The 55,740-nt window shown below is 66.7% G+C and carries 57 protein-coding genes and 1 pseudogene (1 of these 58 only partly in view); 45 read left to right on the top strand and 13 right to left on the bottom strand.

The window, feature by feature from the left end:
* The 21 genes from rplP to J2X52_RS07345 form a co-directional block, all read left to right on the top strand.
* Positions 1-28, top strand: the end of a protein-coding gene (gene rplP, locus J2X52_RS07245) for a 50S ribosomal protein L16 (protein WP_232115896.1). 386 nt of this gene lie to the left of the window's left edge; the window shows 28 of its 414 coding nt (coding positions 387-414); its start codon lies beyond the left edge, outside the window; the stop codon is at positions 26-28.
* Positions 28-216, top strand: a complete 189-nt coding sequence (gene rpmC / locus J2X52_RS07250) for a 50S ribosomal protein L29 (RefSeq protein ID WP_159679895.1) — start codon at positions 28-30, stop codon at positions 214-216. Before rplP ends, rpmC begins: the two co-directional genes overlap by 1 nt.
* Positions 217-226: 10 nt before the next feature.
* The gene (gene rpsQ / locus J2X52_RS07255; RefSeq protein ID WP_150928979.1) at positions 227-487 is read left to right on the top strand and encodes a 30S ribosomal protein S17; all 261 of its coding nucleotides are present in this window, start codon (positions 227-229) and stop codon (positions 485-487) included.
* A 15-nt stretch (positions 488-502) separates the two neighbouring features.
* Complete coding sequence (gene rplN / locus J2X52_RS07260; protein WP_055246849.1) at positions 503-871, top strand: 50S ribosomal protein L14; 369 nt, start codon at positions 503-505, stop codon at positions 869-871.
* A 14-nt stretch (positions 872-885) separates the two neighbouring features.
* On the top strand, positions 886-1,203 hold the full coding sequence (gene rplX / locus J2X52_RS07265) for a 50S ribosomal protein L24 (protein ID WP_310150822.1): 318 nt from the start codon (positions 886-888) through the stop codon (positions 1,201-1,203).
* Positions 1,204-1,213: 10 nt separating this feature from the next.
* A complete protein-coding gene (gene rplE / locus J2X52_RS07270) occupies positions 1,214-1,756 on the top strand; it encodes a 50S ribosomal protein L5 (protein ID WP_159679889.1) in 543 nt (180 codons plus the stop codon).
* A gap of 18 nt (positions 1,757-1,774) precedes the next feature.
* A complete protein-coding gene (gene rpsN, locus J2X52_RS07275) occupies positions 1,775-2,080 on the top strand; it encodes a 30S ribosomal protein S14 (protein WP_232134464.1) in 306 nt (101 codons plus the stop codon).
* 141 nt (positions 2,081-2,221) lie between these two features.
* Entirely contained in the window at positions 2,222-2,617 is a 396-nt protein-coding gene (gene rpsH, locus J2X52_RS07280; RefSeq protein ID WP_310150826.1) for a 30S ribosomal protein S8, read from the top strand.
* Between the two features lie 14 nt (positions 2,618-2,631).
* Positions 2,632-3,159, top strand: a complete 528-nt coding sequence (rplF, locus tag J2X52_RS07285; RefSeq protein WP_310150828.1) for a 50S ribosomal protein L6 — start codon at positions 2,632-2,634, stop codon at positions 3,157-3,159.
* 29 nt (positions 3,160-3,188) lie between these two features.
* Entirely contained in the window at positions 3,189-3,545 is a 357-nt protein-coding gene (rplR, locus tag J2X52_RS07290) for a 50S ribosomal protein L18 (protein ID WP_310150831.1), read from the top strand.
* A 167-nt stretch (positions 3,546-3,712) separates the two neighbouring features.
* Complete coding sequence (gene rpsE / locus J2X52_RS07295) at positions 3,713-4,246, top strand: 30S ribosomal protein S5 (RefSeq protein ID WP_310150834.1); 534 nt, start codon at positions 3,713-3,715, stop codon at positions 4,244-4,246.
* Entirely contained in the window at positions 4,239-4,436 is a 198-nt protein-coding gene (gene rpmD / locus J2X52_RS07300; protein WP_310150837.1) for a 50S ribosomal protein L30, read from the top strand. Before rpsE ends, rpmD begins: the two co-directional genes overlap by 8 nt.
* Positions 4,436-4,876, top strand: coding sequence for a 50S ribosomal protein L15 (gene rplO / locus J2X52_RS07305; RefSeq protein WP_232134776.1), 441 nt, complete (start codon positions 4,436-4,438; stop codon positions 4,874-4,876). The genes rpmD and rplO overlap by 1 nt, the downstream gene beginning before the upstream one ends.
* Before the next feature lie 5 nt (positions 4,877-4,881).
* Positions 4,882-6,258: a preprotein translocase subunit SecY gene (gene secY, locus J2X52_RS07310; RefSeq protein WP_310150840.1), complete on the top strand. Its 1,377-nt coding sequence runs from the start codon at positions 4,882-4,884 to the stop codon at positions 6,256-6,258.
* A gap of 385 nt (positions 6,259-6,643) precedes the next feature.
* On the top strand, positions 6,644-7,000 hold the full coding sequence (gene rpsM / locus J2X52_RS07315; RefSeq protein WP_232134471.1) for a 30S ribosomal protein S13: 357 nt from the start codon (positions 6,644-6,646) through the stop codon (positions 6,998-7,000).
* Positions 7,001-7,011: 11 nt separating this feature from the next.
* Positions 7,012-7,404, top strand: a complete 393-nt coding sequence (gene rpsK, locus J2X52_RS07320) for a 30S ribosomal protein S11 (RefSeq protein WP_096297427.1) — start codon at positions 7,012-7,014, stop codon at positions 7,402-7,404.
* Positions 7,405-7,418: 14 nt separating this feature from the next.
* Positions 7,419-8,054 (top strand): 30S ribosomal protein S4, encoded by a 636-nt coding sequence (rpsD, locus tag J2X52_RS07325; protein WP_159679869.1) that lies wholly within the window; start codon positions 7,419-7,421, stop codon positions 8,052-8,054.
* A 55-nt stretch (positions 8,055-8,109) separates the two neighbouring features.
* Complete coding sequence (rpoA, locus tag J2X52_RS07330) at positions 8,110-9,108, top strand: DNA-directed RNA polymerase subunit alpha (RefSeq protein WP_310150848.1); 999 nt, start codon at positions 8,110-8,112, stop codon at positions 9,106-9,108.
* Between the two features lie 265 nt (positions 9,109-9,373).
* Positions 9,374-9,754, top strand: coding sequence for a 50S ribosomal protein L17 (gene rplQ / locus J2X52_RS07335; RefSeq protein WP_159679865.1), 381 nt, complete (start codon positions 9,374-9,376; stop codon positions 9,752-9,754).
* 130 nt (positions 9,755-9,884) lie between these two features.
* Complete coding sequence (locus J2X52_RS07340) at positions 9,885-10,385, top strand: disulfide bond formation protein B (RefSeq protein ID WP_310150853.1); 501 nt, start codon at positions 9,885-9,887, stop codon at positions 10,383-10,385.
* A gap of 68 nt (positions 10,386-10,453) precedes the next feature.
* A complete protein-coding gene (locus tag J2X52_RS07345; RefSeq protein WP_310150856.1) occupies positions 10,454-11,851 on the top strand; it encodes a 3-deoxy-7-phosphoheptulonate synthase class II in 1,398 nt (465 codons plus the stop codon).
* A gap of 35 nt (positions 11,852-11,886) precedes the next feature.
* Here J2X52_RS07345 and J2X52_RS07350 read toward each other — a convergent pair whose 3' ends face one another.
* The 4 genes from J2X52_RS07350 to typA form a co-directional block, all read right to left on the bottom strand.
* Entirely contained in the window at positions 11,887-12,441 is a 555-nt protein-coding gene (locus tag J2X52_RS07350; protein WP_310150858.1) for a hypothetical protein, read from the bottom strand.
* Between the two features lie 72 nt (positions 12,442-12,513).
* A complete protein-coding gene (locus J2X52_RS07355; RefSeq protein ID WP_310150861.1) occupies positions 12,514-12,972 on the bottom strand; it encodes a DUF2127 domain-containing protein in 459 nt (152 codons plus the stop codon).
* Entirely contained in the window at positions 12,972-13,556 is a 585-nt protein-coding gene (locus J2X52_RS07360; protein WP_310150863.1) for a 2'-5' RNA ligase family protein, read from the bottom strand. The genes J2X52_RS07355 and J2X52_RS07360 overlap by 1 nt, the downstream gene beginning before the upstream one ends.
* Positions 13,553-15,385 (bottom strand): translational GTPase TypA, encoded by a 1,833-nt coding sequence (typA, locus tag J2X52_RS07365; RefSeq protein WP_310150866.1) that lies wholly within the window; start codon positions 15,383-15,385, stop codon positions 13,553-13,555. The genes J2X52_RS07360 and typA overlap by 4 nt, the downstream gene beginning before the upstream one ends.
* Positions 15,386-15,568: 183 nt before the next feature.
* Here typA and J2X52_RS07370 point away from each other — a divergent pair, with 183 nt between their 5' ends.
* The 5 genes from J2X52_RS07370 (at position 15,569) to prpE (ending at position 21,360) form a co-directional block, all read left to right on the top strand.
* Positions 15,569-16,063: a peptidylprolyl isomerase gene (locus J2X52_RS07370; protein WP_310150868.1), complete on the top strand. Its 495-nt coding sequence runs from the start codon at positions 15,569-15,571 to the stop codon at positions 16,061-16,063.
* A 50-nt stretch (positions 16,064-16,113) separates the two neighbouring features.
* Positions 16,114-16,896, top strand: a complete 783-nt coding sequence (locus J2X52_RS07375) for a hypothetical protein (protein ID WP_310150871.1) — start codon at positions 16,114-16,116, stop codon at positions 16,894-16,896.
* A 116-nt stretch (positions 16,897-17,012) separates the two neighbouring features.
* Positions 17,013-18,212 carry an aminotransferase class I/II-fold pyridoxal phosphate-dependent enzyme gene (locus J2X52_RS07380; protein ID WP_310150874.1) on the top strand — a complete coding sequence of 400 codons (1,200 nt, stop codon included), beginning with the start codon at positions 17,013-17,015 and terminating at the stop codon, positions 18,210-18,212.
* Between the two features lie 57 nt (positions 18,213-18,269).
* Complete coding sequence (locus tag J2X52_RS07385; RefSeq protein WP_310150878.1) at positions 18,270-19,256, top strand: malate dehydrogenase; 987 nt, start codon at positions 18,270-18,272, stop codon at positions 19,254-19,256.
* Between the two features lie 202 nt (positions 19,257-19,458).
* Complete coding sequence (gene prpE, locus J2X52_RS07390; RefSeq protein WP_310150879.1) at positions 19,459-21,360, top strand: propionate--CoA ligase; 1,902 nt, start codon at positions 19,459-19,461, stop codon at positions 21,358-21,360.
* Positions 21,361-21,625: 265 nt separating this feature from the next.
* Here the strand turns inward: prpE and J2X52_RS07395 are convergent, their stop codons facing one another.
* Entirely contained in the window at positions 21,626-22,843 is a 1,218-nt protein-coding gene (locus tag J2X52_RS07395) for a citrate synthase family protein (protein ID WP_310150882.1), read from the bottom strand.
* A gap of 104 nt (positions 22,844-22,947) precedes the next feature.
* Between J2X52_RS07395 and prpB the strand changes: the two genes are divergently transcribed.
* From prpB to prpF, 5 genes and pseudogenes are all read left to right on the top strand, one after another.
* The gene (gene prpB, locus J2X52_RS07400) at positions 22,948-23,832 is read left to right on the top strand and encodes a methylisocitrate lyase (protein ID WP_310150885.1); all 885 of its coding nucleotides are present in this window, start codon (positions 22,948-22,950) and stop codon (positions 23,830-23,832) included.
* Positions 23,833-23,884: 52 nt separating this feature from the next.
* Positions 23,885-25,042, top strand: coding sequence for a 2-methylcitrate synthase (prpC, locus tag J2X52_RS07405; protein WP_310150888.1), 1,158 nt, complete (start codon positions 23,885-23,887; stop codon positions 25,040-25,042).
* 106 nt (positions 25,043-25,148) lie between these two features.
* Positions 25,149-27,746 carry a Fe/S-dependent 2-methylisocitrate dehydratase AcnD gene (acnD, locus tag J2X52_RS07410; protein ID WP_310150891.1) on the top strand — a complete coding sequence of 866 codons (2,598 nt, stop codon included), beginning with the start codon at positions 25,149-25,151 and terminating at the stop codon, positions 27,744-27,746.
* 89 nt (positions 27,747-27,835) lie between these two features.
* A pseudogene (locus J2X52_RS07415) lies at positions 27,836-28,105 on the top strand (DUF559 domain-containing protein); the annotation flags it as partial.
* A 90-nt stretch (positions 28,106-28,195) separates the two neighbouring features.
* Complete coding sequence (gene prpF / locus J2X52_RS07420) at positions 28,196-29,392, top strand: 2-methylaconitate cis-trans isomerase PrpF (RefSeq protein WP_310151221.1); 1,197 nt, start codon at positions 28,196-28,198, stop codon at positions 29,390-29,392.
* A 273-nt stretch (positions 29,393-29,665) separates the two neighbouring features.
* Here prpF and J2X52_RS07425 read toward each other — a convergent pair whose 3' ends face one another.
* The 3 genes from J2X52_RS07425 to J2X52_RS07435 form a co-directional block, all read right to left on the bottom strand.
* A complete protein-coding gene (locus J2X52_RS07425) occupies positions 29,666-30,280 on the bottom strand; it encodes a glutathione S-transferase N-terminal domain-containing protein (RefSeq protein ID WP_310150893.1) in 615 nt (204 codons plus the stop codon).
* 76 nt (positions 30,281-30,356) lie between these two features.
* Positions 30,357-30,836: a cell wall hydrolase gene (locus J2X52_RS07430; RefSeq protein WP_310150894.1), complete on the bottom strand. Its 480-nt coding sequence runs from the start codon at positions 30,834-30,836 to the stop codon at positions 30,357-30,359.
* Between the two features lie 371 nt (positions 30,837-31,207).
* Complete coding sequence (locus J2X52_RS07435; protein WP_310150897.1) at positions 31,208-33,253, bottom strand: NADPH-dependent 2,4-dienoyl-CoA reductase; 2,046 nt, start codon at positions 33,251-33,253, stop codon at positions 31,208-31,210.
* A 126-nt stretch (positions 33,254-33,379) separates the two neighbouring features.
* Between J2X52_RS07435 and J2X52_RS07440 the strand changes: the two genes are divergently transcribed.
* The 3 genes from J2X52_RS07440 to J2X52_RS07450 are packed head-to-tail and all read left to right on the top strand — an operon-like array spanning position 33,380 to position 38,356.
* Positions 33,380-34,834: a hypothetical protein gene (locus tag J2X52_RS07440; RefSeq protein WP_310150900.1), complete on the top strand. Its 1,455-nt coding sequence runs from the start codon at positions 33,380-33,382 to the stop codon at positions 34,832-34,834.
* Positions 34,831-35,553, top strand: coding sequence for a hypothetical protein (locus tag J2X52_RS07445; RefSeq protein ID WP_310150904.1), 723 nt, complete (start codon positions 34,831-34,833; stop codon positions 35,551-35,553). The genes J2X52_RS07440 and J2X52_RS07445 overlap by 4 nt, the downstream gene beginning before the upstream one ends.
* Complete coding sequence (locus tag J2X52_RS07450; protein WP_310150907.1) at positions 35,546-38,356, top strand: AAA family ATPase; 2,811 nt, start codon at positions 35,546-35,548, stop codon at positions 38,354-38,356. The genes J2X52_RS07445 and J2X52_RS07450 overlap by 8 nt, the downstream gene beginning before the upstream one ends.
* Before the next feature lie 175 nt (positions 38,357-38,531).
* Here the strand turns inward: J2X52_RS07450 and J2X52_RS07455 are convergent, their stop codons facing one another.
* Positions 38,532-39,551 (bottom strand): zinc-binding alcohol dehydrogenase family protein, encoded by a 1,020-nt coding sequence (locus J2X52_RS07455; RefSeq protein ID WP_310150910.1) that lies wholly within the window; start codon positions 39,549-39,551, stop codon positions 38,532-38,534.
* A 105-nt stretch (positions 39,552-39,656) separates the two neighbouring features.
* Between J2X52_RS07455 and J2X52_RS07460 the strand changes: the two genes are divergently transcribed.
* The 4 genes from J2X52_RS07460 to J2X52_RS07475 all read left to right on the top strand — a co-directional run bounded on the left by J2X52_RS07460 (position 39,657) and on the right by J2X52_RS07475 (position 43,521).
* Positions 39,657-40,583, top strand: coding sequence for a LysR family transcriptional regulator (locus J2X52_RS07460; protein ID WP_310150913.1), 927 nt, complete (start codon positions 39,657-39,659; stop codon positions 40,581-40,583).
* Positions 40,584-40,884: 301 nt separating this feature from the next.
* The gene (locus tag J2X52_RS07465; RefSeq protein WP_310150916.1) at positions 40,885-41,961 is read left to right on the top strand and encodes an OmpA family protein; all 1,077 of its coding nucleotides are present in this window, start codon (positions 40,885-40,887) and stop codon (positions 41,959-41,961) included.
* Between the two features lie 230 nt (positions 41,962-42,191).
* Positions 42,192-42,692 carry a hypothetical protein gene (locus tag J2X52_RS07470; RefSeq protein WP_310150919.1) on the top strand — a complete coding sequence of 167 codons (501 nt, stop codon included), beginning with the start codon at positions 42,192-42,194 and terminating at the stop codon, positions 42,690-42,692.
* A gap of 58 nt (positions 42,693-42,750) precedes the next feature.
* The gene (locus J2X52_RS07475) at positions 42,751-43,521 is read left to right on the top strand and encodes a pseudouridine synthase (RefSeq protein ID WP_310150922.1); all 771 of its coding nucleotides are present in this window, start codon (positions 42,751-42,753) and stop codon (positions 43,519-43,521) included.
* On the opposite strand, the gene J2X52_RS07480 is transcribed toward J2X52_RS07475, so the two are convergent.
* Genes J2X52_RS07480 through tdh form a run of 4 tightly spaced genes read right to left on the bottom strand, consistent with a single transcriptional unit; the run spans position 43,481 to position 47,208 of the window.
* Complete coding sequence (locus J2X52_RS07480) at positions 43,481-43,876, bottom strand: HNH endonuclease (protein WP_310150924.1); 396 nt, start codon at positions 43,874-43,876, stop codon at positions 43,481-43,483. The genes J2X52_RS07475 and J2X52_RS07480 overlap by 41 nt on opposite strands.
* Before the next feature lie 3 nt (positions 43,877-43,879).
* Positions 43,880-45,073 carry a glycine C-acetyltransferase gene (gene kbl, locus J2X52_RS07485; RefSeq protein WP_310150927.1) on the bottom strand — a complete coding sequence of 398 codons (1,194 nt, stop codon included), beginning with the start codon at positions 45,071-45,073 and terminating at the stop codon, positions 43,880-43,882.
* Positions 45,074-45,119: 46 nt separating this feature from the next.
* Positions 45,120-46,115 (bottom strand): hypothetical protein, encoded by a 996-nt coding sequence (locus tag J2X52_RS07490; protein WP_310150928.1) that lies wholly within the window; start codon positions 46,113-46,115, stop codon positions 45,120-45,122.
* A gap of 58 nt (positions 46,116-46,173) precedes the next feature.
* The gene (gene tdh / locus J2X52_RS07495) at positions 46,174-47,208 is read right to left on the bottom strand and encodes an L-threonine 3-dehydrogenase (RefSeq protein ID WP_310150931.1); all 1,035 of its coding nucleotides are present in this window, start codon (positions 47,206-47,208) and stop codon (positions 46,174-46,176) included.
* Positions 47,209-47,445: 237 nt separating this feature from the next.
* Here tdh and J2X52_RS07500 point away from each other — a divergent pair, with 237 nt between their 5' ends.
* The 7 genes from J2X52_RS07500 (at position 47,446) to J2X52_RS07530 (ending at position 55,619) form a co-directional block, all read left to right on the top strand.
* A complete protein-coding gene (locus J2X52_RS07500) occupies positions 47,446-49,533 on the top strand; it encodes a S46 family peptidase (protein ID WP_310151223.1) in 2,088 nt (695 codons plus the stop codon).
* Between the two features lie 117 nt (positions 49,534-49,650).
* The gene (locus tag J2X52_RS07505) at positions 49,651-50,295 is read left to right on the top strand and encodes a histidine phosphatase family protein (protein ID WP_310150934.1); all 645 of its coding nucleotides are present in this window, start codon (positions 49,651-49,653) and stop codon (positions 50,293-50,295) included.
* Between the two features lie 23 nt (positions 50,296-50,318).
* Positions 50,319-50,921, top strand: a complete 603-nt coding sequence (locus J2X52_RS07510) for a hypothetical protein (RefSeq protein WP_310150936.1) — start codon at positions 50,319-50,321, stop codon at positions 50,919-50,921.
* On the top strand, positions 50,911-52,179 hold the full coding sequence (folC, locus tag J2X52_RS07515; protein WP_310150939.1) for a bifunctional tetrahydrofolate synthase/dihydrofolate synthase: 1,269 nt from the start codon (positions 50,911-50,913) through the stop codon (positions 52,177-52,179). The genes J2X52_RS07510 and folC overlap by 11 nt, the downstream gene beginning before the upstream one ends.
* 55 nt (positions 52,180-52,234) lie before the next feature.
* Positions 52,235-53,251, top strand: a complete 1,017-nt coding sequence (locus J2X52_RS07520; RefSeq protein ID WP_310150942.1) for an SPOR domain-containing protein — start codon at positions 52,235-52,237, stop codon at positions 53,249-53,251.
* Between the two features lie 74 nt (positions 53,252-53,325).
* Positions 53,326-54,792 carry an amidophosphoribosyltransferase gene (gene purF / locus J2X52_RS07525; RefSeq protein WP_310150944.1) on the top strand — a complete coding sequence of 489 codons (1,467 nt, stop codon included), beginning with the start codon at positions 53,326-53,328 and terminating at the stop codon, positions 54,790-54,792.
* Positions 54,789-55,619: a ferritin-like domain-containing protein gene (locus J2X52_RS07530; RefSeq protein WP_310150946.1), complete on the top strand. Its 831-nt coding sequence runs from the start codon at positions 54,789-54,791 to the stop codon at positions 55,617-55,619. Before purF ends, J2X52_RS07530 begins: the two co-directional genes overlap by 4 nt.
* The last annotated feature ends 121 nt before the right edge of the window (positions 55,620-55,740 follow it).

The raw sequence follows: 55,740 nt of genomic DNA on the forward strand, positions 1-55,740 counted from the left end.
CCAATTCGTGACCCGGACGGTGCGCTGATGGCTACGACCAAGGAACTCCGCGAGAAGTCGGTCGAGGATTTGCAGTCGCATCTCCTCGAGCTGCACAAGGAGCGTTTCTCGCTCCGCATGCAGAAGGCCACTGGCCAGCTGACCAAGACGCACGACACCCGTCGGGTGCGACGCGAGATTGCGCGCGTCAACACCCTGATCGGTCAGAAGAAGTAAGGACCCGACCATGAATACCGAAAAGAAGCAGCGTACGGTCCAGGGCCGCGTGGTCAGCAACAAGATGGACAAGACCGTCACCGTGCTGGTGGAGCGTCAGGTCAAGCACGCGTTGTACGGCAAGTACATCAAGCGTTCGACCAAGCTCCACGCCCACGACGCCGAGAACGCGTGTCAGGAAGGCGACCTGGTAAAGGTTGTCGAGATTGCACCGATGTCCAAGACCAAGAACTGGCGCGTGGCGGAAATCGTCACGCGCGCCGCCGAATAACGAGGAGGGCATACCATGATCCAGATGCAGAGCCACCTCGATGTGGCGGACAACAGCGGTGCCAAGGAAGTGATGTGCATCAAGGTGCTGGGCGGCTCGAAGCGCCGTTACGCCGGCATCGGCGACATCATCAAGGTGTCGATCAAGGAAGCGATTCCGCGTGGCAAGGTCAAGAAGGGCGAGGTCTATGACGCCGTCGTAGTGCGTACCCGCAAGGGTGTGCGTCGTGCCGACGGTTCGTTGATCCGCTTCGACGGCAATGCCGCGGTGTTGCTCAACAACAAGCAGGAGCCGATCGGCACCCGCATCTTCGGGCCCGTGACCCGTGAACTGCGTTCCGAGAAGTTCATGAAGATCGTCTCGCTCGCGCCTGAAGTGCTCTGAGCGGAGAAACGAAAATGGCTAATCGAATCAAGAAGGGCGACCACGTGATCGTGATCGCCGGCAAGGACAAGGGCAAGCGCGGTGACGTGGTGCGCGTGATCGGCGAGAAGGTCGTCGTCTCGAACATCAACATCGTCAAGCGCCACACCAAGCCGAACCCGCAGGCGGGCCAGGCAGGCGGCGTGGTCGAGCGCGAAGCGCCGATTCATGCTTCGAACGTGATGCCGTTCAACCCTGCCACCGGCAAGGGCGAGCGCATTGGAACCAAGAAGCTCGAGGATGGACGCACGCTGCGCGTGTTCCGCTCGAGCGGTGAGGCGCTCGACGCCTGAGGATGCAAAAATGACGACCCGTCTGGAACAGTTCTACAAGGATGAGGTGGTACCGAAGCTCATGGAGCAGTTCGGTTACGCCAACATCATGCAGGTCCCGCGCCTGAGCAAGATCACCATCAACATGGGCGTGGGCGAAGCTGCCGCGAACAAGAAGGTGCTCGAGAACGCGACTGCCGACATGGCCAAGATCAGCGGCCAGAAGCCGCTGGTGACCAAGTCGCGCGTGTCGGTGGCCTCGTTCAAGATCCGCGATGGCTGGCCGATCGGCTGCAAGGTCACGCTGCGTCGCAATGGCATGTACGAGTTCTTCGATCGCCTGGTCAACGTCGCGCTGCCGCGCGTCCGCGACTTCCGTGGTGTGTCCGGCCGGTCGTTCGACGGTCGCGGCAACTACAACATGGGCGTGAAGGAACAGATCATCTTCCCGGAAATCGACTTCGACGCCGTCGACGCGATCCGCGGTATGGACATCGCCATCACCACGACCGCCCGTACCAACGAAGAAGCCAAGGCCCTGCTGGAAGCCTTCCGCTTCCCGTTCCGCAACTGATCCGAAGGCAGAGCATTTATGGCAAAGACGTCCATGATCAACCGCGAGGTCAAGCGCAAGAAGCTGGCCAAGCAGCACGCCGAAAAGCGTGAGGCGCTGAAGAAGATCATCAGCAGCCCGACCGCCGGTTACGAAGAAAAGGCCGACGCGGTCAACAAGCTGCAGAAGCTGCCGCGCGATTCTTCGCCGGCCCGCCAGACCACGCGTTGCGCGCTGTCCGGCCGCCCGCGTGCCGTCTACAGCAAGTTCGGCCTCGGCCGCAACAAGCTGCGCGAAGCCACCATGCGCGGCGACGTGCCCGGCCTGCGCAAGGCAAGCTGGTAAGAGCGTCGCTCTGCAGGTCTGGCGTTTGCGCGCCGGACCTGTAGAATACCGGCCCTCACGTTGTACCCCGCCCGAAATCCGTGCGGGTCAAAAATTAGTGTTCGCGCAAGCGGATATCGGTGCACTCAGAAGGTAATCATCATGAGCATGACTGATCCCATCGCCGACATGCTGGTCCGCATTCGAAATGCGGCAGCGGTTGGCAAGCAGACGGCGGCGATGCCCTCGTCCAAGATCAAGGTCGCAATCGCCACCGTCCTGAAGGACGAGGGTTACATCAGCGACTTCCGCGTGACCGAGAACGGCGCCAAGGCCGAGCTCGAGATCGTTCTCAAGTATTACGAAGGCCGTCCGGTCATCGAGACCCTGAAGCGTTTCTCGCGCTCGGGTCTGCGTCAGTACCGCGGCAAGGACGCGCTGCCGAAGGTCCTCAACGGCCTGGGCGTGTCCATCATCTCCACCTCGAAGGGCATCATGACCGACGCGCAGGCACGCCAGCACGGTGTCGGCGGTGAAGTCCTGTGCTTCGTGGCTTAAGGGAGTAACGCACAATGTCCCGAGTTGCCAAGAAGCCGATTGCCCTTCCGAAGGGCGTCGAGCTCAACATCCAGCCCGAGCTGGTCAGCGTGAAGGGCCCGAAGGGCACTCTGACGCTCATCAAGCCGTCGGATATCGAGATCACCATCGAAGACGGCAATGCGCTGCTTTCGGCGAATGATCCGTCGCAGATTCCGCTCACCGGCACCCTGCGCGCGATCGTCGCGAACATGGTGCACGGCGTGTCGCAGGGCTTCGAGCGCAAGCTCGAGCTGGTCGGCGTCGGCTACCGCGCAGCGGTTCAGGGCAAGGACCTGAACCTCTCGCTCGGTTTTTCGCACCCCGTCGTGTTCCAGGCGCCGGAAGGCATCACGCTGACCACGCCGACCCAGACCGAGATCCTGGTCCAGGGTGCAGACAAGCAGCTCGTCGGTCAGGTCGCTGCCAAGATCCGCGGATTCCGTCCGCCGGAGCCGTACAAGGGCAAGGGCGTGAAGTACTCCGACGAAACCATCATTCGCAAGGAAGCCAAGAAGGCCTAAGGCCCATCCGCTTTCCGGGGATCAAGATCATGAGCATCAAGAACAACGCCCGCCTGCGCCGCGCCAAGACCACGCGTTCGCACATCCGTGTCCTGGGCGTGCCGCGCCTGTCGGTGCTGCGCACCGGCCAGCACATCTACGCCCAGCTGTTCAATTCGGATGGTTCCAAGGTGCTGGCGGCTGCCAACACCACCCAGGCCGACGTCAAGGACGGTCTGAAGAACGGCAAGAACGCCGACGCCGCCACCGCGGTGGGTCGTGCGATTGCAGAGAAGGCCAAGGCTGCGGGTATCGAGAAGGTCGCATTCGACCGCTCGGGCTACCGCTACCACGGTCGTATCAAGGCACTCGCCGACGCTGCCCGCGAGGGTGGTCTGCAGTTCTGATTCGAACGCTGTTGCCGCCGGGCTTCGTGCCCGGCAGCGCCTGACCTGCCGGCACAGGGTGTGCCGGGCGCCCGCGGCCTTTTGTGCCGCGTCCGCGTTTCACCGATCCGCTTCCCAACTCCAAGCGGCACGAGCCGTGCATCCTCTTATCAATACAGGCACTCCAGATGGCAAACGAAAGAGATAACCGCGGTCGCGGTCGCGATCGCGAAGAACTCGACGACGGCATGATCGAGAAGCTGATCACGGTCAACCGCGTCAGCAAGACCGTCAAGGGCGGTCGGCAGTTCACGTTCACCGCGCTGACGGTCGTCGGCGACGGCAACGGCAAGGTCGGCTTCGGTTACGGCAAGGCGCGCGAAGTGCCGGTCGCAATCCAGAAATCGATGGAGCAGGCCCGCAAGAACCAGAAGACCGTCGATCTCAACGGCAGCACGCTGTGGCACACGGTCAAGTCGCGCCACGGCGCCGCCAACGTGTTCATGCAGCCTGCGTCCGAGGGTACCGGCGTGATCGCCGGTGGCGCGATGCGCGCCGTGCTCGAAGCCGTCGGCGTCAAGGACGTGCTGGCCAAGGCTGTGGGTTCGCGCAATCCGATCAACCTCGTGCGCGCCACCATTCGTGGCCTCAACGAAATGCACTCGCCAGCGCAGATTGCTGCCAAGCGCGGCAAGAAGCTGGAGGACCTGATCAATGGCTAAGAAGGAATCCGCTGGCGGCACCGTCAAGGTGCGTCTGGTCAAGGGTCTGCGCGGTTCGCAGGCCAAGCACCGCCTTTCGGTGAAAGCACTCGGTCTGGGCAAGCTCAACGACGTGCGTGAACTGAAGGACAGCCCCCAGGTTCGCGGCCTGATCAACAAGGTCCACTACCTGGTCCAGGTCGAGGAATAATCGAAATGAAGCTCAATTCTCTCAAGCCCGCACAGGGCGCCCGCACCGAGCGCACGCGCGTCGGTCGCGGTATCGGTTCTGGCCTGGGCAAGACCGCCGGCCGCGGCCACAAGGGTTCGTTCGCGCGCTCGGGCAAGGGCAAGATCAAGGCCGGCTTCGAAGGCGGTCAGATGCCGCTGCGCAAGCGTCTGCCGAAGGTCGGTTTCCGCTCCAAGCTGAAGCTCGATGTCGCTGAAGTGATGCTCTACCAGCTCGACAAGCTCGACGGTGATGTCGACTTCGCCGCGCTGCGTGCCGCCAAGCTGGTGCCCAGCACCGCCAAGCGCGCGAAGATCGTCCTCAAGGGTGAGATCAGCAAGAAGCTCGTGCTCAAGGGCGTGCTCGCCACGGCCGGTGCCCGCGCGGCGATCGAAGCCGCTGGCGGCAAGGTCGAGGAGTAAGCCGGATGTCGCGAAGCGGCAGCGCAATGGGTGGGGTCGGCGCCGGGCTCGGTAAGTTCACCGAGCTCCGCCAGCGCCTGCTGTTCGTGCTTGGTGCTCTCGTCGTCTATCGCATCGGTTGCTTCATCCCGGTGCCGGGCGTCAATCCCGAAGCCATGCTGCAGCTGATGGAGCGGCAGGAAGGCACCATCGTGGACATGTTCAACATGTTCTCCGGTGGCGCCCTGTCGCGTTTCAGCCTGTTCGCATTGAACGTGATTCCGTACATCTCGGCGTCGATCGTGATGCAGTTGCTGGTGCAGGTCGTGCCCAGCCTGAAAGCCATCCAGAAGGAAGGCGAGTCGGGTCGGCGCCGCATCACCCAGTGGTCGCGCATCGGTGCGATTCCGCTGGCGGTGTTCCAGTCTGCGGGTATCGCGGTGGCATTGCAGAGCTCGGGTGCCAACAACGGCATCCCGGTCGTCTACTCGCCGGGTATGGGCTTCGTGCTGACCGCGATCATCGCGCTCACCGCGGGCACCATGTTCCTGGTGTGGCTGGGCGAGCAGGTCACCGAGCGCGGCATCGGCAACGGTGTGTCGCTGATCATCTTCGCCGGCATCGTGGCGGGTCTGCCGGGCGCCGTGCTGGGTACGTTCGATTCGCTGCGCAGCGGAGACATGAGCCCGATCGCGGCGATCATGCTGGTGATCGTGGTGCTGGCGGCGGTGTTCTTCGTGGTGTTCGTCGAACGTGGCCAGCGTCGGATCACGGTCAACTACGCACGCCGTCAGGGTGGTCGCAACGCCTATATGAACCAGAGCTCGTTCCTGCCGCTCAAGCTCAACATGGCAGGCGTGATCCCGGCGATCTTCGCGTCCTCGATCATCATGTTTCCGGCGACGGTGACCACGTGGTTCGGTGAGGCGACGTCCTCGAGTGGCTGGCAGCAGACCCTGCAGCGCATGGCCCAGGCGATCTCGCCCGGCGAACCGCTGTACGTGCTGTTGTTCGGTGGCTTGATTGCGGGCTTTGCGTTCTTCTACACGGCATTGGTGTTCAACAGCCAGGAGACGGCCGACAACCTGAAGAAGTCGGGCGCGCTGATTCCGGGCATCCGTCCGGGCAAGGCGACTGCCGATTACATCGACGGTGTGCTGACCCGCCTCACGGCAGTCGGCGCGGCCTACCTGGTGCTGGTCTGCCTGTTGCCTGAATTCATGCGTGCCGAGTTCGGCAGCTCCTTCCACTTCGGCGGCACCTCGCTGCTGATCGTGGTGGTGGTGATCATGGATTTCATCGCGCAGGTTCAGTCGCATCTGATGTCGCACCAGTACGAAAGCCTCCTGAAGAAGTCGAACCTCAAGGGTTCGCGCAGCGGCGGCGGCCTCACCGGCCGTTGATGTTCCGCCGGACGGCCTTGACGGTCGTCCGGCAATGTTCTCGCGACATGGGCACTCCCCATGTCGCATCGCACCGCCCGATGGGGCGGCGCACGAAGTCCGGACCTACGCGCCGGACTTCAGATGGGCGACTCGCGCGGCGGTCTCGTGTGCGAGTGGTCCAGGAAGATCCGCACGCCAGAGTAGCGAGCGGGGCAGGCGAGGGAGATCGTTCCCGAAAGCTGCCGGTCCTGGACTGTCGCCGGAGCATGGGCACGCTCCCCATGCCGGGTTCACTGGCGCCTTGGCGCCGTGGGCTTCCTGAAACCACGAGGCCCTGCTATTATTTCTTGTTCCCTTTTGCCGGGATTGAACCCCTGGCAGCAAACCAGTTGGAGATCCGCGCATGGCGCGTATTGCAGGTGTGAACCTGCCTGCCCAGAAGCATGTCTGGGTTGGGCTTCAAAGCATTTTCGGCATTGGCCGTACCCGTTCGAAGAAGGTCTGCGAAGCCGCAGGCGTGACCTCGACCACGAAGATCCGCGATCTGTCCGAACCGGAAGTCGAGCGTCTGCGCTCGGAAGTCGGCAAGTACGTGGTCGAGGGCGACCTGCGTCGCGAAGTCGGCATGGCCATCAAGCGTCTGATGGACCTGTCGTGCTACCGCGGCCTGCGTCACCGTCGTGGTCTCCCGCTGCGTGGCCAGCGCACCCGGACCAATGCACGCACCCGTAAGGGTCCGCGCAAGGCCATCAGGAAGTAAGGAGCACAGCCATGGCCAAGCCCGCAGCTACCAAGACCAAGAAGAAGATCAAGCGCGTCGTCACAGACGGCATCGCGCATGTCCACGCTTCGTTCAACAACACGATCATCACGATCACCGACCGCCAGGGCAACGCGCTCTCGTGGGCGACCTCGGGAGGCGCGGGTTTCCGCGGCTCGCGCAAGTCGACCCCGTTCGCAGCCCAGGTCGCCGCAGAGAAGGCCGGCAAGGCCGCCCTCGACTACGGCGTCAAGTCGCTTGAAGTCCGCATCAAGGGCCCGGGTCCGGGTCGTGAGTCGGCCGTGCGCTCGCTGAACAACGTGGGCTACAAGATCATCAACATCATCGACGTGACGCCCATCCCGCACAACGGATGCCGCCCGCCGAAGAAGCGTCGCGTCTAAAGGAGCGATAAGAAATGGCTCGTTACATCGGTCCTACCTGTAAGCTCGCGCGCCGTGAAGGCGCCGACCTCTCCCTCAAGAGCCCGACCCGCGCGCTCGACTCGAAGTGCAAGCTCGAGCAGAAGCCCGGCCAGCACGGCGCCGGTACCGGCGCGCGTCGCAGCAAACTGTCGGATTACGCCACCCAGCTTCGCGAGAAGCAGAAGGTCAAGCGTATCTACGGTCTGCTGGAGCGTCAGTTCCGCAACTACTACAAGAAGGCGTCGAACAAGAAGGGCAACACGGGTGAAAACCTGCTGCAGCTCCTCGAGACGCGTCTCGACAACGTCATCTACCGCATGGGCTTCGCGGTGACCCGTCCGGCCGCGCGCCAGCTGGTGTCGCACCGTGGCGTCACGGTCAATGGCCAGTCGGTGAATCTGCCGTCGTACCAGGTCAAGGCAGGCGACGCGATCGCACTGTCGGAGAAGGCACAGAAGCAGCTTCGCGTGCAGGAAGCGCTCACCGTGTGGTCGACGATGGATCTGTCCCCGTCGTGGGTCGAAGTCGACTCCAAGGCGTTCAGTGGTGTGTTCAAGTCCGTTCCGGATCGCGCTGATCTGCCGGCGGATATCAACGAAGCGCTGATCGTCGAGCTGTACTCGAAGTAATTCAACCAGGCACCGCCGCGTGGAAAGCGCGGCGGTCCTCAGGAGACACACACACATGACGGCAACCGCCAACCAGGTCCTGCGTCCCCGCGGCCCTCAGATCGAACGTCTCGCGGGCAACCGCGCGAAGGTCGTGATCGAGCCGCTGGAGCGTGGGTACGGGCACACGCTGGGCAATGCCCTGCGTCGCGTGCTCCTGTCGTCGATTCCGGGCTTCGCGATTACCGAAGTCGAGATCGACGGCGTGCTGCACGAGTACAGCACCATCGAGGGCCTGCAGGAAGACGTGCTGGAAGTCCTGCTCAACCTCAAGGACGTCGCCATCCGCATGGGCACCGGCGAAACGTCCACGCTGTCGCTGTCGAAGACGGGCGCGGGGGTCGTGACGGCCGCTGATATCAAGACCGACCACAACGTCGAGATCCTCAACGGCGAGCACATCATCTGCAACCTGACCAAGGACGCGTCGATCAACATGCGTCTGAAGATCGAGCGCGGTTTCGGCTACCAGCCGGCCTCCGCACGCCGTCGTCCGGACGAGGAGACCCGCGCCATCGGTCGCCTGATGCTGGACGCGTCGTTCTCGCCGGTCCGTCGCGTGGCCTATGAGGTCGAAGCGGCACGCGTCGAACAGCGTACCGACCTCGACAAGCTGGTCCTGGACATCGAGACCAACGGCACGATCGATGCCGAGGAAGCCGTGCGCACCGCCGCCGACATCCTCACCGATCAGCTGTCGGTGTTCGGCGACTTCACGCACCGCGATCGCGGCGCTGCCAAGCCGCAGGCGCCGGGCGTGGATCCGATCCTGCTGCGTCCGATCGATGATCTGGAACTGACGGTGCGTTCGGCCAACTGCCTCAAGGCCGAGAGCATCTACTACATCGGCGACCTGATCCAGAAGACCGAAGTCGAACTGCTCAAGACCCCGAACCTCGGCAAGAAGTCGCTGACCGAGATCAAGGAAGTCCTGGCGCAGCGTGGCCTGGCCTTGGGCATGAAGCTCGAGAACTGGCCGCCGACCGGTGTGGCCGCGCACGGCATGCTTGGGTAAGCAACCGCGTCTGGCCGGTGCCTTCAGGCACCGGCCGCGGGTGCGAACGCCCGGCGTGCTTCGCCGGGCCGGGGTGCTAACGCGGCGAAGCCGCGGCTCCGACGCAGTTTGATCGTTGAATGCAAGACCGCGCCGACGGGCAGAAGCCCGCGGCGTTGCCGGTGAAGGACGACCGGTTCCGGACCATCCGCAGTCCAAGTTCCAACGCCAGGACGGCGACAACGCTGCACACAGACCCACTATTCCTATCTGAAGGATCCATCCCATGCGCCACCAGAAAGCCGGACGCAAGTTCAACCGCACCAGCGCCCATCGTGAAGCGATGTTCCGCAACATGGCCGCTTCGCTGATCAAGAGCGAACTTATCAAGACCACCCTGCCGAAGGCCAAGGAACTGCGCCGCGTCGCAGAGCCGCTGATCACCCTCGGCAAGGTCGACAGCGTCGCCAACCGTCGTCTCGCCTTCGCGCGTCTGCGCGACAAGGAAGCCGTCGGCACGCTGTTCACCACCGTCGGCCCGCGCTACAGCGCGCGTCCGGGTGGCTACCTGCGCATTCTCAAGTGCGGCTTCCGCGCCGGCGACAACGCGCCGATGGCGTATGTCGAGCTGGTCGATCGCCCGCAGGCGTCGGTCGAAGCCGAGTAATCCCCATCATGACGACCTGCGCCACGCGCGCAGGTTCCCGTCATCGATGGAACGAAGCCCCGGCAATCGCCGGGGTTTTTGTTTACGCGGTGCGGGACGATAATCGCGACACCCTATCGACGGTCTGCCCATGAATCCTGTCCGCTGGTCGTTCCGCACACTGATGTTCGTCGGCGCCGTCGCCTGCTTCGCACTGATCGGATTTGCGATCTACTCGCAGCTGCAATGGGGCCTCGAACCGTGCCCCTTGTGCATTTTCCAGCGGCTGGCCTTTGCGGCGCTGGGTGTCGTGCTGCTCGTCGCCGCGCTCCATGCACCGCGCGGGCGCGGGGGGCGCACCGTCTACGGGCTGCTGGGCTTTGCGGCCGCTGCGGTCGGCATCGGTATCGCCGGTCGTCATGTGTGGCTGCAGATGCATCCTCCAGGCTTCGCGACCTGCGGCGCGCCGTTCGCGTTCATGCGCGAGACGATGGATACCCCGACGCTGATCCAGAAGGTGCTGACCGGTTCCGGCGACTGTGGTGCGGTCGACTGGACGTTCCTCGGCCTGTCGATGCCCGCCTGGAGTCTTGTGTGGTTCCTGCTGCTGGCTGCGGTTGCGTTGTTCGCCGGCCTGCGCACGCGCCGCTGAGCGGCTGGGGGCAAAATTGACGCGGAGCAGCAAACTGCGATGATGGCGACCCGCGAGAGGAACACCCCATGCCGTCGTCCAATGAGCGCAGCCTGCAACCCGTGAACCTGCCTGAAGACTGGCAGCCGGAGAGCTGGCGCACGCGCCCGGCCAAGCAGTTGCCGACCTATCCCGATCAGGCCGCGTTGGCCGCCGTGCAGGAAGAGCTGCGGGCGCTACCGCCGCTGGTGACTTCGTGGGAAATCCTGAGCCTCAAGCAGCAGCTGGCCGAAGCACAGGAAGGTCGGCGTTTCCTGCTGCAGGGCGGCGACTGCGCGGAGAACTTCGGCGACTGCACGTCCGATGTGATCTCCAACCGGCTCAAGGTGCTGCTGCAGATGAGCCTGGTGCTCGTGCACGGCATGCGCCTGCCGGTCGTGCGCGTGGGCCGCTTCGCCGGCCAGTACGCGAAGCCGCGTTCGGCCGACACCGAAACCCGGGATGGCGTGACGCTGCCTTGTTACCGCGGCGACGTGGTCAATGCGCCGGCGTTCACGCCCGAAGCCCGGATTCCGGACCCGCGCCGCATGGTGCGCGCGCATGCGCGTTCGGCGATGACGATGAATTTCGTGCGCTCGCTGATCGACGGGGGTTTCGCCGATCTGCACCACCCCGAGTACTGGGGTCTGGAGTGGGTGGGCGAGTCGCCGCTGGCCGAGGAATACCAGCGCATGGTCTCCGGTCTCGGCGACGCCGTGCGCTTCATGGAAACGCTGGCGGGCACGCAGGTGCACAACCTCAACCGCGTCGACTTCTACACCTCGCACGAAGCCCTGCTGCTGCCCTACGAGGAAGCGAACACGCGGCAGGTGCCGCGCCAGTGGGGCTGGTTTAACCTCAGCACGCATTTCCCGTGGATCGGTGTGCGCACGGCTGCGCTCGACGGCGCGCACGTGGAGTACTTTCGCGGACTGCGCAATCCGATCGGGGTCAAGGTCGGTCCGACTTCCACAGCCGATGAGCTGCTCCGCCTGATCGATGTGCTCAATCCCGACGACGAGCCGGGCCGCCTGAGCCTGATCCACCGCATGGGCGCGACCCAGATCGCCGAGCGTCTGCCGGCCCTGCTCGACGCGGTGCGCCGCTCCGGCCGCCGCGTACTGTGGATCTGCGATCCGATGCATGGCAATACCGAATCGACCAGCAACGGCTACAAGACCCGCCGCTTCGACAACATCCGCAGCGAGATCGAGCAGGCGTTCGAACTGCATGCCGCGGCGGGCACGCGGCTGGGTGGTGTGCATCTCGAGCTCACCGGTGAGGATGTCACCGAGTGCATGGGCGGCGCGCGGGCGCTGACGGAAATCGATCTCGAGCGTGCCTACAAGAGCCAGGTCGACCCGCGCCTGAACTACGAGCAGGCGCTGGAGACGGCGATGCTGATCGTGCGCAAGCAGGTGCAGGTCAACGGATTGTCGCGCCAGTAACGTTTCCCGCTGCCTGTCTCGGCAGCGCCCGCGATTCAGTCGTCGAGCGCCGCTGCTGCGGCCGCGAGGGCGGCCGCAGCAGCGGCGGTTTGCGGCGACGTCAGAACACGTCCAGATTCGGAGCGCGCATCGAGATCCAGATAGCGCGCATCGATGCGCGCCGCCGCTGCGATGCATTTGGGGATATCGGCGATGCCTTCGGGGAAGTCACGATCGCGTAGCGCGTGGGCCTCCTCGACAATCATGGCGTTGCGCCCCTCGACAAATTCGCGGCGGCTCCCTTCGATACCGTGCGCGTCCAGCAGGTCTTCGACGCGGGTCATCCAGCTCAGGGCGATCTGCAGCGCGCCTTCATTGCGTGTCTGCCATGCGGCGTAGGCCCGTTGCGCGTCAGGGCCGATGGGTGCTGGAAGCGGGCCACAGGCATCGACGAGTGCGGACCGGGCGAAGTAGGCCGCGGCAAGCGCCTGGACGGCGGCATGCATCGGTTCGATCAGGCGATCGTCCGCGCGTGCGTCCGGCGCGTTCGTGAGCAGGGCAAGGCCGAGCGCCAGTGCCGGGAGGTGCGTCTTCAGGTTGAAAGAATGCATGCGCATGAATCTCCACGAGCGACGGGCGTCGTCAGAAGAGCATGGCGGCGACGGGTGGCTTCAGCCATCGGATCAGGTCGCGTTCCGGCGTCGGTGCAGGTCGCGCGCCAGCACCAGCACGATCATCAGATTGAGCAGGAGAACACCCCAGGTCACCCAGTCGGGATGCTGCCACAGCGCATAGACCTCGAACGGGAGATAGGCCGCCGCGCCGATGCAGCCCAGCCAGGACGCCCACGCGCGATGGCGCCACAGCCCCCAGGCTTCGAGCAGACGCATGCCCGCGTACACCAGGCCGACGGCAACCGCGATATGCAGGTTCTGGGGGGTGATGGCGTCGAGCAGCGCGCTGCTGCCGCGTTGCGCCGTGACGCCGAACCGGGCCAGTCCGTTTTCCACTTCGCGCTGCAGCGCATCCGGGCCGATCGCCGTCAGGGCAGCCGCGCCGAGCATGGCGATGACGCCCTTGGTGGCCTCGAACAGTGCGATGGCGCGCAGTCCACGAAGTGGTACGGGCGTGGACTCGGACATCAGAACAGGGCGGCCTGGTGTGGGGGCGACGGAAGCGCCGTGCCGGTCAAGGACCAGGCGGCGCGCGCATCGTAGCGTCCGCCCACGTTGAACAGAAGCTCGAACGCGTCGACGGCGAGCGGTTCCATGCTGCAGTCAACGGTGTCCAGCCAGGGCTGGGGGCCGAGCGCGGTGTCGAGATAGGCGAGGGTCAGGTGTGGGCGCGTGGTCGCCTGCACCGGGACGATGTCGCTGCGGCGCATTGCATCGCGCGTGGCGTCGCACAACGCCTGCAATGCGGGACAGGGCCGCGGCAGGGCGACAATGGCGCCCGACTGCGGCCAGTAGGCCAGGCGTTCCACGGACCATGCGTGCGCCGGAATACCAGCGGCTGCATCTGCGAATGCGCGCAGCAGTGGCGACATCGCGGCCGCCGCGAGCTCCTGCCCGATGAAGCAGAGCGTGACATGCCACTGGTCGGCGCGGCGCAGATGCAAAGACGGCGCGCCCGGAGGGCACGCCGTCTGCAAACGATGCGACAGGTCGGCGAGCGCTGCCCGGCCGTCGGCGCCGGGGCGCCAGGCCGGGAATGGCGCCTGGGTCACGAACCGCTGCGGGAGGCGCGCTTGCGATCGCTTTCGGTCAGGAACTTCTTGCGCAGGCGGATTTCCTTCGGCGTGACTTCGACCAGCTCGTCGTCATCGATGAAGTCCAGGGCCTGCTCCAGCGAGAACTTGATCGCCGGCGTCAGCGCGATGGCATCGTCCTTGCCCGAAGCGCGCATGTTGGTCAGCGGCTTGGTCTTGATCGCGTTGACGGTCAGATCGTTGTCCTTGGAATGGATACCGACCAGCTGGCCCTCGTACACGTTGTCGCCCTCGGCGGCGAACAGCTTGCCGCGCTCCTGCAGCGGGCCGAGCGAGTAGGCCGGCGTGGCGCCCGGCGCATTGGCGATCATCACGCCGTTCAGGCGCTTGGCGATCGCGCCGGTTTCCTTCGGGCCGTAACGGTCGAACACGTGGAACAGCAATCCGCCGCCCTGGGTCAGGGTCTTGAACTCGTTCTGGAAACCGATCAGGCCACGGGCCGGGATCTCGTAGTCCAGACGCACGCGTCCCTTGCCGTCCGACTCCATGTTCTTCAGCTGGCCCTTGCGGATGCCGAGCTTCTCCATCACGCCGCCCTGGTGCTGCTCTTCGACGTCGACCACCAGCTGCTCGATCGGCTCCATCTGCTGGCCGTCGATCTCCTTGATGATCACTTCCGGGCGCGACACGGCCAGCTCGAAGCCTTCGCGGCGCATGTTTTCGATCAGCACCGACAGATGCAGTTCGCCGCGGCCGGAGACCAGGAACTTGTCCGCGTCCTCCAGCTGCTCGACCTTCAGCGCCACGTTGTGAACAGTCTCGCGCTCCAGGCGGTCCTTCAGCTGGCGGCTGGTCAGGAACTTGCCGCCGGACAGGTCCTTGTTGCCGGCGAACGGCGAGTTGTTGACCTGGAAGGTCATCGAGATGGTGGGCTCATCGACGGTCAGCGCCGGCAGCGCTTCCGGCGTGTCCAGGGCGCAGACCGTGTCGGAAATCGTCAGGTCCTGGATACCGGAGATGGCAACGATGTCGCCGGCGGCGGCGGTGTCCTGCTCGATGCGCTCCAGGCCCAGGAAGCCCAGCACCTGCATCACCTTGCCCTGGCGCTTCTTGCCTTCACGGCTGATGACCGAGACCGGCATGTTCTTCTTCAGGGTGCCGCGCTGGATGCGGCCGATGCCGATCACGCCGACGAAGTTGTTGTAGTCCAGCTGGCTGATGCGCATCTGGAAGGGGCCGTCCGGATCCACTTCCGGCATCGGCGCGTGCTGCATGATCGCTTCGTACAGCGGGGTCATGTCGCCCGAGCGTGCGGCGTCGTCGAGGCTCGCGTAACCGTGCAGCGCCGAGGCGTAGACGATCGGGAAGTCGAGCTGCTCATTGGTCGCGCCGAGCTTGTCGAACAGGTCGAACACCTGGTCGATCACCCAGTCCGGACGCGCGCCCGGACGGTCGATCTTGTTGACGACGACGATCGGCTTGAAGCCCATCGCAAATGCTTTCTGGGTCACGAAGCGCGTCTGCGGCATCGGGCCGTCCATCGCGTCGACCAGGATCAGCACCGTGTCGACCATCGACAGCACGCGCTCGACCTCGCCGCCGAAGTCGGCGTGGCCCGGGGTGTCGACGATGTTGATGCGGTTGCCGTTCCAGGTGATCGCCGTGTTCTTGGCCAGGATCGTGATGCCACGCTCCTTTTCCTGATCGTTGCTGTCCATCACGCGCTCGGCGAGCACGGTGCGCTCGGACAGGGTGCCCGACTGCTTCAGCAGACAGTCGACGAGGGTGGTCTTGCCGTGGTCGACGTGGGCGACGATGGCGATATTGCGCAGGCGTTCGATGGACATGGGCAAGGCTGCGCCAGAGTCGAAGACCGGGGCGCACAAGAGTCAGTGAAAGAGCCCCGCATTATAGCGTGTTGCGCTGCCGCATGCCGGACGGCGGGACGGGCCGCTTGAAACCGGTCGCCCGGGGCCGCATGTCGCGGGTTCGTCGGTGCGCCGATGATTGTCCCTCAACCAGGATTCCTCATGTCCCTGAACGCTGTATTCGATACCGACCGTGGCCAGATCAAGGTCGAGCTGCACGCCGACAAGGCGCCGCTGACCGTGGCCAACTTCGTCAACCTCGCCCAGCGCGGGTTCTACGACGGGCTCAGCTTCCACCGTGTGATCCCGGACTTCATGATCCAGGGCGGCTGCCCCGAGGGCTCTGGCCGCGGCGGCCCGGGCTACAAGTTCGAAGACGAGACCAACAACGGCGTCAAGCACGACCGTGGCGTGCTGTCGATGGCGAACGCAGGTCCGAATACCAATGGCAGCCAGTTCTTCATCACCCACATCAAGACCGACTGGCTGGACGGCAAGCACACCGTGTTCGGCAAGGTCACCGAGGGCCTGGATGTGGTCGATGCGGTCAAGCAGGGCGACGCGATCAAGTCGATCAAGATCGAAGGGGATGTCGACGCCGCGCTGGCCGCCAAGGCCGACCGCGTTGAGGAATGGAACAAGATCCTCGCTGAGTGATTGACTGGACAGGCCGGCGATTTGCCGGCCTGTTTCCTTTGAGGCGTCCAATGGCTTCGAGTAACGCGAGGTGGTGTGGTCTGGCGCTCGCGCTGGGCCTCGGCATGCTGTCCGGATGCGGGCCCTCCTCGCCGGGCGCCGGCGTCGAGTCCGCGAGCGAAGCGCCGTCGGGCATGTCGCAGGCGCAGGATCTCGAACGCGGCCTAGACGGCATCTGGAGTACCGGTGTGTCGCAGGGCGACGATGCCGAGACGATCTACGCCATCGAATGGCAGGACGCGTATGGCCTGCGGATTGTCCGCAATGGCGCCCCACTTGCAGGTGCGGTCGAGGATGTCGATGTCGACAACCAGACGCTGGCCTTCCGGGTCGCCCGCGAGAACGGTCCCGATGAAACGGTCACGCTGCGCAGGGTGCAGGACCCTGCATCAGGGCCGGGTTTCACTTTGCGGGTCACCTGGGCGCAGGGGCGGACCGAGATGCTTGGCTTCGTGCGCCGCCTGACCGATCGTGACCGGCAGGAGATCGAACTGGAAATCCGCCAGACCGCCGTGTTGCCGCAGGCCGTGGCCTGCGGTGGCGACGCGCGGGCGGACAGCCTGCGGGCGACGCTGGCCTGCAGCGAGATCGAGTTCGCCGAACTCGATCGTGGACTGCGCACGCAGCTGGTCGAGTTGTCGGCGCGATACCCCGATGGCGACCGCACCGCGGCCGCCGTGGTGAAGCAGCTCGATGCCTGCAAGACCCCCGAGTGTCTGCGCGACGCCTACGCGCAGTGGCAGACCTATTTCGACGACAACTACGACCTCGGCGACGTGCTCGATTACCTCTGAGGACGCGCTTCGCACTGCGCCCGCTACGGCGGTCGCAACAGGGGTGCGTGGTACCATCTGCCGCCGAAAATCAGCGCTTCCGCCGCATTCCCGACGCTCCACGAAGAGATTCCCCTATGCCCCAGCTCGCCGCGCGGACCGCTCGCGCCAAGCCCAGCGCCATCATGCAGGTCGCCGAAAAGGCGAAGCGCCTGAAGGCCGAAGGCCGGGACATCATCAGCTTCTCGATCGGGGTGCCGAACTTCCTGCCCGGTCCGCATGTGTATGCGGCCGCGCGCGAGGCGCTCGATCACGACAGCGGCCAGTACGGCAGCAACCGCGGCAGCGATGCGCTGCTCGACGCGTTCATCGGCCATCTCGATCGCATCGGCCTGCCGAGCTATACCCGCGCGCACTGCGCCACCGGCATCGGCGCCAAGCACATCCTCTACACGCTGGCCGAAGTGCTGCTCGACGAAGGCGATGGTTTCGCGTTCGCCACGCCCTACTGGACGACCTATCTGGACATCGCGCAGATCGTCGGCGCCGACATCCAGCTTTTGCCGTGTCCGCCCGAGCAGGACTACAAGCTCACGCCGGCGCAGCTCGATGCCGCGCTGGCGAAGAAGCCCAAGGTCTTCCTGTTCAACAATCCGTCGAACCCGACCGGCATGGTCTATACGCGGGACGAGATCGCTGCGCTGGCCGACGTGCTGGTGCGGCATCCCGACACCTGGATCATCACCGACGACATCTACAACCGGATGGTCTTCGACGGTATCGGCTACCACAACGTCGTGCAGGCGCGGCCCGAACTGCGCGAGCGCACGATCTTCGTCGACTCGCTGTCCAAGACCTACGGCATGCCGGGCTGGCGCGTGGGCTTGCTGGCCGGGCCGGAGGTCGTCGCCAAGGCATTCGCGACGATGAACTCCAACCACATCACCAATGTGCCGGAAGTCGTGACCGCCGCCGCGGTCGCCGCGCTGTCCGGCCCGCAGGATGTGCCGACGGCGAAGTGCGCCGAATTCCAGACGCGCCGTGACCTGGTGATGGCGGCGCTGGCAGAAATTCCGGGCGTGGTCTGCCCGAAACCCGCCGGCGCGTTCTACGTGTTTCCCGACATCAGCGTCGCGTTCGGCAAGTCGCATGGCGACCTCCGCATCGAGAGCGACGTCGACCTGTGCAATGCGCTGCTCGAAACCAAGGGCGTGGCCTGTGTGCCGGGCTCGGCGTTCGGCGAGCCACGCGCCTTGCGCATCAGCTACACCTGTCCTGAAGCGCAGCTCGCGCCCGGGCTTGCCCGCATCCGCGAATTCTTCGCGGAGCTGACCTGATCGGCCGGCCTCCGCCGCCCGCGCCTTGACACCCCACGAGAAATCAGAGGAATGCATATGAAGACCCCCGTCCGTGTTGCCGTGACCGGCGCTGCCGGCCAGATCGGTTATGCCCTGCTGTTCCGGATCGCCTCCGGCGAAATGCTGGGCAAGGACCAGCCGGTGATCCTGCAGCTGCTCGAACTGCCGATCGACAAGGCACAGGCCGCGCTGAAGGGCGTGATCATGGAGCTCGAGGATTGCGCGTTCCCGCTGCTGGCCGATGTCGTCGGCACCGACGATCCGGAAGTCGCGTTCAAGGACGCCGACATCGCCCTGCTGGTCGGCGCACGTCCGCGCGGCCCGGGCATGGAGCGCAAGGACCTGCTGCTCGAGAACGCCAAGATATTCACTGCCCAGGGCGCGGCGCTGAACAAGGTCGCCTCGCGTGACGTCAAGGTGCTGGTGGTCGGCAACCCGGCCAACACCAATGCCTACATCGCCATGAAGTCGGCGCCGGATCTCAACCCGCGCAACTTCACCGCGATGCTGCGCCTCGACCACAACCGCGCGCTGAGCCAGCTGGCGACCAAGGCCGACGTGGCCGTGGGCGACATCGAGGGCCTGATCGTGTGGGGCAACCACAGCCCGACCATGTACCCGGACTACCGCTTCGCGACCGCGAAGGGCGTCAACCTCAAGGACAAGGTCAACGACGCCGACTGGAACGCCAATACCTTCATCCCGCAGGTCGGCAAGCGCGGCGCGGCGATCATCGAGGCGCGTGGCCTGTCCTCGGCCGCGTCGGCCGCCAACGCCGCCATCGACCACATCCATGACTGGGTGCTGGGCAGCAACGGCAAGTGGGTGACGATGGGCGTGCCGTCCGACGGCAGCTACGGCATTCCGGAAGGCGTGATCTTCGGCTTCGCGGTGACCACCGAGAACGGCGAGTACACGCTGGTCAAGGACATCGAAGTCGACGACTTCAGCCAGAAGGCCATCGACAAGACCTTGGCCGAGCTCGAGGAAGAGCGCAGCGGCGTGGCGCATCTGCTCAGCTGATCGAAAGCCTCCATGGCCGGTGGTCCGCACGGATTGCGTGCGCGAACTGTCCGGGCCGGGGTTGATCGTTCCGATCGACCTGTCGCGAAAAAGCCGGGGTTACCCGGCTTTTTCCATGTCCGGGGTGCGCCCAAGACCAAGGTCGTAACGCGCCGCGGTCGGCGCGGGTCTAGCCTCCGGACATCGGCAACGGGAGGCGACCATGGATTACGCAGAGTTCCATCGACGTTCCATCCAGGATCCGGAAGGTTTCTGGGGCGAGCAGGCGCAGGCGATCCACTGGCACAAGGCGCCGGATCGGATCCTCGATTACTCGAACCCGCCGTTCCGCAAGTGGTTCGCCGGCGGCGAGACCAACCTCTGCTACAACGCCGTCGACCGGCATCTCGAGGCGCGCGGTGACCAGCTCGCACTCGTCGCGATCTCCACCGAGACCAACGAGACGCGCGAGATCACCTACGCGCAGCTGTATCGCGAGGTCAACGACTTTGCCGCGGTGCTGGTCGCGCTCGGCGTGGGCCGCGGTGATCGCGTGGTCATCTACATGCCCAACATGGCCGAGGCCGCGTTCGCGATGCTGGCCTGCGCGCGCATCGGCGCGGTGCACTCGGTGGTCTTCGGCGGATTCGCCGCGCACAACCTTGCCCTGCGCATGGACGATGCCGCACCGAAGCTGCTGATCGCGGCCGACGCCGGCAGCCGCGGCGGCAAGACCATTCCGTACAAGCCGCTGATCGACGCCGCATGCGCGGAGACGACATCGCCGCCGCCGCACGTGCTGATCGTCGACCGCGGACTCCATCCCGGCTATGCGCGCGTCGAGGGCCGTGACGTCGATTACGCGACGATCCGCGCGCAGCACGCCGGCACCGACGTGCCGGTGGCGTGGCTGGAATCCAACGAACCCAGCTATCTGCTCTACACCTCCGGCACCACCGGCAAGCCCAAGGGTGTGCAGCGCGATGTGGGCGGGTATGCGGTGGCGATGGCGCTGTCGATGTGGTCGATCTACGACATCCGACCCGGGCAGGTGATGTTCACCACGTCCGACGTCGGCTGGGCGGTCGGCCATTCCTACAACGTCTACGGCCCGCTGATCGCCGGCGCGACGGTCATCCTCTATGAAGGACTGCCGACCAGTCCCGATGGCGGCATCTGGTGGAAGATCTGCGCCGACTATGGCGTGCGCACGATGTTCTCGTCGCCGACCGCGATCCGCGTACTGAAGAAGCAGGATGCGAAATTCCTGACGCAGTACGACCTGTCGAAGCTCCAATACCTGTTCCTCGCCGGCGAACCGCTCGACGAACCCACCGCGAGCTGGATCAGCGCAGGCCTCGGCGGCACGACCATCATCGACAACTACTGGCAGACCGAAACCGGCTGGCCGGTGCTGGCGCTGATGCCGGGTGTCGAGATGAAACCCGTCAAGTTCGGCTCGCCCGGCCTGCCCACGCCGGGCTACGACCTGCGCGTGATCGATGAAGCCACCGGCGAGCGGGTGCCACCCGGCACCAAGGGCGTGCTGGTGATCCAGCCGCCGTTGCCGCCAGGCTGCATGACCACGGTGTGGAAAGACGACGCGCGCTTCCTGTCGAGTTACTTCTCGCACTTCACGGAACTGCTCTACAGCTCGCTGGACTGGGCGATCCAGGATGAGGACGGCTACACCTTCATCCTCGGCCGCACCGACGATGTGATCAACGTCGCCGGCCATCGCCTCGGCACGCGTGAGATCGAGGAGGCGGTGTCCAGCCATCCGGCCGTCGCCGAGGCCGCGGTGATCGGCGTGGCCGACGAGCTCAAGGGCCAAGTGCCCATTGTGTTCGTGACGTTGAAGCAGGCATCGGCGGATGCGGACGCGCAGCACGCGACCGCCGGCGAGATGATGCGCACCGTCGCGGATCAACTCGGCGCCGTCGCGCGTCCGGCGCGGGTCTACGTGGTCAACGCCTTGCCGAAAACGCGTTCGGGCAAGCTGCTGCGGCGTTCGTTGCAGGCGCTGGCGGAATCGCGCGATCCCGGGGATCTGTCGACGCTCGACGACCCGAATGCGCTGGAGGAAGTACGCCGCGTGCTGGCGCGGGGCGCGGACGCGGGCTGATTCTTGGGGCACTTGCGGGGTGGGTTCGTGGGCGCACTTCTGTTCGGAACACGCGACAGGTTTCAACGGGAATGCCCATCGCGCGTGAGCGCGCTTTTACAGATCCGGCGCGGCGGCGGCGCGATGTGTGTTTGCTCGGCGCAGTCCGATAGTTCGCGGCTGAACCTGTAGGAGCGCGCTTGCGCGCGATGTGGCTGTTCCGGGAATGCCATCGCGCGCAGGCGCGCTCCTACAAGGGCGCATTCCACACCACGAAACGCATTCGCTATTCCGCCGGCGCGACGCCGCTGTAATGCGCGCGCGGACGGATCAGCGTGCCGAGTTCCTGCTGCTCCAGCGCATGCGCCAGCCAGCCGGCGAGCCGGCCGGCGGCGAACATGCACAATGCTGGCGTCGCCGGCAGGCCATGCACGAAACAGATCGCGGCGAGCATGCCGTCGATGTTGGGATGGCGGCCGCTGGTCTCGGCTGCGGAACTCAGCACCGCTTCGACCTGCTGCATGCGTGCATCCCCCGCGTGGCGCGCGCGCAGCATCGCCAGCACTTCGGCGGCGCGCGGATCGCCATCGGGGTACAGCACGTGATGGAAGCCGGGCAGGTCGTCGCCGCGTTGCCAGCGTTCGGCGACGAAGGCAGCAGGCGAGGGCGCATCGCAGGCTTCGCGGATCAGCGCATGCGCGCGCGCCGTCGCGCCGCCATGGCGGGGGCCCGACAGCGCGGCGAGCCCGGCGCAGACCGTCGCGTGCAGGTGCGCGCCGGTCGACGCGACCACGCGCGCGGCGAACGCCGACACGTTGAGCTCGTGGTCCGCGCACAACACCAGCGCCGCGCGCACGAGCTCGGCGAATGCGGCATCTCCGGGGCGCCAGGCATCGGCGAGCAGGATGTGCACCGGACGCGCGTCCGGTGAGCCTGCGACCAGCAGCGCCGCGTTCTGCCGCAGCAACGTGGCGGCGACGCCGCGCTTGGCTGCGGGCGCGGCGCTCAGCGAATGCCGCAGGTCCGGCGCGAGCAGCGGGATCACCGCCATCGCGCGTTCGATCGGCGGCAAGCTGGCATCGCCAGCAATCGCCGCGACGCGCGCGGGCCAGTCGCCGGTCTCGGCGTCGAAGGGATCGGCATCGCCGCAATCCCACAGCAGTCGCGCGGTGTCTTCGAGCGTCGCGCCGCTGCGGACCATCGTGACCGCGGAACGCCCGCGGTAATAAGGACTGTCGGGCCGGATCAACGAGATCCGCGTCTCCATCACCGGCAGGCCACGGTCGAGGCTCTGCGCCGCGCCGCGCGCTGCGCCACGGCCTGCGCGCTTGCGCTGGGTCAGGCGCTCGACGTCCTGGCGGAGATAGACGCGGCTGCGATGGTCGGCACCGGGGCGCGATTCGAGCAGGCCTCGGCTGACATAGGCGTAGAGCGTCGCGGTGCTGATCCCGAGCGCAGCGCAGGCCTCGGCTGCGGACATCAGGTCGCCATCGTTCGCATTCACAGTGAATTCCGATGTATTGATTGATTCGATCAAGATTGATCAACCAGTCGGATGGTGCCAGATTGCACGCCATCGCGGTACACCGCAGCTCCGGAGTCGACCCCATGTCCACCGTTTCCGCAGGCGCCCGGTTCCGCGCCGCCCTGGCCGCCGAATCGCCGTTGCAGGTGATCGGCGCTATCAACGCCAACCACGCGCTGTTGGCCAAGCGCGCCGGCTTCCAGGCGATCTATCTGTCGGGCGGCGGCGTGGCCGCAGGCTCGCTGGGTCTGCCGGACCTGGGCATCAACACGCTCGAAGACGTGCTGATCGACGTGCGCCGCATCACCGACGTCTGCGATCTGCCGCTGCTGGTCGATATCGACACCGGCTTCGGCGTGAGCGCGTTCAACATCGAGCGCACGGTGAAGTCGCTGATCAAGGCGGGCGCGGCGGCGTGCCATATCGAGGACCAGGTCGGCGCCAAGCGCTGCGGCCACCGCCCCGGCAAGGAGATCGTGTCGCAGGGCGAGATGGTCGACCGGGTCAAGGCTGCGGCCGATGCGAAGACCGATCCCGACTTCTTCCTGATCGCGCGCACCGATGCGATCCAGGTCGACGGTGTGGACGCCGCGATCGAGCGCGCCGTCGCCTGCGTCGAAGCCGGCGCCGACGGCATCTTTGCCGAGGCCGCCTATGACCTCGACACCTATCGCCGCTTTGTCGACGCGGTCAAAGTGCCGGTGCTGGCCAACATCACCGAGTTCGGTGCCACGCCGCTGTTCACCCGCGACGAGCTGGCCTCGGCCGGTGTCGCGATCCAGCTGTTCCCGCTGTCCGCATTCCGCGCGGCGAACAAGGCCGCCGAAGCGGTGTACACCGCAGTACGCCGCGACGGGTCGCAGCAGGCTGTCGTCGACACGATGCAGACCCGCGAGGAACTCTACGAGCGCATCGGCTACCACGCGTTTGAACAGCGGCTCGACGCGCTGTTCGCATCCGAGAAATAAGCGACTCCCGATCTTTTCATCCGTGCCCGCGGGCATCCAACGGAGATTCCAGATGAGCGACACCGCCACCACCGCCCCCGGCTTCAAGCCGAAGAAGTCCGTTGCGCTGAGCGGCACGGCCGCCGGTAACACCGCGCTGTGCACCGTCGGCCGCAGCGGCAACGATCTGCACTACCGCGGCTACGACATCCTCGATCTGGCGCGCACCAGCGAGTTCGAGGAGATCGCCTATCTGCTGGTGCACGGCAAGCTGCCGACCGAAGCGGAGCTGCGCGGCTACAAGGCCAAGCTGAAGTCCCTGCGCGGCATCCCGGCGGCGGTCAAGGCCGCGCTGGAAGAGCTGCCGCCGTCGGCGCATCCCATGGACGTCATGCGCACCGGCGTGTCGGTGCTCGGCTGCGTGCAGCCGGAAAAGGACGACCACAACCATCCCGGCGCGCGTGACATCGCCGACAAGCTGATGGCCTCGCTCGGTTCGATGCTGCTGTACTGGTACCACTGGAGCCACAACGGCCGCGCGATCGACGTGGAGACCGATGACGATTCGATCGGCGGGCACTTCCTGCACCTGTTGCACGGCGTGCCGCCGCGCGAATCCTGGGTCAAGGCGATGCACACCTCGCTGATCCTGTACGCGGAGCACGAGTTCAACGCGTCGACCTTCGCCTGCCGCGTCATCGCCGGCACCGGCAGCGACATGCATTCTTGCATCACCGGCGGCATCGGTGCCCTGCGCGGCCCGAAGCACGGCGGCGCGAACGAAGTCGCGTTCGAAGTGCAGAAGCGTTACGACACGCCGGATGAAGCGGAAGCCGACATCAAGGCGCGCGTGGAAAAGAAGGAAGTGATCATCGGCTTCGGCCACCCGGTCTACACCGTCAGCGATCCGCGCAACGAGGTCATCAAGGACGTCGCGCGCGAGCTGTCGGATGAAGTCGGCAGCCGCAAGATGTACGACATCGCCGAGCGCCTGGAGACGGTGATGTGGGACATCAAGAAGATGTTCCCCAACCTCGACTGGTTCAGTGCAGTGAGCTACCACATGATGGGCGTGCCGACGGCGATGTTCACCCCGCTGTTCGTGATCGCGCGCACCGCCGGCTGGAGCGCGCACGTCATCGAGCAGCGCATCGACGGCAAGATCATCCGCCCCAGCGCGCACTACACCGGTCCCGAAGACCAGGCGTTCGTGCCGATCGCCGAGCGCTGAGCGCCCGGCCGGGATTCGGGCGTCGGGATTGGGGATTAGGTTCGCCCGGATCCCGCTCTTCCGGATCCCGAATCCCTCTTCCCCAATTCCGGTTCCAACGCCAGCCATGAACAGCCAGCACCGCAAATCCCTTCCCGGCACCAAGCTCGACTGGTTCGACGCGCGTGCCGCCGTCGAAGCCCTCGCGCCCGGCGCGTACGACCGCATGTCCTACACCGCGCGCGTGCACGCCGAGAACCTGGTGCGGCGCTGCGAACCGGCGCAGCTCGACGACGCGCTGCGCCAGCTGATCGAACTGCGGCAGGACATCGACTTCCCGTGGTATCCGGCGCGCGTGGTCTGTCACGACATCCTCGGCCAGACCGCGCTGGTGGATCTGGCCGGTCTGCGCGATGCGATCGCCGATCAGGGCGGCGATCCGGCGAAGGTTAATCCGGTCGTGCCGGTGCAGCTGATCGTCGACCACTCGCTGGCGGTGGAATGCGGTGGCTACGATCCGGATGCGTTCACCCGCAACCGCGAGATTGAAGATCGCCGCAATGCCGACCGCTTCCACTTCATCGACTGGACCAAGCGCGCGTTCCACAACGTCGAGGTGATTCCGCCGGGCAACGGGATCATGCACCAGATCAATCTGGAGAAGATGTCGCCGGTGGTCTACGTGCAGGACGGCGTCGCGTTTCCGGACACCTGCGTCGGCACCGACAGCCACACACCGCACGTCGATGCGCTGGGCGTGATCGCGATCGGCGTCGGCGGACTCGAAGCCGAGAACGTCATGCTCGGCCGCGCGTCGTGGATGCGCACGCCGGAGATCGTCGGCGTCGAACTCGCAGGCCGTCCCGGCCCGGGCATCACCGCCACCGACGTCGTGCTGGCGCTCACGGAATTCCTGCGCAAGTCGAAGGTCGTCGGCGCGTATCTGGAATTCCGCGGACCTGGCGCGGCCGCGCTGTCGGTCGGCGATCGCGCGACGATCTCCAACATGGCGCCCGAGTACGGCGCGACCGCGGCGATGTTCTTCATCGACGACAACACACTCGACTATCTGCGCCTGACCGGCCGCGAAGACACGCAGGTCGCGCTGGTCGAAACCTATGCCAAGGCCGCCGGCCTGTGGGCGGATTCGCTGGCCAGCGCCGAGTACGTGCGCACGCTGCACTTCGACCTGTCGAGCGTGGTGCGCAACATGGCCGGCCCGTCGAACCCGCACAAGCGCGTGGCGACCAGCGATCTTGCCGCCAGCGGCATCGCCGGCGCGTGGGAGATGCCGACCGACGGCACGATGCCCGACGGCGCGGTGATCATCGCCGCGATCACCAGCTGCACGAATACATCGAATCCGCGCAACGTCATCGCCGCGGCGCTGCTGGCGCGCAACGCGAACGCGCGCGGCCTGACGCGCAAGCCGTGGGTCAAGAGTTCCCTCGCGCCGGGCTCCAAGGCGGTGCAGCTGTATCTCGAAGAGAGCGGTCTGCTGCCGGATCTCGAGCAGCTGGGTTTTGGCATCGTTGCCTTCGCCTGCACCACCTGCAACGGCATGAGCGGCGCACTGGATCCGGCGATCCAGCAGGAGATCATCGACCGCGATCTGTATGCGACCGCCGTGCTCAGCGGCAATCGGAATTTCGACGGCCGTATCCATCCCTACGCCAAGCAGGCCTTTCTCGCGTCGCCACCGCTGGTCATCGCGTATGCGATCGCCGGCACCGTGCGCTTCGACATCGAGAAGGACGTGCTGGGCATCGACCACGACGGCAACGCGGTCACGCTCAAGGATCTCTGGCCGTCGGATGAAGAGATCGACGCGGTGGTCAAGGCCAGCGTCAAGCCGGAGCAGTTCCGCGCCGTTTACGGCCCCATGTTCAAGCTGCACGTCGACACCGGCGAGCGCGTCGCGCCGCTGTACGACTGGCGCGAGATGAGCACCTACATCCGCCGTCCGCCGTACTGGGAAGGCGCGCTGGCCGGTGCCCGCACCATGACCGGCATGCGTCCGCTCGCGGTGCTCGGCGACAACATCACCACCGATCACCTGTCGCCGTCGAACGCGATCATGGCCGACAGCGCGGCCGGCGAGTACCTCGCGAAGATGGGCGTACCGGAAGAGGACTTCAATTCCTACGCCACCCATCGCGGCGATCACCTGACCGCGCAGCGCGCAACGTTCGCCAACCCGAAACTCGTCAACGAGATGGCGATCGTCGACGGCACCGTGCGTCAGGGTTCGCTGGCGCGCATCGAGCCGGAAGGCCAGGTCGTGCGCATGTGGGAAGCGATCGAAACCTACATGGAACGCAAGCAGCCGCTGGTGATCATCGCCGGCGCCGACTACGGCCAGGGCAGCTCACGCGACTGGGCGGCCAAGGGCGTGCGTCTCGCGGGCGTGGAGGCGATCGTGGCCGAAGGCTTCGAGCGCATCCACCGCACCAACCTGATCGGCATGGGCGTGCTGCCGCTGGAGTTCCAGCCCGGCGTGACCCGGCTGACGCTCGGCATCGACGGCACCGAGACCTTTGATGTGATCGGCGACCGCACGCCGCGCGCGATGCTGACGTTGGTGATCAACAGGACCGACGGCACCCAGCTCAACGTGCCGGTGCTGTGCCGTCTCGATTCCGACGAGGAGACATCGGTGTACGAAGCCGGCGGCGTGCTGCAGCGCTTCGCGCAGGATTTTCTGGAGTCTTCGAAGGCGGCCTGAGGTTTTTAAGCCCCTCTCCCCTTGCGGGAGAGGGGTTGGGGAGAGGGGAAGTGGATCAACGCGCATTTGCTAAACAGCTGCGTCGAAACATGACCGACGCCGAGCAGTTGCTCTGGCGTCATCTCCGCGCCCACCGCTTCGAGGGGCAGAAGTTCCGCCGCCAGCAGCCGATTGGTTCTTACGTCGTCGACTTCGTGCATTTCAGTGCGCGTGTGATCGTAGAAGCAGATGGCAGTCAGCACGTCGAATCGCTGAAAGACGTAGCTCGCGACGCATGGTTGAAAGAGCAAGGCTTCCAAGTGCTGCGCTTCTGGAATGACGACATCCTGCAGCGCACCGAGTCTGTGCTCGAAGCGATCTGGAATGCGTTGCGGGAAGCACCCCTCTCCCCCGACCCCTCTCCCGCAAGGGGAGAGGGGAGACAAGCCAAGACAAAGCGAGTGAACGTCATGCCCCTTGCTCCCCAACTCCGCATCCCCGCCACCTACATGCGCGGCGGCACTTCGAAAGGCGTGTTCTTCCGCCTCGAAGACCTGCCTGCGGCCACGCATGCGCCCGGACCCGCGCGCGACGCGCTGATGCTGCGCGTGATCGGTTCACCCGATCCCTATGCCAAGCACACCGACGGCATGGGCGGCGCGACCTCGTCGACCAGCAAGTGCGTGATCATCGGACCATCGACGCGTCCCGATCACGACGTCGACTATCTCTACGGCCAGGTATCGATCGACAGCGCGTTTGTCGACTGGAGCGGCAACTGCGGCAACCTCAGTACCGCGGTCGGGCCGTTTGCGATTGCCAATGGTCTCATCGATGCGTCGCGCATTCCGGAGCACGGCACCGTCGCGGTGCGCGTGTGGCAGGCGAACATCGGCAAGACCATCATCGTGCACGTGCCGGTGGCAGACGGGCAGGTGCAGGAGACCGGCGATTTCGAACTCGACGGCGTGACGTTCCCGGCGGCGGAGATCGTACTGGAGTTCGTGGATCCCGCCGACGAAGGCGAGGGTGAGGGCGGTGGTGCGATGTTCCCCACCGGCAACCTCGTTGACGATCTCGAAGTGCCGGATGTCGGCACGCTGCGCGCGACGATGATCAATGCGGGCATTCCGACGATCTTCGTCGACGCCGATGCGATCGGTTACACCGGCGCCGAGCTGCAGGACGCGATTAACGGCGATGCAAAAGCGCTCGCGATGTTCGAGACGATCCGCGCGCATGGCGCGGTGCGCATGGGGCTCATCAAGACTGTCTCCGAAGCGCCGAAGCGCCAGCACACGCCCAAGGTCGCCTTCGTCGCACCGCCGCGCGACCACGTGGTGTCGAGCGGCAAGGCGATCGCGGCCGCTGATATCGATCTGCTGGTGCGCGCGCTGTCGATGGGCAAGCTGCACCACGCGATGATGGGCACGGCGGCCGTCGCGATCGGTACGGCGGCGGCGATTCCCGGCACGCTGGTGAATCTGGCCGCGGGCGGCGGCGCGCGCACCTCGGTGCGCTTCGGGCATCCCTCGGGCACCTTGCGTGTCGGCGCGGAAGCCGTGGAGGTCGACGGCCAGTGGACCGTCGCCAAGGCGATCATGTCGCGCTCTGCGCGCGTGCTGATGGAAGGCGCGGTGCGGGTGCCGGCAGACGCGCTGGGCTGATTTCATCGCCCAGACTTGACATGGGCGCAGCCCGCCGCGTCCGGCGCGTCATCCACAGTCGGTGTGGATGGTTTGCGGGGAAGTCTGTGGATAAGCGCCGCGCATGCCCTGTCGGCGCGGCGCGCATGCCGGTGGTGAAAGATTCGCCACCGCCTCCTGGCGTGCACGACGACGGTCTTGACCCGCGCACGGGCGCATGCAGTCGGCGGGCAACGGGTTCCAAGCCTGGGCGATTGCTTCGTGACGTGATGTCGCGAACGCAGCCGCCGTGAATCAGATCAAGCCCTCGGCCGTCATCGCCGCGCGCACGCCCGCGTCCGCCAGCATGCGGGCATCGAAAGCCTGGAGATTGTCGAGCCCGCCCAGATCGAGCTTCAGGCGCTTGGCCCACTGCAGGGTCACGAACAGATACGGATCGGCGATCGAACGCGTGCCCACGAGGTAGTCGCGGCCGGCAAGCTGTGTGTCGAGGCGCTCGTAGTAACTGCGGATCTTCTGCATCGCATGCTTGCGCGTGCGGTCGACCGCGTCTGCGTCTTCGAGATACTTGGTGCTGCCGAACAGCGGATGAAACGCCGGGTGCAGATCGGCATTGAGCAGCGCCAACCAGCGGTTGACCTCGGCGCGGCCCTGCGGCGATCCGTCACCGCCGAGTTTGGCTTCGGGATGGCTGTCGGCCAGATAGCCGAGGATCGCAGCGTTCTGGGTCAGCACCCAGTCGCCTTCCGCCAGCACCGGCACCGCGCCGGCAGGATTGAGCGCGAGGAACGCGGGTGCCTTCATCTGCGTCGCGTCGACGACGCGCGCCTCGAACGGTGCGCCGATCCACTGCAGCACGATGTGATCGGCCAGCGAGCAGGCGCCGGGCTTGGTGTAGAGAATGCGCATGGCGGTCCCAGGGTTGAAAGGGACGCCATCATGCGCCGGGCGTCGCAGCCGGGGGAAGCCGGCGACGCGGCGCCGCTCAGCCGCGCTCGCTGCCGTTCGTCGGGCGCGCAGGGCGCAGCGACTGCACGCGCAGGAAGGTGTGATCGCCGATCGTCGCCACCTGGTGCGCACTGCGCCAGGCCGGCGCGGCAATCGCATGGGCCATGAAGTGGCTCGCACCCGGCACCACCTGACGGCGTTGCTCGGGCGGCAGCGACCAGTTGCGCTCCGACTCCAGCGCCACGCTGACCGCGCGGGTCCAGGCATTGGTGTTGGCGAGCTTGGTGTTCGGCGACAGGATCGTCGGCGCGAACTGCTTGCGCGCGGTGACCACCTCGCACATCGACTCGCCCCACAGGCCGCTCTCCTGGCGGCGCAGGGCCACCTCGGCGACGGCTTCCTGCCCGCGGACGGACTGGTCGCGGGCTTCCAGGTACACCGTCGTGCTCAGACAGAGCGAATCGGCGGCGGGGGGCGGCAGCACGGAGGCCAGCCACATCACCCATTCAAGTTTCATCAACGACTCCTTGCTGCGTTGCGCCGGCCGCACCTTGCTCTCCTCCTCGCGGAAGAAACGCAGGCAACTGCGGAAACCGGCATGGCGTATTGGGGAGGGCGGCGGACTCTGTGGTGCGCTTGATCGCCCGGGCACCGAAGTCCGCAGAAGGCGGGTCGGGCCGGTGTCCCGCCGAAGGGGGCGGAACGAAGTGGGGGCACGGTAGCCCCGGTTTTTCGAATCAAACGTGAATGCGGGGCACTGGCGCCGGGGCCACTTGTGTGGCTGGTCGTGGCGCCTGACGCATCCTATTCATGTTCAACGCGGTCGTGAGGCGGTCGCGATCGTGTCCGCGGACTCGAATTCGAAACCTGAATAGGTTTAGGTTTTCTTCAGAGGTGGGCCGCGAGGCGGCTCGCCTGCGCGATCGCGCGCTTGGCATCGAGTTCCGCGGCAACATCGGCGCCGCCCACCAAGTGCACGACCGTGCCGCTCGCCTGCAAGGCATCGAACAGGTCGCGACGCGGTTCCTGTCCGGCGCAGATCACCGCGTGATCGACATCGAGCGTCTGCTCCGCGCCATCGACGCGGATGCGCAGGCCGGCATCGTCGACACCGAGATATTCGACGCCACCGAGCATCGTCACGCCCTTGGCCTTGAGCGTGCTGCGATGGATCCAGCCGGTGGTCTTGCCGAGCCGCGCACCGGGACGGCCGGGGCTGCGCTGCAGCAGCCACAGCTTGCGCGCGGGTGGTGTGGGCGCGGCCGGCACCAGGCCGCCGGGCTGCTCGAAGCTCGGGTCGATGCCCCATTCGCGCATCCAGGTGCCGGCATCGAGGCTCGGCGAAGCGCCCGGATGTTCGACGAGGAACTCGCCGACATCGAAACCGATACCGCCCGCGCCGATGATCGCCACGCGCGCGCCGGGCACCACGCGGCCTTCGATGACGTCGACATAGCCGACCACCTTGGGATGCTCGCGGCCCGGAAAGTCGACCGCGCGCGGCACCACGCCGGTCGCCAGCACCACGGCATCGAATCCGGCGAGATCCGCGGCCCCGACGGGTGTCGACAGGCGCACGTCGACGCTGGTGTCTTTCAGTCGGGTGCGGAAGTAGCGCAGCGTTTCATCGAACTCTTCCTTGCCGGGGATGCGCCGGGCGAGGTTGAACTGGCCGCCGATCTCGGCCGCGGCATCGAACAGCGTCACTGCGTGACCGCGCTGCGCCGCGACCGTCGCGCAGGCCAGGCCCGCCGGGCCGGCGCCGACCACAGCCACGCGCAGCGGATTTGCCGCCGGGAAATAGTTGAGTTCGGTCTCCGCGCACGCGCGCGGATTCACCAGGCAACTCGCGGTGCGGTTCTGGAACACGTGGTCGAGGCAGGCCTGGTTGCAGGCGATGCAGGTATTGATGCGCTCGGGCGTGCCGGCGCGCGCCTTGGCCACCCACTGCGGATCGGCCAGCAGTGGCCGCGCCATCGACACCATGTCGGCCCCGCCGCTGGCCAGAATGCGTTCGGCGACGTCGGGCATGTTGATGCGGTTGGTCGCGATCAGCGGCAGCGACACGTGCGGCCGCAGCTTGGCGGTGACGCCGGCGAACGCGGCGCGCGGCACCGAGGTCGCGATCGTCGGCACACGCGCTTCGTGCCAACCGATGCCCGTATTGATCAGCGTCGCGCCGGCCGCTTCGACCGCGCGCGCCTGCTGCACGACGTCGTCCCAGGCGGAGCCGTCCGGCACCAGCTCTAGCATCGACAGGCGGTAGACGATGATGAAATCGTCGCCAGCCGCCTCGCGCACCCGGCGCACGATCTCGGTCGCAAAGCGCATGCGCTGCGCAGTGTCGCCGCCCCAAGCGTCGTCGCGCGTGTTGGTGCGGCGGCTGAGGAACTGGTTGATCAGATAGCCCTCGCTGCCCATCACTTCCACGCCGTCATAGCCGGCCTCGCGGGCGAGCTTCGCGGCGCGCGCGTAGGCGCCGATGGTGCGTTCGACGCCGCGCGCCGACAGCGCCCGCGGCGTGAACGGATTGATCGGCGCCTTGATCCGGCTCGGTGCGACCTGCAGCGGGTGATAGCCGTAGCGCCCGGCGTGCAGTAGCTGCAGGCAGATCTTCGCGTCGTGGCCGTGCACGGCTTCGGTAACCTGCCGGTGCCGGCGCGTTTCCCAGCGCCATGACAGCTTGCCGCCGCAGGGCTTGAGCCAGCCGGCGATGTCCGGCGAGAAGCCGCCGGTGACGATCAGGCCGACGCCACCCTCGGCACGCTCGGCGAAATAGCGCGCCAGCTTCGGAAAATCCGCGGCGCGATCTTCAAGGCCGGTATGCATCGAGCCCATCAGCACGCGGTTGCGCAAGGTGGTGAAGCCCAGATCGAGCGGCGCCAGAAGATGCGGATAGGAAGCGGCGACGGGCTGGCCGGAGGCTGGCGTCATGGTCAGGATACGCGTGCGTATGGATCGCCCAGCCTGCCGGGAAAGCCGCGTGTGGGCAAGCGCGGCGAACGCGGGTCTCTACGCGCGTGCTGTCAAGAGTTGCCAGTGCCGGGCCGCGCCCTGAACATGTCGCGCCCCGCACCAGGGACGGCTGCCATCCAACCTTTCCAGGATTACCTGCGCGACGGCATCGTCGCCGCCGATCTGCCGGACCTGCATCCGCTGCTGGCGGCGCGTGAACAGCTGCGCGCGTTCTCGACGCTGTTCCATGGCGGCGAGGAGATCGTGATGGTGCGGCTGCTTGTGCTGCGCGCGATCGGCGAACGCGGCGACGCGCCGGACTGGTCGCCGCAGGAGCTGCGCGAGCATTTCGCCTGGCTCGATCCGGTGAAGTTCGACACGGTGATCGGCCGCCTGCGCGACAACGGTCTGCTGGCCTGGGACGCGCAGAGCCAGCGCTACCGCATCAGCCCGGTCGGCCGCCAGGCGCTGTCGGCGCTGGGCCTGCTGGTGCAGTTCAATGCCGAGGGCGACGAGCTCGCCTATGTCACTGCGCAGCTCGCCGCCGGCCAGGCCGTCGGCAAGGTCGGCGCGGCGGACCTGCAGCATCTGCTCTCGCGGCTCAACGAACTGCGCGAGGATTTCGATCAGGCCGTGCTCAGCGGTTCGGAGCACCGCATCCGCCAGGCCGCCGACACGCTGCAGTCGGTGTGGCACTGGGTGGAGAAGGGCACCGAGCTGATCCGCGCGATCGCGGCCGACGACGATCTGGATGTCGCCACGCATCGCGTCGCGCAGCAGATCGGTCGCGCGCAGAGCGCGATGCTGCGCCAGGCCTCGGTGTTCCAGCGCGCCCTGAACCAGCTCGACCGGCATCGCGTGCATCTGGGCGCGAGTGGCTTGTCGTCGTCGGACGTCAACCGCTTCCTGCGCGCCTGCGATCCGGCCGCGCTCGCCGACATGGCCACCGACGCGCTGACCATCGCGCCGCAACCGGCGTTCGTGCTGGGGCCGATCGCGCTGGATGTCGCCGAGTACGAACTCGTCGAGCGCGAGCGCGAAGCGGCCGCCGATGCCGGCCTGCCGCCGGCGCGCGATGCGCCCGAAGACCTGCAGGCGCCGGTCGCCGCCGACGACTACGCGCACGCCGCGCAATGGCTTGACCAGCTCAGCGCGCTCGATACGGCCGCGCCGCTCGGCGACTGGGTGCCGCAGGAGAGTTTCGCGGTCAGTGCGTATCGCCTGTCGCTGCTGGGCCTGATCGGTGACGCCGGCGCCGAGAACCGCAGTGGGGTCAGCGCGCGGCTCGCGCAATTGCCGATGCAATGGCGCGTCGACGTGGCGTTCGAGCGCATCGACCGCGCCGGTGTCGCCCTGATGAGCCGTGGGCGCCTGCTGCCCGCGGGCATCGACGACGAGGCCCCGCCCGGAATCGAGATGCCCGACATGACCGCGCACGGCATCACCAACGACGGCAACGAGGCCGCCGCCGCGCCTGCACCGCGCCGTCGACGCGCCGCCACACCTTCCGCGGAGACCGGCACGCCGCCGGCACCCGCACGACGCAAGAAGACCGCATGACCGACTCCACCGCTTCCCTGATCGCGCGGCTACTGGCCGAGCGCTGGCTGCCGCGCGAAGACCGCGCCGTGCGCCAGATGCTGGTCGATGCCGAGCTGCGCGAGGACATCGACCGCCGTCTCGCCGCCGCCGGCCTGCGCCTGCTCGAACATCCGTACGCAGCGCATGTCGCGGTCGGCATCGCGCGCCAGCACGAGGCCGACGTGTTCGGCCACAGCGATGCCTGGGCTGCGAGCAATCTGCAGCTCAGCCGCGATGCGCTCGCGCTGCTGGTGGTGCTGTGGTCGCTGCTGGTGCTGCCCAAGCGCCAGCGTCAGATCGCGCGCCAGCAGACCGATCTGGCGCAGGACCAGGAGCAGATGTTCGCAGAGCTCAAGCCGGTACCGGTCGGCGCGGAAGTCGTCGAACCGGTCAACGAACGGACCCTGCTCGCGGACTTCGGCGTGCAGCTCGGTGGCAAGGGCCGCATCCACATGAATCTCGGCACGTTGCAGCGGCAGGGCTTCATTGCGCGGCGCAAGGAGCGGATCCACGAAGGCCCGCTGCTGGATCTCGCGTTCGACTACGAGCGCATCGCCAGTCGCGTGATGGACGGCGCGCTGGCGCACGTGATCGCGGAGAGTCGCGTCGGTCGAGGGCTGGACGTGGAAGACGCCGATGGCCTGGACGACATGAGCCACGACACCGGGACGACCGAGGAGGCACACGCCGATGTTTGAATTCCGTAGTCTCGAAGTTGTGCACTGGGACTACTGGCAGCGTTATTCGCTGCCGCTGGATGCCTCGGTCATCACCGTGGTCGGCCCGAACGGCTCCGGCAAGACCACGCTGCTCGACGCGCTGCGCACGCTGCTGGCGATCGACGATCGCGACATGGCGCGTGACTACAAGACCTATCTGCGCCACAACGGCAAGCCGTTCGCGTGGCTGCGTGCGGTGGTCAGCAATCCGGTCGATCGACGCGGCCGCCGCGCGTTCTTCCCGTGCATGGACGAGCAGGTGACGATCGCCTGCCGCGTGCGCAAACGCGGCGGCGACTGGACGCGCGACTACCAGATCGTCGCCGGCGACGTGCCGGTGGAAGCGCTCGATGCCGGTGGCGAATGGCTGGGCGTGCGCGACTACCGCGTGCGGCTTGCCGGCGCCGGCCTGAGTCGCGCGATCTGCCGCGTGCTGACGCTCGAGCAGGGCGCCACCGACAAGCTGTGCCAGCTGTCGCCACGCGAACTGCTGCAACTCGTCTTCGACGTGTTCGAGGACAAGGCGGTGATGGACGACTACCAGCGCGCCCGCGCCGAGCAGTTCGACATCGACAAGGAAGTCGCCGAACTGCAGCAGGGACTCGCCGAGCTGCACATGCGACTGGAATCGTCGCGCGCCGATGTGCGTTCCTACGAGGACGGCATGGCGTTGCGCAACCAGCGGCAGATGCTGGAAGCGGAAATCGCGCCGAAGGTCGAACTGGCCGACCTGCGCGCGACCATCGACGGCGCGAAGCCGCGGCTCACCGGCCTGCGCCGTGGCCTGCGCGAACGCAGCCAGGCGCACGACGCGCTGCAGGCCGAAGACGCGGCGTCGATCGATGCGCGCGCCGGCCTGCAACAGTCGATCGCCGATGCGCGCGCGGCGTTGAAATCGGCCGAGACGCGGTTCACCGGCGCACGCGATCAGGCGCGCGACGCCGAGCAACTGGTGCGACGCCATGACGAACTCGCGCGTCTGCAGGCGGCACGCGGCGGCGCGGATGTCGATGCGCTCAGCCGCGAGGTCGAGCAGGGTCGGCGTCGTCAGGCGGAGCTGCGACTCGAGGCTGAGCGCGATCGTACGCGGGGTGGCGAGATCGCCGCCCAGGTGGCCGCGCTGCGCGGCGGCGGCCGCGTCGTCGAACCCTTCGAGCGCGAGTTCCGCGCCGCGCTGGATCGCGCCGACATCGGCCATGCGGTGCTCACCGAACTGGTCGAAATCGCCGATCCGCAATGGGCGGTCGCGCTCGAGGCCGTCCTCGCGCCGTACCGGCATTTGCTGGTGCTCGACTCGGCGAAGGACGTGCGCCAGGCCTGGCAGCTCGGCGAGCGCATGCAGTACCGGCATTTCGTCGTCGCCGAACGCGCACCGGCCGGCCCGGCGACGCGTGGATCGCTGCTCGAGGTCGTGCGCTTCAATGCCGATCCACCCGCGTGGCTGCCGCGCCAGCTCGATCGCGTGCAACGCGTCGCCGATGTCGAGGCCGGCCAGCGCCTGCCCAAGGGCCAGGACTGGATCACCGCGCAAGGCTATTTGCGCGAGCACCGCGGCGGCCGGCACATCGGCGGCGGTCAGCATCACTTCGGCACCGGCGCGCGCGAGGCGCGGCTCGCGTCGCTGCATGCCGAAGCCATCGCACTGCAGGAACGCGCGCAGGCACGCGAGGACGCGCTGACCGCACTGGGTCGCGAGGTCGATGCCGCGCAGTCGCGCCTGCTCGGTCTCGATGCCGGGCAGGAACTGGTGACGCGCGCGGCTGAGTTCGCCGATGCGCAATCGCGCCTGCCGATGCTGGCCGAGGCCGCGCAGGCCGCCGCCGAATCGCTGACCGACGCGCGCGCTGCGCTCGATGTCTGCGAACGGCTCGACAAGGACGGCAGCATTGCTGCCGCCACGCGCGCTGGCGAACTGCGCACGCTGGCGCAGGAACTGCACGACCGCGGCAGTCAGATCGCGCAGGAGCGCGTGGCGCTGGTGCAGCGTCTGGTCGAGTTCCGCAAGCGCCGTGCGCGCATGCCGGCTGCCTGGCGCACGCGCGAAGCGCTGCGCGAGGCACGCGACGCATACGAAAGCGCTGGTGCCGTGCGTCGCGAACTCGAGCGCATCGACGAGCGCCTCGCACGCGGCAGCTTCGTCGAGGACGCCGCCTGCGTGGCAATGCGCGACAAGTTCGCCGCCGACCACGACGCACTCGAAGCGGCGATCGCCAAGCGCGAGGCGCATCTGCACCGCGCCCGCCGCCTCACCGAGGACGCGCGCGGCGCCTACATCAACGTGTTGCGCGCGACCGTACGCCGCTACCGCAAGAACCTCACCGCGCTTGGCGAACTCGCCGGCATAGGTGTCGATGTCGGCATGCCGGAGCTGGCGAACGAGGATGTCGCGCTCGCCCAGGCCGGGCTGACCGTGCGTTTCGATTTCGATCGCAAGGGCTGGATCGGCCTCGACGACGGCGAAGCGTCCGGGGGCCAGCAGGTCATGAAATCGCTGCTGCTGCTGGTCGCACTGCTGCGCGACGAGGACCAGCCGGGCGGTTTCGTCTTCATCGATGAGCCGTTCGCGCATCTCGACGTCGCCAACATCGAGAAGGTCGGTCGCTTCCTGCGCAGCACCGATGCGCAGTACATCCTGACCACGCCGATCACCCACAACCTCAACGTGTTCGAGCCGTCGGATCTGGTGCTGGCCACCAGCAAGCGGCGCGCGGGCAGTGCGTGGGCGGAACCGGTTGCGGTATTGAAGCGTGATCGGACGGATGCGGTGAACGACGCGGCGTAATCGCACGCGCAATGCATCGTCGGATGGACGGCGGATCCCCCGTGGCATGCCGGGCGATCAGGGCAGTCGACGCTTCGAAGGTTCCAGTGCCTCGACACAAGAGAAGCCTGTCCGACCCGGGCGCGGATCCGACAGGCGATAAGAGCCCCAGCTGTGCGGCGTCAGGAGGCGGGGCTCATGCCCAGCCGGCGACAACGAGTTTGCCGATCGTGCGGCCGGACTCCAGACGACGATGCGCTTCGCGCAGGGTCTCCGCGTTGATCGGCGACAGCATGTCCGACAGCGTGCCGCGCAGCGAACCGGTGTCGATCAACTCCGCGACGCGCGCGAGGATCTTGCCTTGCTCGTCCATGTCCGGGGTGCGGAAACGCGAGCGCGTGAACATCAGTTCCCAATGGATGCCGATGCACTTGGCCTTGTAGGGATCGCCGATCTTCAGCGCGCCGGCCGGCTCGACGATCAGGCCGACATGGCCCTGCGGCGCAAGCAACTCGCCCAGCGCATCCCAGTACCTGTCGGTATCGGCGAGGTTGAGCGCGGCATCGACGGTCTCGAAGCCCAGCGTCTGGAGTTGCGGCGCGAGGTCTTCGCGGTGGTCGATGACATGGTCGGCGCCCATGATCCGGCACCACGCGATGGTCTCCATGCGCGACGCGGTCGCGATCACGGTGAAGCCGGCCAGCTTCGCCAGCTGGATCGCGATCGAGCCGACCCCGCCGGCGCCGGCGATGATGAGCAGCGTCTTGCCCGCGCCGCCGCCGTCGATGTCGAACGGCATGCGCTGGAACAGCAGCTCCCATGCGGTAATGACGGTGAGCGGCAGAGCGGCGGCCTGGGCGAAGTCCAGCGAGTTGGGCTTCTTCGCGGCGATGCGCGCGTCGATCAGCTGGAATTCGGCATTGCTGCCCGGGCGGGTGATGTCGCCCGCGTAATAGACGGCATCGCCGACTTCAAAGCCTGTGACCTCGCTTCCGATCGCGTCGATCACGCCGGCGGCGTCGTAACCGAGCACCTTCGGCTGAGCCTCGGTCTGCGGCTTCGGCGCGCGCACCTTGGTGTCGACCGGATTCACCGACACCGCCTTGATGCGCACGCGCAGGTCGTGCGGGCCGGGCTCGGGAAGATCGAGTTCCACGTCCTGCAGCGACTGCGGGTCGTCGATCGGGAGATAACGGGTCAGGGCGACGGCTTTCATGGGACGTCCTTGGGGCGTGAGGCGGGTTCGGCATTGTCGACCCCTTGCGTTCGCTTCGAACAGCGATAGGATCGCCAATCACCTTCAAGGGATTCTTTTGAATCGATGGACCGCATCGGCGACATCGCCCTGTTCCTGCGTGTGCTCGACACCGGATCGATCAGCGCCGCCGCGCGCAGCCTCGATCTGTCGCCGGCGCTGGCGAGTCAGCGGCTGAAACGCCTGGAGGATGCGCTTGGCGTGCGCTTGCTGCACCGGACGACGCGACGCCTACATCCCACGCCCGAGGGCCTGCGTTTGGCGGGGGAGGGACGTGCTCTGGTCGAGGCGCTGGACGGGCTCGCCGGCAGCCTGCGCGAAAGCGGCGGGCAAGCGGTCGGCGGCACCTTGCGGGTCACGATGTCGGCCTCGTTCGGCCGACTGCACATCTCGCCGCGGTTGCCGCGGTTTCTGGCCGCGCATCCCGGGCTTCAGGTGAGCGTGCACATGAGCGACCAGCAGGTCGATCTCGTCCGGGAAGGCTTCGATCTCGCGATCCGGATTGGCGATCTCGACGATTCCCAGCTCGTCGGACGGCGGATCGCGCGCAACCCGCGGGTGCTCGTCGCTTCGCCCGCTTATCTGGCGCGCCACGGTGCGCCCGCCGCCCCCATCGACCTCACCGCCCATGATTGCCTGGTGCTCGTCGGCAGTCGCGGGCGGCAAGACCGCTGGCAACTGCTCGACGGGGCCGGCGGCGATTCCACCGTGACCGTGTCCGGCGCGCTCGACAGCAATCTTGGAGAAGTCCTCCGCGACGCCGCGCTCGCCGATGCCGGCATTGCTTTGCTCGCGCTGTGGCATGTCGTCGACGATCTGCATGCAGGGCGTCTCGTGCGCGTGTTGCCGACATGGGCGCCGCCGGTAACCGCGATCCACGCCGTAATGCCCGACCGCATGTTCGTGCCGCAGCGCACGCGCGCGTTCGTCGCATTTCTGCAGACCGAACTGGGCTCACATCTGTATGGCGTCTCCAGCGAGGCGCCGCGGTAGATGTGTTCTAGCTAGAAGGTGGAAGTCGTCAATTCGGCATAAAGCCACGGTTAAGACCGCCCGCGCCGATCTTGACGCCACACGCACATCTCCTTCACGACAATCTCGCCCCGTTGAGGTTCCTGACCAAACCAAAGCCTGGATGAATACCCGGCAGCGGCATGTAGGACGTATTCAACCGTTATGTTAGTGTTAACAACGTCTTCACGCTGCTGACTTTAGGCTATGTGCAAGGCGTGTGCGTTTGACGCCTCAACCCGATGCCATGACGCATTCCCCCTTTTTTAGGAGCTGAACAAAAATGAACAAGAAACTCCTCTGCGCCGCGTTGCTCGGCGGTCTTGGTCTGGCGGGTCACGCCAGCGCCCAGGAGTTCGACGACCGCTGGTACCTCACCAGCTCGGCCGGCTTCAACTTCCAGGCAAATGATCGCCGCACGGACGACACCCCGTTCGTCACGCTCGGCATGGGTAAGTTCATCAGCCCCAACTGGTCGGTCGACGGTGAGCTGAACTACCAGAACCCGGGCTTCGACAGCTCGGTCGAAGGCGCCAACAACGATCTGAACTGGAGCCAGTACGGCGTCTCGGTCGACTTCCGCTACCACTTCATCAATGAAGCCCGTAGCTGGAACCCCTACCTGCTGATGGGCGTCGGCTACCAGCGTTCGGAAGAAGAGTTCGATGCGTTCCCGAGCCCGAACTCGCCCGGCGAGCGCAAGGAAGGTAACTTCGCTGCCAAGGTCGGTGCCGGTCTGCAGACCACCTTCGAAAACCGCGTCGCGGTTCGCGCCGAAGTGGCATACCGTGCCGACTTCGATGACAACAGCGTCGCTGCGAACGGTTCGCGTGACTGGGCGGGCTACCCGCACAACTCGAACGAGAGCTACTTCGGCGACGTGATGGCTTCGGTCGGCGTCGTGATTCCGCTCGGCCCGCCGCCGGCTCCCCCGGCTCCGCCGGCTCCGCCGCCGCCGCCGCCGACCCAGGCTCCGGCTCCGGCTCCGGCCCCGGCTCCGATCACCATCGATCTGAACGGCGTCAACTTCGACTTCGACCGTGCCACGCTGCGTCCTGACGCGGTGGCGATCCTCAACGAAGCCGTCGAAATCCTGAAGCGTTACCCGGAACTGCGCGTTGAAGTCGCCGGTCACACCGACTCGGTCGGTACCGATGCCTACAACCAGCGTCTGTCCGAGCGTCGCGCCAAGGCGGTCTATGACCACCTTGCCAGCAACGGCATCATGGCCGACCGTCTGGTGGGCCCGGTGGGTTACGGCGAAAGCCGCCCGATCGCGCCGAACACCAATGCCGATGGTTCGGACAACCCGGAAGGCCGTGCGCGCAACCGCCGCACCGAGCTGAACGTTCAGAACTAAGAACGACCGGTTGTGACACCAGAAAGCCCGGCCTTGTGCCGGGCTTTCTGCTTGTGGCTTCAAAACGGTTGCGGATTACGCCATGCCGAGTGGATGCGCGCGTGCGTCCCGACTTCGCGCGTGGCTGCGACGGCTCCAGTATCGTGAATGCGGCCAGCGCTATTTTTCCTTGTACGGCACGCACTTGCCGCCTACACTTCAGGCCAATTCGACCTCGGGGATGGCTTCTGATGCGTGCTTTGTTTCTGCTGCCTTTGCTGGCGCTGCCACTTGCCGGCCATGCTGCCGACTGCAGTACTCTCGACACTCGCACTGCACGTCCGGTGCAGGCGACCGTGCTGGAGCCGGTGTCGCCGGAACTCGCCGCACCGACTTACCGCCTCGGCACCAGTGCGGTACTCGCACGCGCCTATGACGAGGCCCAGTCGGCGGAACAGGTCGTGCTTCGACTCGAAATCGAGCAGTGCCAGAATGTCGCGATGGCTGCGCCCGCCGCCGGTGCGGTGAGCGCCAATGATCCGGCCGCCTACGTCAAGCAGACCGAGTTCGACAACACGCCCTACCGGTTCAACATGACCCAGGGCGGCAAGCGCATGACCGCCGACGATTTCGATGCGTGGATCAAGGCCAACGGCTACACGGTCGGCAGTCGCCGCGCCGATCCGAACGCGCCGGCTGCGCCTGCAGCGGCGGAGACCGCGGCGCCTGGCGAGACCCCGCCCGTCGAATGATCGGCGCGTCGTCCTGTATTGACGGCCTCATGACGGCCCGCGCAAGCGGGCCGTTCGCATGTCGAGGCCCCACGCCGTGAGGCATGTCGCGCGTCCGCCGCGTTACGGTTTGGCGCGCGTGCTGTCCAAGCGCGGGCTGTGTTCGCGCAGCGAGGCTGAGCGCCGCGTGCGCGAGGGGCGTGTGCGGGTCGCAGGCAAGATCGTCCGTGATCCGGAATTTCCGGTCGCACTCGACGCCCGCGACATCGTGCTGGATGGGGATGCCGCGCAGGCGGTCGCCCATCACTATCTCGTGCTCAATAAGCCGCGCGGCCTGGTGACCACGGCACGCGACGAGCAGGGCCGCGACACGGTCTATCGCTGTTTCGATGGTGCGAGACTGGGGTGGATCGCACCGGTCGGTCGGCTCGACAAGGCCAGCGAGGGCTTGCTGCTGTTCACCAGCGATCCCGCCTGGGCCGCGCGCGTCACCGATCCGGCGCAAGGGCCGCGCAAGACGTATCACGTGCAGGTCGACGGGCTCCCCGGCGAGGTGTTGCTCGAAGCGCTGGTGCAGGGCATCGACGACGCGGGCGAGCGTCTGCAGGCCGCGTCCGCACGGATGCTGCGTCATGGGGAGCGCAACGCCTGGCTGGAGATCGTGCTCGACGAGGGCCGCAACCGGCAGATCCGCCGGCTGCTGGCGGCGCATGATCTGGGTGTGCTGCGACTGGTGCGTGTCGCCATCGGCGATCTCGCGCTGGGCGATCTCGCCAAGGGCGCATGGCGCGTGCTGTCACCGGACGAGATCAGCGCGTTGGCGCCGCTGTCGGATCCCGCCATCGGCTGAGTCGGGTAGCGAGCAGGGCTGCGACGACTTCGCGTGCGCGCACGTCGCCAGGGCCTCGCGCATCGTGACCCTTGCCTTTGCCGTGATTGCAGCGTGCGCAGGCCAGCGCGAGATTGCGCGGATCGTCAGCGTCATCGTTGACCAGCGCCGTCAGCGCCGCCGCCGCGCGTCGACCGAACCAGGCTTGGGGCACCACGTGTTCCAGCGTCGCGAGTCCAAGCGGCTCGCCATCGTCGCGTACCTGCAACGCACTGCGGCAATGCAGGCAACGCGTTGACCAGATGCCATCGTCGAGCACGGCGAGGGAATCGGTTTGCGCTGCGAGCAAGAATCGCCGTCGCAGCGCGGCGCGCATGACTCAGGCCTTCAGTACACCCAGCTCAACGCCGATGCGGGTAAACGCATCGATCGCGCGGTCCAGGTGTTCACGTGTGTGCGCGGCGCTGATCTGCGTGCGGATGCGCGCCTGCTCTTTCGCGACGACCGGGAAGAAGAAGCCGATCGCGTAGATGCCTTCCTCGAGTAGGCGCTCGGCGAAGCGCTGCGCGAGCTTGGCGTCGTAGAGCATCACCGGGCTGATCGGATGCGTGCCCGGGCGCAGATCGAAGCCGGCTGCAGTCATCTTCTCGCGGAAATAGCGGGTGTTCTCGACAAGTTGCGTGCGCAGGTCGCCGGCGGCGTCGAGCATTTCGAACGCCTTGATGCCGGCGGCCACCACGTGCGGCGGCAGCGAGTTCGAAAACAGGTACGGACGCGAGCGCTGGCGCAGCAGCTCGATGACCTCGCGATTGGCCGTGGTGAAGCCGCCGAGCGCGCCGCCCATCGCCTTGCCGAGTGTGCCGGTGATGATGTCGATCTTCTCCAGCACGCCCTTCACTTCCGCCGAGCCGCGGCCGGTTTCGCCGAGGAAACCGGTCGCGTGGCATTCGTCGATGTGCACCAGCGCGTCGTACTGCGCGGCCAGCGCGGTGATCTCGTCGAGCGGCGCGATGTAGCCGTCCATCGAGAACACGCCGTCGGTCGAGATCAGGATCGTGCCGGCACCGTCGGCGCGCGCCTGCTGCAGCTGCTTCTCCAGATCGGCCACGTCGCAGTTGGCGTAGCGGTAGCGCTTGGCCTTGCACAGGCGGATGCCGTCGATGATCGAGGCGTGGTTGAGTGCGTCGGAGATGATAGCGTCCGCTTCCCCGAGCAGCGGCTCGTACAGGCCTCCGTTCGCATCGAAGCACGCGGCGTAGAGGATCGTGTCCTCCTTGCCGAAGAAGTCCGCGATGGTCTTCTCCAGCTGCTTGTGCAGATCCTGCGTGCCGCAGATGAAACGCACCGACGCCATGCCGAAGCCGTGGGTGTCGAGCGCATTCTTGGCCGCGGCGATGATGTCCGGATGGTCGGCTAGGCCCAGGTAGTTGTTGGCACAGAAGTTCAGCACCGTGCGGCCGTCTTCAAGGGTGATCTCGGCGGACTGCGGACCGGTGATGATGCGCTCGGATTTGAACAACCCCGCGTCGCGGATCTCGTCGAGGGTGTCGGCGTAGCGCTGGGTGTTGGACATGGTCAGGAGGCCTTCGGAAACGGACCCCGGATTCTACGTGTCGCCTTCAACGTTTGCCGCGACCCCGCTGCACCACCTGGTTTTTCAGCCAGGTATCCCACAGCGACTGGAGCGCAGTGAGATCGTTCGGCAAGCCGTGTCGCTCGCCGTTCGAAGCAAGCCACTGGTTGAACGTGGCGCCGCCCGCAATTGCGCTACTGATCGGGACAAGAATGCGCGGGTCTCCGCTGGTCTCCGTCAGGAACAGGGCAAGCAACAGCGACTGCCCGTAGAAGCTGTCGAGACCGGGAAACCCGGCGCCCGTAGTGACCGTCATCTGCACACCCGAGTCGGACTTGGGTCCGCGGGCGAGTGCGCGGCCCAATGCAGCCGAGCGCACGGGATGCTCGGCCTGGAGGAAGTCGGTCAGAGTCGGAATGGTGCGCGGCCGTTGTTTTGCAGCGTCGATGAACGAGGCAAGGTGGCGCGCCTGGGCTTCGGGCGGCTCCATGAGGATCGCTGCCGCCTCATCCAGCCAATCGGGAGCCGGTGTGCCGTAACGCACCTGAAGCGAACCTTCCGCATCGGGCCAGTACATGGCGCCATACATCGCGTGGCCGACCTCATGACGCAGCGTGACCGCTTCCTGTTCCGCCGCGCCCGCCAGAGCCCGGCTGATCCGTCCGCGATCCAGCCCGGCCTGACGCATGGCTCGCTCGGTCATCGCCCGCTTTGCACTCGCGGGCAACCAGACCTGGGCATATTCCAGGCCATGGGATTTAGCGAAATCCCGAGCGACGAGCGGATCCAGAGTCGTGCTGAGAATCAACGCGCCGGCGGGAACTCGACCGAAGTACAGCGCATAGCGCTGCGCTGCCTCTCGCAGTGCCCCTGCTGCCCCATTGGCTTCCTCTTCGGTATCGGCATACGCCAGGCCGTAGGGCGTGGAAACGCAAACCGGAGCCGGCGGAGCCTCGACCTGGGGACATTCCGGAACGCTCGCGGTTGCGGCTCCCGTTGTGGTCAACAATGCCGAAAGCAGAAACAGTCGAAAGACGCGCATAACCTTCCTTGGTCTGGAGTGGATTGGTGTCTGGCACCTGCGGACTGGAACTCGACGCTCAACGCCAGTCCAGCACCACCTTGCCCGACTTGCCCGATTCCATCAGGTCGAAACCCTTCTGGAACTCATCGGCCGGCAGCTGGTGGCTGAGCACCTTGCCGAGCGGGAAGCCCGACAGCACGAGCTGGGTCATCTTGTACCAGGTCTCGTACATCCTCCGGCCGTAGATACCCTGCACGGTGAGGCCCTTGAAGATGATGCGGTCCCAGTCGATGCCGGCGCCCTTGGGCAGGATGCCGAGCAGCGCGACCTTGCCGCCGTGGTACATGCAGTCGAGCATGTCGTTGAACGCGTGCGGGTTGCCGCTCATCTCCAGACCCACGTCGAAGCCCTCCATGTGCAGGTCCTTCATGACCTCCTTGAGCGAGGTGTTCGACACGTTGACCACGCGGGTCGCGCCCATGTCGGCGGCGAGCTTGAGGCGGAAATCGTTGACGTCGGTAACCACCACGTTGCGCGCGCCGATGTGCTTGCAGATGCCCGCGGCCATCACGCCGATCGGGCCGGCGCCGGTGATCAGCACGTCCTCGCCGACGACGTCGAATTCCAGCGCGCAATGCGCAGCATTGCCGTAGGGATCGAAGAACGCGGCCAGCTCGCTCGGGATCTGGTCGGGGATCGGCCACAGGTTGGTCGCCGGCATCACCACGTACTCGGCGAAGGCGCCGTCACGGGTCACGCCGATGCCGATGGTGTTCGGGCACAGGTGGGGGCGGCCGGCGCGACAGTTGCGGCAGTGGCCGCAGACCAGGTGACCTTCGGCGGACACGCGCTGGCCGACCGTGTAACCGGTCACCGCCGAACCCAGCTCGACGATGCGGCCGACGAACTCGTGGCCGATGACCAGGCCCGGCGTGATCGTGCGCTGGCTCCACTCGTCCCACAGGTAGATGTGCAGGTCGGTGCCGCAGATCGCGGCTTTTTCGACGCGGATCAGCACATCGTTCGGGCCTGGCGCAGGCACCGGCACCTCCGCCATCCAGATGCCCTTGGTCGCGTCGCGCTTGACCAGCGCCTTCATTGTCTGGGCCATTGTGTCGTGTCTGCCGGTGGCGGAAAGAGCCGGCGATTATACGGGGCGCCCCCGTCGCGGCCGTGCTGCAGCCGCACGTCAGCCAGCCGCCGTTGCCCTGCGCCGGGCCGGCGGGTTGGCTAGACTTGGCCCCCCGTCACGATCCACAGGACCACCATGCGCCATTCGTTACTGGCCGCGACGCTGCTGGGCGTCTTCTTCAGTTGCAGTGCGCCGGTGGCGAGGGCGGGCGAGGGCATGTGGGTGCCGCAGCAGTTGCCGGACATTGCGCCGGCGCTGCGCAAGGCGGGATTGAAGCTCGATCCGAACCGGCTGGCAGACCTGACCGGCGACCCCTTGGGCGCCGTGGTCTCGCTGGGCGGCTGCACCGCGAGCTTCGTGTCGCCGCAGGGTCTGGTGCTGACCAACCACCACTGCGCGTACGGCGCGATCCAGCTGAATTCGACCCCCGAGAACAACCTCATGCGCGACGGCTTCAATGCCGCGGCACTCGGCGACGAGATTTCCGCCGGCCCGAACGCGCGCATCTATGCCCTCGACAGCATCCAGGACGTCACCGCCGAAGTCCGCGCCGCGATCGACGCCGCGCCTGATGGTCTGGGCCGCACGACCGCGCTCGACACGATCGAGAAAACCCTTGTCGCGCGCTGCGAAGCAACGCCGGGCTACCGCTGCCGCCTGTACAGCTTCCTCGGCGGCAACAGCTACAGGCTGTTCCGCAATCTCGAGATCCGCGACGTGCGCCTGGTCTACGCACCGGCGGGCGGCATCGGCAGCTTCGGCGGCGACGTCGACAACTGGATGTGGCCGCGCCACACCGGTGATTTCGCGTTCTACCGCGCGTATGTCGGCCGCGACGGTCGCCCGGCGGAATACGCCGAGGACAACATCCCCTATATCCCGCAGCGCTTCCTGCGCCTGGCCGACAAGCCGCTGCGCGAGAACGATTTCGTCATGGTCGCCGGCTATCCGGGCCGTACGAGCCGCTACGCGTTCGCCGACGAGTTCTCCGAAACCGTCGCCTGGCGCTACCCGCAGATCGGCCGCCATTACCGCGCGCTGATCGATCTGGTCGAGGCGCGCGGCAAGGAAGATCCTGAAATCGACGTGCGCTATGCGAGCGCGGTGCGCGGCTGGCAGAACACGCTGAAGAACTACGAGGGCCAGCTGCAGGGCTTCGAGCGCATCGGCGCGCTGGCGCACAAGCAGTCCGAGGAAGCCGCGGTGCTCGAGTGGCTGCGCAGTCGTGGCGATGACGGCGGGGCTGCGCTCGATGCGCACGCGAAGATCGTCGCGCTGGAAGCGCAATCCAAGGCCACGCGCGAGCGCGATCTGGTGCTGTCGCTGCTGGACAACAGCGGCCTGCTGTCGACGGCCAACCGTCTGTACAGGCTGTCGATGGAGAAGGAAAAGCCCGACGCGATGCGCGAGCAGGGCTTCCAGGCGCGCGATCTGCCGGCGATCGAAGGCAGCCTGAAACAGATGGACCGCCGCTTCGTGCCGGCGATGGATCGCGAGCTCACGCGCTATGCGCTGCTGCAGTACATCCAGCTGCCGCCCGAGCAGCGCATCAAAGCGATCGACACCTGGCTGGGCGGCAACGACGCGGCCGCGATCGACCGGGCGTTGGATCGTCTGCAGCGCAGCACGCTGGGCAACAGCGATGAACGTCTGAAGTGGTTCGCTGCCGATCGCCACGAGTTCCTACGCAGCCGCGATCCGGCGCTGATGTATGCCGCGGCGGTGACGCCGGAACTGCTGCAGATCGAACTTGCGTCCAAGGCCCGCGCCGGCGATCTGCTGCAGTTGCGTCCGACCTACCTGCAGGCTGTCGCCGATTACCGCGGCGGTCGCAAGGAGGCTGTGTACCCCGACGCCAACTCGTCGCTGCGCATTACCTTCGGCAACGTCATGGGTTACACCAATCTCGCGGGCGCGCAGCAGACGCCGTTTACACGTCTGGAAGAAATTCCGCCCAAGGCCACGGGCGCCGAGCCGTTCGATGCGCCCAAGGCGCAGCTCGATGCGATCGCCGCGCGTCGCGATGGCGGCCTGGCCGATCGTCGCCTGCGCAGCGTGCCGGTCAACTTCCTGTCCGATCTCGACGTCACCGGCGGCAATTCCGGCTCGCCGGTGCTCGATGCGGATGGTCGCCTGACCGGTCTGCTGTTCGACATGACCTGGGAAGCGGTGGTGTCTAACTGGGTGTTCGACCCGGCGATGACGCGGACGATCTCGGTCGACCAGCGCTACATCCGCTGGGTCATGCAGGAAGTCGATCCCGCGCCGCGTCTGCTGCAGGAAATGGGCGCCGCCCCGCGCTAGGCCTGTAGGAGCGCGTTCGCGCGCGATGGGGCTTTACTGGGATGCCCTTCGCGCGCAAGCGCGCTCCTATAAAGGGGTTCCTTTAGACTGTCGAGCCCTTCGCAAGGAACCCGCACGATGAGAATCCTGCTCGCCCGACACGGCGAAACGCCGTGGAACGCCGAAGGCCGGTATCAGGGGCAGGAGGACATCGCGCTGTCGGACGTCGGTGAGCGCCAGGCGTCGCTGCTCGGCCAGCGCCTGGCCGATGTGCGGATCGATCGCGCCGTCGCCTCGCCGCTGTCGCGCGCCGACCGCACCGCGCGTCTCGCACTTGGCGCGACGCGCGAATCGATGCTGCGGACCGACGCCGGCCTGGCCGAAATCGCCCACGGCACCTGGGAAGGTCTGCTGGCCAGCGAGATCCGCGAACGTGATCCCGAGCGCTTGGCCGCGTGGCGCGATGCGCCCGATACCGTGCAGATGCCCGGTGGCGAATCGCTGCAGCAGGTGTTCGACCGCGCCTGGCCGGCGTTCGCGCGTGCTGTCGACGGCCTCGGCCCGGATGACACCGCGCTGATCGTCGCCCACGACGCGGTCAACCGCGTGATCCTGTGCCGCGTGCTCGGCATTCCGTTCTCGAAGCTGTGGACGTTTCGCCAGGCCCCGACCACGTTGAACCTGCTCGAAGGGCCGGACGTCGATCACCTTGATGTCGTGCGCCTCAACGATTGCGCGCATCACACTGCGTTCTTCGGTGAGGCGGTGCATCGGGCGCTGTAGACGGAACAGATACGACAGCCACCGTGCCCACCTGGCGAAGTCTGTGGTTCGGCACCGAGGCGCCGACACCGAGACATGTCGGCGCGCTGGTCGCCGTGCTCACAGTGTGTGGCCTGCTGCTGCTTGGACTGTTCATCGACTTCATTCCGCCCGCGGTCTTTCGTGGTCGGCAGGCCGTGATCCTGTTCGGCGTCATCGGTCTGGCTCTGACCGGACTGTTCTATGGCGCGCTGATCCGCACAGGCATCCGCACGGGCGTCTGGCCGTCGGACTGGAAACTCTGGCTGGTGGCGCCCGCCATGCCGGTGTTTCTGGGATGGATCGTCTGGCTCGTTCTCGCCAAGGCGGTGCCATGGGCGATCACGCGCCCATTCGGAAGCGAGCACGAGATGCAGGCGGTCATGCAGACCTCTCATCGCGCCTCGCGACGTTCATGCGACTACCGGTTGAAGGGCGGCCCGCTCGCCGGGACGATGCCGTCGTTCATCTGCATCAGCAGCCGGTATTACCACCGCTATCCAGACCGGACGGTGCGGGTCAGACTTGTGGGGAGATCCACGGTTCTGGGTTTCGCCGTGATCTCCGTCCACCACGTCTCCAGCGCCGAGCATCTCCATGCCGACTGATCTCTCCACATGGCTCGCGCGCATCGAAGCGCGCCACCCCACTGAAATCGAGATGGGCCTCGACCGCGTCGGCGCGGTCTACGCGCGCATGGACTGCGGACGCCCGGCTGCGCAGGTGATCACGATCGCCGGTACCAATGGCAAGGGATCGACGGTCGCCTTCGTCGAGTCGATCGCGCGCGCGGCGGGCTGGCGCGTCGGCGCGTATACCTCGCCGCATCTGCTGGCCTACAACGAACGCGTGCGCATCGACGGGCGTGACGTTGAGGACGCTGCGCTGGTCGAGGCATTCGAGGCGGTCGAGGGCGCGCGCGGTGACACGCCGCTGACCTATTTCGAAACCGGCACGCTGGCCGCCCTGTGGCTGTTCGCGCGTGCCGGGTTGGATCTGGCCGTGCTCGAAGTCGGCCTCGGCGGCCGGCTCGATGCAGTCAATATCGTCGAACCCGATGTCGCGGTGATCACCACCGTCGGGCTCGATCACCAAGACTGGCTGGGCGACGACATCGAAGCGATCGGGCGCGAGAAGGTCGGCATCGCGCGCGCATGGAAGCCGCTCATCGTCGGCGAGACCGATCCGCCGGCAAGCGTGCTGCAGCACGCCTATCGCATCGGCGCGGTCGCGATCCGCGGCGGCAGCGATTTCCTGTATGCGCCGACGGATGCGAGCACGTGGACCTGGCGCGAAGTCGGCTTCGAAGTCGAGCTGCCGATGCCGGCGTTGGCTGCGCCTGTGCAGCTGCGCAATGCGGCGGTCGCGATCGCCGCGATCCGCGCGCTGGACCGCGATGTCGACGATGCCGCGCTCGCGGCCGGAATCGCAAGCGCGACGGTCGCTGGCCGTCTGCAGCGTTTCGAGCGCCAGGGCGTCGAGATCGTCGTGGACGTCGCGCATAACCCGCAGGCGGCGCAGGCGCTGGCCGACTGGCTGGTCGCCGCCCCGGCGGCCGGGCACACGGTCGCGGTGTATGCCGCGCTCGCGGACAAGGACGCGGCGGGCGTGGTCACGGCGCTGGGGGCGTCGATCACCCACTGGCACCTGGCGGGTTCGACCGCGGCCGGCGCGCGTGGCCAGGATGCTGCGGCGCTGCGTGCTCGGGTGTCCGACGCACTGTCGGGCGACGCCAGCGAGCACGTCGATGTCGAAGCTGCGCTCGCCGAAGCGCTCAACCGGGCCGCCGCCGGCGACCGCGTCCTGGTGTTCGGCACGTTCCACGCCGCCGCAGCGGCGCTGCGGGTGTTGCAGGGCAGGCGTTAAGAAGCAGGGCGGTACGGCGCGTATAATTCGCGCGGCACCCGTGTCCGGATCCCGCATGTCGCCTGCATTGAAACAACGCCTGATCGGCGCCGCCGTGCTGATTGCGCTCGCGGTTATTTTCCTGCCGATGCTGATCAAGGGCCCCGCGCCCGCGAGCGGCCTGCCGAACATGTCGCTCGACGTGCCTGACGCGCCTGCGGGGGACTACAAGACCGTCGATCTGCCGCTGATCGCGCCGCCACCGGCGCGCGCAGGCGGCGCGCTGGCGGGTGCGCCGTTGTCGGAATCGGCGTCTGCCGCGCCGGCAGCGACCCGTCCCGATGGCGGTGCCTTGCCGACCGTCGACACCGCGCAGCAGGAGAATCCGCTGCCCGTGACCGTCGCCGGTGGCGGTTATGCCGTGCATTACGCCGCGTTCGCCAGCGAGGCGGATGCCGAGGCGATCCTGCGTCAGCTCGGCGCCTCCGGCCTGCGCGGCTACCGTGAAGCGTTTACGCTCAACGACAAGCCGGCGCAGCGCGTGCGGCTGGGGCCCTATGCCAACCGCGCCGATGCCGAGATCGTCCGCGTGCGCGCGGCGCAGGTCCGTGACGACGTGACGCCGCGTGTGGTCACGCTCGATGCAGGCGCCCGTCCCGACGTGGCACGCCCCGAAACGCCGGCACCAGCTGCCCCGGCAGCGTCGCGCCCGGTGCCTGCGCAGACGCCTGCGACGCCAACCACCGAGCAATTGCCCGAAGAAGCGCCGCCTGCGCGCACGCCGCCGGCGCAGACACCGCCTGCCGCCACGCCTGCGCCGCCGCCGGCCACGCCCGCAGCGGCGGCACCGACGTCTGGCACCGGTTTCATCGTGCAGTTGGGCGCCTTTAGCAACGCGGCCGAAGCCGACCGCCTGCGCGATCGTCTGCGCGGTGCCGGCATCACCGCGTTTACCGATTCGGTCGATACCGACAAGGGCCGCCTGACCCGGGTCAAGGCCGGCCCGGTCGCGACGCGCGGCGAAGCCGACCAGCTCAAGACGCGCGTCCGCAGCGCAGTGGGCGTCGACGGTCTGGTCCGCTCGCACCCCTGACCGGCGCGCGAATACGTCGTCCCACACTTCATACCGGCGCGTCCGCGCGCCTCAAGCAGAACTGGAAATCGAACATGTGCGGGATCGTCGGGATTGTCGGAACCTCTGAAGTCGCAGCCGCGTTGTACGACGGCCTGACGGTGCTGCAGCACCGTGGCCAGGACGCGGCCGGCATCGCCGTGGCCAGCGGCACGGTGATGCGCGTGCACAAGGGCAACGGCCTGGTGCGCGACGTGTTCGACACCAAGGCGATGGACCTGCTGCAGGGTCGCGTGGGCATCGCGCACTGCCGTTATCCCACCGCCGGCAGCGAAGGCCACGACGAGGCGCAGCCGTTCTACGTCAACTCGCCCTACGGCATCGCGCTCGCGCACAACGGCAACCTGGTCAACACCGACCAGCTGCGCCAGCAGGTGTTCGAGACCGACCGCCGCAACGTCAACACCGATTCGGATTCCGAAGTCCTGCTCAACGTGTTCGCGCACGAGCTCGACCGTGAAAAGGCGCTGACCCCCGAGGCCGCGTTCCGCGCCGTCGAAGGCGTCAATCGCCGCGCCAAGGGCGGGTATGCCGTGGTGGCGACGGTGCTGGGCCTGGGTCTGATCGCGTTCCGCGATCCGCATGGCATCCGCCCGCTGGTGCTGGGCAAGCGCGAGACCGCCGAAGGCACCGAATACGCGGTGGCATCGGAATCGGTCGCACTCGACATCCTCGGTTTCGAACACCTGCGCGATGTCGAGCCGGGCGAGGGCATCGTGATCACGCCGCGCGGCGAACTCCACCACCGCCAGTGCGCGCCGCAGCAGCCGCATGCACCGTGCATCTTCGAATACGTGTACTTCGCGCGCCCGGACTCGATGATCGAGAACATCTCGGTGCACAAGGCGCGCATGCGCATGGGCGTGACGCTGGGCGAGAAGATCCTGCGCCTGCGCCCCGACCACGACATCGACACGGTGATCCCGATTCCAGACACCTCGCGCGACGCGGCGCTGGAAATCTCCAACACGCTCGGCGTGAAGTACCGCGAAGGCTTCATCAAGAATCGCTACGTCGGCCGCACCTTCATCATGCCGGGGCAGGGTGAGCGGGCGAAGTCGGTCAAGCGCAAGCTCAATCCGATCCCGCTGGAATTCCGCAACCGCGTGGTGCTGCTGGTCGACGATTCGATCGTGCGCGGCACCACGTCCAAGCAGATCGTGCAGATGGCGCGCGACGCCGGTGCCAAGAAGGTGTATCTCGCATCGGCCGCGCCGCCGGTGCGGCACCCGAACATCTACGGCATCGACATGCCGTCGGTCGACGAGCTGGTCGCGCACAACCGCACGGAAAAAGAGATCGAGGAGTTCCTCGGCTGCGACTGGCTGATCTATCAGGATCTGGCCGATCTCGAAACCGCCGTCGCTGGCCCGAAGTTCCCGGACCGCCGGTTCGACAGTTCCTGCTTCAGCGGCGAATACGTCACCGGCATCGAGGCCGGTTATTTCGAGCGCCTGCAGCAGCTGCGCAGCGACGACGCGAAGAAGAAGCGCCGCGCGTGAATAAGGCGGTGGTCGCGGACGCCGCGGATCTGTTCGCGGCAGCGCGCCACTGCCTGGATGCGCGCGATCCCGATGACAAGATCGCGCTGACCGGCGCCTATGCGCGCCGGTTTAAGGACGGCGCGCTGCCGCTGGACGCGCGCGCGCCTGCGCCGGAACCGATCGGCATGCCGGGGCGCCCCGAGCGCCCGAAGCTCGTGCATCCGCGCGAGCTGCCGCGACGTGGGCTCGGCAGCGAAGAAGGCCGTGCGGCCTTCATCCACGCGATCGCCCATATTGAACTCAACGCGATCGATCTCGGCTGGGACGCGGTCTACCGCTTCCGCGATCTGCCCGCCGATTACTACGCCGACTGGGTGTCGGTGGCCGCCGACGAAGCGCGGCATTTCGTGCTGCTGCGCGATCGTCTGCGCGATCTCGGTTTCGACTACGGTGATTTCGACGCGCACAACGGCCTGTGGGAAATGTGCGAGAAGACCGCGCACGACGGCATGGCGCGCATGGCGCTGGTGCCGCGCGTGCTCGAAGCGCGCGGCTTGGACGTGACGCCCGGGATGATCGTCAAGCTGCGCTCGCTCGGCGATCACGAGACCGTCGGCGTATTCGAAGTGATCCTGCGCGAAGAAGTCGCGCACGTCGCCGCCGGCAGCCGCTGGTTCCGCTGGTTCTGCGAACGCCGCGGCGTGCAACCGGAATCGACGTTCCGCGATCTGCTGTCCGAGTACGCGCGCGCCGTCCTGCACGGCCCGTTCAATATCGACGCTCGCGCGGCGGCTGGCTTCAGCGCAGAAGAGCTCGCGGCTTTGCACGCCATCGCCGAACGCTGACCGCGACGCTTCCCCTGTAGGAGCGCGCTCGCGCGCGAAGGCTTTTCCCGGTGCACCCGATCGCGCGCAAGCGCGCTCCTACGGCGGTGCTGTTCCGATTACGGCTCGCAGCGCCGCTGCG

The organism is Luteimonas sp. 3794 (assembly GCF_031456825.1).
Classification (GTDB): domain Bacteria; phylum Pseudomonadota; class Gammaproteobacteria; order Xanthomonadales; family Xanthomonadaceae; genus Luteimonas.

Bases quoted from the DNA above. Each gene is read 5' to 3' on its own strand.
- J2X52_RS07520 (WP_310150942.1), top strand. From the start codon at position 52,235: ATGTCGCCTGCATTGAAACAACGCCTGATCGGCGCCGCCGTGCTGATT.
- prpB (WP_310150885.1), top strand. From the start codon at position 22,948: ATGTCCACCGTTTCCGCAGGCGCCCGGTTCCGCGCCGCCCTGGCCGCC.
- J2X52_RS07460 (WP_310150913.1), top strand. From the start codon at position 39,657: ATGGACCGCATCGGCGACATCGCCCTGTTCCTGCGTGTGCTCGACACC.
- secY (WP_310150840.1), top strand. From the start codon at position 4,882: ATGTCGCGAAGCGGCAGCGCAATGGGTGGGGTCGGCGCCGGGCTCGGT.
- J2X52_RS07385 (WP_310150878.1), top strand. From the start codon at position 18,270: ATGAAGACCCCCGTCCGTGTTGCCGTGACCGGCGCTGCCGGCCAGATC.
- kbl (WP_310150927.1), bottom strand. From the start codon at position 45,073: ATGTCCAACACCCAGCGCTACGCCGACACCCTCGACGAGATCCGCGAC.
- rpsM (WP_232134471.1), top strand. From the start codon at position 6,644: ATGGCGCGTATTGCAGGTGTGAACCTGCCTGCCCAGAAGCATGTCTGG.
- J2X52_RS07500 (WP_310151223.1), top strand. From the start codon at position 47,446: ATGTGGGTGCCGCAGCAGTTGCCGGACATTGCGCCGGCGCTGCGCAAG.
- prpE (WP_310150879.1), top strand. From the start codon at position 19,459: ATGGATTACGCAGAGTTCCATCGACGTTCCATCCAGGATCCGGAAGGT.
- rpsK (WP_096297427.1), top strand. From the start codon at position 7,012: ATGGCCAAGCCCGCAGCTACCAAGACCAAGAAGAAGATCAAGCGCGTC.
- purF (WP_310150944.1), top strand. From the start codon at position 53,326: ATGTGCGGGATCGTCGGGATTGTCGGAACCTCTGAAGTCGCAGCCGCG.
- J2X52_RS07470 (WP_310150919.1), top strand. From the start codon at position 42,192: ATGCGTGCTTTGTTTCTGCTGCCTTTGCTGGCGCTGCCACTTGCCGGC.
- J2X52_RS07505 (WP_310150934.1), top strand. From the start codon at position 49,651: ATGAGAATCCTGCTCGCCCGACACGGCGAAACGCCGTGGAACGCCGAA.
- prpC (WP_310150888.1), top strand. From the start codon at position 23,885: ATGAGCGACACCGCCACCACCGCCCCCGGCTTCAAGCCGAAGAAGTCC.
- rplF (WP_310150828.1), top strand. From the start codon at position 2,632: ATGTCCCGAGTTGCCAAGAAGCCGATTGCCCTTCCGAAGGGCGTCGAG.
- rpsH (WP_310150826.1), top strand. From the start codon at position 2,222: ATGAGCATGACTGATCCCATCGCCGACATGCTGGTCCGCATTCGAAAT.
- rpsE (WP_310150834.1), top strand. From the start codon at position 3,713: ATGGCAAACGAAAGAGATAACCGCGGTCGCGGTCGCGATCGCGAAGAA.
- J2X52_RS07340 (WP_310150853.1), top strand. From the start codon at position 9,885: ATGAATCCTGTCCGCTGGTCGTTCCGCACACTGATGTTCGTCGGCGCC.
- rpmD (WP_310150837.1), top strand. From the start codon at position 4,239: ATGGCTAAGAAGGAATCCGCTGGCGGCACCGTCAAGGTGCGTCTGGTC.
- J2X52_RS07435 (WP_310150897.1), bottom strand. From the start codon at position 33,253: ATGACGCCAGCCTCCGGCCAGCCCGTCGCCGCTTCCTATCCGCATCTT.
- folC (WP_310150939.1), top strand. From the start codon at position 50,911: ATGCCGACTGATCTCTCCACATGGCTCGCGCGCATCGAAGCGCGCCAC.
- rplX (WP_310150822.1), top strand. From the start codon at position 886: ATGGCTAATCGAATCAAGAAGGGCGACCACGTGATCGTGATCGCCGGC.
- J2X52_RS07425 (WP_310150893.1), bottom strand. From the start codon at position 30,280: ATGCGCATTCTCTACACCAAGCCCGGCGCCTGCTCGCTGGCCGATCAC.
- J2X52_RS07440 (WP_310150900.1), top strand. From the start codon at position 33,380: ATGTCGCGCCCCGCACCAGGGACGGCTGCCATCCAACCTTTCCAGGAT.
- J2X52_RS07490 (WP_310150928.1), bottom strand. From the start codon at position 46,115: ATGCGCGTCTTTCGACTGTTTCTGCTTTCGGCATTGTTGACCACAACG.
- rpsN (WP_232134464.1), top strand. From the start codon at position 1,775: ATGGCAAAGACGTCCATGATCAACCGCGAGGTCAAGCGCAAGAAGCTG.
- rpmC (WP_159679895.1), top strand. From the start codon at position 28: ATGGCTACGACCAAGGAACTCCGCGAGAAGTCGGTCGAGGATTTGCAG.
- rpoA (WP_310150848.1), top strand. From the start codon at position 8,110: ATGACGGCAACCGCCAACCAGGTCCTGCGTCCCCGCGGCCCTCAGATC.
- J2X52_RS07450 (WP_310150907.1), top strand. From the start codon at position 35,546: ATGTTTGAATTCCGTAGTCTCGAAGTTGTGCACTGGGACTACTGGCAG.
- rplR (WP_310150831.1), top strand. From the start codon at position 3,189: ATGAGCATCAAGAACAACGCCCGCCTGCGCCGCGCCAAGACCACGCGT.
- J2X52_RS07345 (WP_310150856.1), top strand. From the start codon at position 10,454: ATGCCGTCGTCCAATGAGCGCAGCCTGCAACCCGTGAACCTGCCTGAA.
- prpF (WP_310151221.1), top strand. From the start codon at position 28,196: ATGCCCCTTGCTCCCCAACTCCGCATCCCCGCCACCTACATGCGCGGC.
- J2X52_RS07465 (WP_310150916.1), top strand. From the start codon at position 40,885: ATGAACAAGAAACTCCTCTGCGCCGCGTTGCTCGGCGGTCTTGGTCTG.
- J2X52_RS07370 (WP_310150868.1), top strand. From the start codon at position 15,569: ATGTCCCTGAACGCTGTATTCGATACCGACCGTGGCCAGATCAAGGTC.
- rplN (WP_055246849.1), top strand. From the start codon at position 503: ATGATCCAGATGCAGAGCCACCTCGATGTGGCGGACAACAGCGGTGCC.
- rplQ (WP_159679865.1), top strand. From the start codon at position 9,374: ATGCGCCACCAGAAAGCCGGACGCAAGTTCAACCGCACCAGCGCCCAT.
- acnD (WP_310150891.1), top strand. From the start codon at position 25,149: ATGAACAGCCAGCACCGCAAATCCCTTCCCGGCACCAAGCTCGACTGG.
- J2X52_RS07375 (WP_310150871.1), top strand. From the start codon at position 16,114: ATGGCTTCGAGTAACGCGAGGTGGTGTGGTCTGGCGCTCGCGCTGGGC.
- rpsD (WP_159679869.1), top strand. From the start codon at position 7,419: ATGGCTCGTTACATCGGTCCTACCTGTAAGCTCGCGCGCCGTGAAGGC.
- J2X52_RS07455 (WP_310150910.1), bottom strand. From the start codon at position 39,551: ATGAAAGCCGTCGCCCTGACCCGTTATCTCCCGATCGACGACCCGCAG.
- J2X52_RS07445 (WP_310150904.1), top strand. From the start codon at position 34,831: ATGACCGACTCCACCGCTTCCCTGATCGCGCGGCTACTGGCCGAGCGC.
- J2X52_RS07380 (WP_310150874.1), top strand. From the start codon at position 17,013: ATGCCCCAGCTCGCCGCGCGGACCGCTCGCGCCAAGCCCAGCGCCATC.
- J2X52_RS07475 (WP_310150922.1), top strand. From the start codon at position 42,751: ATGTCGAGGCCCCACGCCGTGAGGCATGTCGCGCGTCCGCCGCGTTAC.
- J2X52_RS07355 (WP_310150861.1), bottom strand. From the start codon at position 12,972: ATGTCCGAGTCCACGCCCGTACCACTTCGTGGACTGCGCGCCATCGCA.
- J2X52_RS07350 (WP_310150858.1), bottom strand. From the start codon at position 12,441: ATGCATTCTTTCAACCTGAAGACGCACCTCCCGGCACTGGCGCTCGGC.
- J2X52_RS07430 (WP_310150894.1), bottom strand. From the start codon at position 30,836: ATGAAACTTGAATGGGTGATGTGGCTGGCCTCCGTGCTGCCGCCCCCC.
- rpsQ (WP_150928979.1), top strand. From the start codon at position 227: ATGAATACCGAAAAGAAGCAGCGTACGGTCCAGGGCCGCGTGGTCAGC.
- tdh (WP_310150931.1), bottom strand. From the start codon at position 47,208: ATGGCCCAGACAATGAAGGCGCTGGTCAAGCGCGACGCGACCAAGGGC.
- J2X52_RS07480 (WP_310150924.1), bottom strand. From the start codon at position 43,876: ATGCGCGCCGCGCTGCGACGGCGATTCTTGCTCGCAGCGCAAACCGAT.
- rplE (WP_159679889.1), top strand. From the start codon at position 1,214: ATGACGACCCGTCTGGAACAGTTCTACAAGGATGAGGTGGTACCGAAG.
- typA (WP_310150866.1), bottom strand. From the start codon at position 15,385: ATGTCCATCGAACGCCTGCGCAATATCGCCATCGTCGCCCACGTCGAC.